Source organism: Mycolicibacterium rhodesiae (assembly GCF_002086695.1).
Classification (GTDB): Bacteria; Actinomycetota; Actinomycetes; order Mycobacteriales; family Mycobacteriaceae; genus Mycobacterium; species Mycobacterium rhodesiae.
In genome coordinates this window covers 1-56676 of record NZ_MVIH01000010.1, presented here as the reverse complement: position 1 = coordinate 56676, position 56676 = coordinate 1, and the positions used below count along the sequence as shown (strand labels likewise).

Here is a 56676-nt window from a genome sequence, read left to right as displayed (position 1 = left end):
GCGAGTTCGTCGACGATCTCGGCCAGTGTCTCGGTGGCGATCGGGCCCGGCTGATACAGGCAGACGGTGTCGCCGACGCCGTCCACCCGTTCCCGGATGTGTGCGGCGATCTGCTTCGGGGTGCCGCACGCAGCGATGGTGTGCAAGACCTCATCACTGATGAGGCCGGCCATCTCCTGCCATTTGCCTTGCTTGGACATCGAATTCAGCTCGGGCTGCAGATCACCCCAGCCGTGGATGTCGAGCACCGGGCGGTACGCCGGGGTGGACCCGTAGAACGCCAGCAGCCGCCGCGTCGCGTCGTGATCCTCGCCCGCGGACAGGATGATCTCAGGCACGATCGCGAACGACGACTCTGATCGTCCGGCCGCGGCCAGCCCGTCGCGCACCGCAGGCATCGTCGACTCCCGCAGGAACTTCGCCGAGCCGAACGGCATCACCAGCAGCCCGTCCGCCACCTCCGCGGTGGCCCTGGTCAGCCGAGGACCGAGCGCGCCGACGTAGATCGGCGGCGGGCCAAAGGGATTCGGGCCGGGATTGAACATCGGTGTCATCAGGGTGTGCCGGTAGTACTCGCCGCGGAAATCCAGTCGCTCGCCGGTCTCCCAGGTGGCAAAGATGGCCCGCAGCGCGCGAACCAACTCGTGCATCCGCGCGACCGGCTTGTCGAACGCCGCGCCGTAGTGCTTCTCGATCTGGGCCCGCACCTGGGTGCCCAGTCCGAGGATGAACCGGCCTTGGGCAAGCAACTGGTGATCGTAAGCCTGGTGGGCCAACTGGATCGGGTTGCGCGGGAACGCGATTGCCACATTGGTCATCAGGTCCAGGCCGCCGACACCGGCAGCCAGCGTCAGCGGCGCGAACACGTCGTGCGGGCCTTCGAACGTGAAGACACCGCTGGCACCGGCATCGCGCAGGGCCCGGGCACGATCGACCGCATCGGTAGGCCCGAACAAGGCCGTCAAGACTTTCACGATGTGGTTACGGCGCGACCGTCAGCCAGTCGGCGAAGCCCGACGGGTCGTGGCGGCCCAGCGCGCCGTGCTCGAACAGGCCCCAGCCCTCGGCGGACTTGCTGCCGTCGTGGCACACCGCCCGCCCGACGTGGTCGATCACGCCGAACGCGGAGCGTCCGATGATGGCCGGATCGGTCATGTCATAGGTGAGCCGCTCGGCGAATTTCTCGCCCTTCCACACACCGTGGATCCAATCCGAGTCGCCGCCGTAGCCGCCGCCGACATGGATCGGTACCGGCAACTTGGACTCCACATCGAACCGGAGGTTCGCGCCGTTGGCGTCCGTCGCCTCGATGGTCGCGCCGGTCGGAATGCGAGTGCCGGAGCGGTAGTGGATCTTGACCCGCGGCCAACCCAGCTGCTCGACCCGTCCGTCACGCCAGATCCGCGTGCAGTCGTTCAGCGAGCGGAAACCGTCGGGCGCCTCCTGGATGATGATGACGATCGCGTAGTCCTCGAAGGCCATCGGGACATACAGCCACCACATGCCTTCGAACGGCGGGTCGGCCGGCCGACCGGCGGGTTCGGCCTCGCCGATGGGACGGATACCCCACGACCGGTCGCGGCTGCCGATCCATACCGACGGGTCGACGGTGATCTCCTCGCCGTCGATCACGATATGCCCTGCCCAGGAACCCAATTGGGCGAACCGCTGCGCGTCCAGCGTCACGCGGTTGCCCTGACGCATGATGTGCGGCTGCTCCTGAACAACCGGGAACAACCCCTCCCACGTGAGGTCGACGGCCATACCCTCGGTCTCGTCCATCACGATCCGCACCTTCTGCAGCGGATCGATCACCTCGACGCGGTAACCGTTGCAGTGTTGGTTGAGCCGGTCCTGATCGATCGCATCGGACACGTGGACCGCGGTCTGCGTGTCACCCCGCCTCACGAGTACATAGGCGTCCTTGACGCCGAGGTTGGGGTAGTAGCCGATGCCGGTGATCAAGAAGATGTCCCCGGTGCGGTCATGGCAGTTGAAATAGCTGCGGTCGTAGAAGTTCCGGTCCGAGGAGTTCGGCCAGGCGATCGGCAGCGGCGCCTGGTGGACGGGGTATTCGTCGAGTGGTCCGAGCATTGGCGGCTATGCCTCCTCAATGAGCCGGCGCAGCAGGCCGGCGTGGTAGAACGTCGACTCGACGTCCTCTGGTTTTTCGATCTCGCCGAAGTGCACGCGCCGCGCACCGGTGCGCATGAACACGCAGCACCAGATCACCCCGGAGTATACGTAGAACCAGCGCAGGTCACCGAGTTCGACTCCGGTCAGCTTCTCGTAGGTGGCGCGAACGTCCTCTTCGCGCATCACGTCCGGCAGCCCAGGCATCCCTGCCAAGCCGGAGAGCTCTTGAAAGACCATGTGCGCGAAGATGATCCACGCCACGTCGAGCTCGCGCGGACCCAGGGTTGCCATCTCCCAGTCGAGCACGGCCACCGGCCGGAAATCCTCGTAGAGCACATTGCCGATACGCGAATCACCCCACGCCAGAACCGGTTCGGTCGCCGCAACGTCGGCGGGGAAGTTGTCCTCAAGCCATTTCAGCGCAGTTTCGACCAACTGTGAGCGGCCGATGTCCGGCACGGCGAACTCGTACCAGCCCTTGAGCCAGTTCAATTGGCGGCGCAGCGGGGTATCACCCTCGGGGACCGCCTCGGCGAGGAAGCCGAACGTGTCGGCTGCGTTGGGGATCGAGTGCAGCTTGGCCAGCACCTCGACCGTCGCGTCCTGCAGTGCACGCTGCTGCTCGGCGGGCGCGTCGGCAAACCAGTTGTCGCCGAACGTATACGGCATCACATCGGGCGGAACGATGCCCTCGACGTGGTTCATCAGGAAGAAGGGAGCGCCGAGGACCTTGCCGGTGGGGTCGATCCAGCGCACCTTGGGCACGGGGACGTCGGTCAGCTCCTCGACCAATCGGATGACCTCGAATTGATGGTCCATCCGGTAGGTGATGAAGACCGGGACGTCCTCCTCGGTGGGCGCCACCCGCGCCACCCACTTCTGCTCGATCTTCTTGCCGTCCTCTTCCCAGCGACCGGTCAGGATGATCGTCTCCGACGACATGCCGTTGGAGTCGATACCGCTCTCGACGGTCACCTCGGGCGTCACGCCGCAGGGCATGACGGTGGACAGCCATTCCGACAACAGCGCGGGAACGGTGCTGACGTCACGACCGGAACGCTGCAACCGATCGAGGTCGGTTTCTACAGACGGTTGGTTGGTCACCTTTGTCCTCTCCAACCCTATTACGATACGGTGGGTAGCGTTATGAAAGCAGACGCGTCTTCGCTTGACAAGACCGCGGTCCCGGGGAGGCCCCGCGATCCGCGTATCGACGCTGCCATACTGCGTGCGACGGCGGAGCTGCTTGTCGAAATCGGTTATCCGAATCTGACTTTGGCGGCTGTCGCCGAGCGGGCGGGAACGACGAAGACGGCGCTGTACCGCCGCTGGTCGAGCAAGGCCGAGTTGGTCCATGAGGCGGCGTTTCCGACCGCGCCGACGGCGTTGACGACGCCGGCCGGGGATATCGCGGCCGATGTCCGCGCGATGCTCTCGGCCACTCGCGACGTATTCACCAGCCCGGTGGTGCGCGCCGCGCTGCCCGGGCTGATCGCGGACATGAGCGCGGACGCAGCACTGAACGCGCGGGTGATGTCCCGGTTCACCGAACTGTTCGCCGCGGTGCGGGATCGCCTGACCGAAGCGGTGCACTGCCGCGAAGTGCACGCCGACGTCGACCCGGAACGCCTCATCGAACTGATCGGTGGTGCGACGATGATGCGGTTACTGTTGCGCCCCGACGATGTTCTCGACGCGAGCTGGGTCGACCAGACCGCGGCGATCCTCGTCCACGGGGTGGCGTTATGACTGTCAGGAGTGCGATGACTGGACGACTCGCCGGCCGAACCGCGATCGTCACCGGTGCGAGCCGAGGGCTTGGCCGCGCGACCGCCCTGGCGCTCGCTGCTGAGGGCGCCGCGGTGGCGGTGGTGGCCCGGACCCAACAGCAATGGGACGACCGGCTGCCGGGCACCATCGGGGAAACCGTCGCGGCGATCGAAGCGGGCGGTGGACAGGCGGTGGCGATCGCCGCCGATCTCCTCGACCGCGACGACCTTCCACGTCTGGTCGACGAAGCCCGGGTGGCGTTGGGGCCCATCACGATTCTGGTGAATAACGCCGCATTCACGGCGCCGGGACGTCCGCCCAAGCCGGATGCCGCACCGAAGACGGCTAAGCCCACGAGTGCGCAGGCGGCTGCCAACGCCGAATGGCCGGGCTTCGTGACGATTCCGTTCACCGCCTATCGCCGGCATTTCGAGATCGGAGTGTTCGCCTCCTACGAGTTGATGCAGCTGGTGTGCCCTGACATGTTCGCCGCCGGACTCGGCTCGATCATCAACGTCACGTCGGTGGCGTCCCGGGTTCCCGGTGACGGCCCGTACCAGAACTTCGCCGGCGGGGTGCTGCCCGGCTACGGCGGATCCAAGGCCGCGCTCGAGCACCTGACCTGGTGCGCGGCTTACGATCTGCAGCGGCACAACATCGCGGTCAACGCGTTGGCGCCGTCGAAGCCGATCCCGACGCCGGGGCTGTCTTACTACCGCAGCGAATTCGCGAGTGTCTCCCCTGAAGAAGAGTTCGCCCGTGCCGCAGTCGAATTGGCGCTCGTCGACCCGAACGTCGTCACGGGCCGCACCATCGGTCACCTCGAAGCGCTCGACGGCAGCTTCGCCCCGTTCACGAACACCCAGTCCGCGCTGGGGTAAAGGGCCGGCGCCGCTACTTCAAGTGCGGGCCCAGCAACTGGCTCCACGCGTGGCTCAGCTTGTCCCATTCGTCGTCGCACAGTTCGGCCCGGCTCTGGGGAAGATGGCCGTCGCCGACCAGGTCGCCGTTGGCGGCCGGATCTGAGCCGTAGAGCCAGCATTCCATGTTGAAGGCTCTGACCTTGTTCGGCGAATGGCCACCGGCGAGGTCGGTGTCGTCGAGTTCACCGGCGGCCTCGGCGTAGCCCTGGAATTCACGGGCCGAGTCTTTGATGGCCTGCACATTGGCTGGGTCGACCTTGCCGTCCGGACCCGGCGTCAACAGGATGTAAGCCGAAAGCTGGTCTGCGACATCCTCTTCGCGGCCGGTGATGGGCAGGTCATAGAGGCTGATCACCATATGGCCGAGCTCGTGATAGAAGGTGGCGATCTCACCGTTGACGGTGGACGCCCTCGGATCGGCGTCACCGGCTTTGGTGTAGATCTCCAGACCCTCCGTCGCTTCTTCGTAGCAGAGCGTCACCGAGTTGTCGTTCGGATCCCACCACGCGTTGGCCGTATCGCATTGCTTACCGATCAACTGGACGTCGTGTGGCAGTTTGAGTGTGCGGTTGACGCTATCCGACAGATGGTTCAGGAGGTCGGCCTGCTCTTGGATGTCGCGGCCCGTCTTGGCCTCGGGCGAGGTGGCCTCGTCGTACCTGGGAATCATCGAGCCCGGCGCATCGTCGTTGCCGCCCCCGGATGGGTCGGCCGGGTGGTCAGACGGCGCCGGGCTCGCCTGCGCCGTCGAGGGAGTGGCGGTGGACTCGCGCGGCTGATCTGAATGCGATCCACACCCGCTGAGCAGTACCACCAAGCCGAGGAGAGCCGCACCGGCGCGAACGCAGTCTGTCACAGGGAATATTGAATCATTCACGCGCCGAGATGGGCGAGAGTTACATCTGCCGCTTGTTGCGCTCGGCGACCTCACGCTGGCGGGCGGCCAACTCCTCGGTGTCGACATGGGAGTCGGCGGCCACCGCTCGTTCGGCCTTCAGCGCAGGCCCGGTGACCGCTGCGGTCCCGGTGCGATAGATCTCCTTGAGCCCCGCCATGGTGGGTGCCGGCACCTCGGCGATCTGGGCGGCCAGGTCAAGCGCGCGGGCCAGAAGGCGTTCGTGGGCAACGACTTCGGTGACCAGTCCGATCTTCTCGGCGCGCTGGGCGTCGACGACCTCGCCGGTCATCGACAGCCGGCGCGCCATTGCGGATCCGACCACCCGGGGCAGCCGCGCCGTCATCCCGCCGCCGGGCAGGATCCCGACGCGGGCATGGGTGTCGGCGAAAACCGCACGCTCCGAGGCGATCAGGAAGTCACACGCCAATGCGATCTCCAAGCCACCGGTGAAGGTCGCGCCGTTTATCGCCCCGACGACCGGCTTGCTCAGCTCGACGATGGCGTTCATGCAGTTCATCTTGTCGAACCGGCCGAAATAGTCCATGCCCAGGCTCTGTGCCTGCTTGAGGTCGACACCGGCGCAGAACGCCGGATCGGTGCCCGTGAGCACCACGGCGCGCACCGACCCGTCGGCGTCCGCGGCACCGAGCGCGGCATAGAGCGCCTCGAACAACTCGGTGCTCAACGCATTGCGTACCTCGGGGCGGTTCATCGTCAGAACCCGGACGGCGCCGTGGTCATCGCTGAGAAGAATCATCAGTTCAGGAATCTAGCCGCATGGTCGACCAGGTCGAGCAGCGGCTGGGGCAGTGCACCGAGCGCGAACGTGATGGCCGCGGTCAAGGTGATGGTCGCGACGCTCAACGAACTTGGCGTGACGACCTCCGGGGCGTCCGGCGGCGGGTCGGTGAAGAACATCAGCACGATCACCCGTACGTAGAAGTACGCGGCGATCGCCGAGGCGATGACGCCCACTACCACCAGCGGGATCGCGCCGCCTTGCCCGGCCGCCTTGAACACCGCGAACTTGCTGACAAAACCGCTGGTCAGTGGTATGCCCGCGAAGGCAAGCAGGAACAGTGAAAACACCACGCCGACAAGGGGATACCGCCGGCCCAGCCCGGCCCAGCGTGACATGTCGGTCTCCTCGGCCCCGGTCGCGTCGCGGACCACGCTCACCACGGCGAACGCACCGAGGGTGGAGAACCCGTACGCGAAGAGATAGAACAGGGTGGCCGACAGCCCCGGCGGGTTGGCGGCGATCACCCCGGTCAGGATGAAACCGGCATGCGCCACAGCCGAATAGGCAAGCATGCGCTTGACGTCGGTCTGAGTCACCGCGGTGATGGTGCCGACAACCATGGTGAGGATCGCCACCGCCCACAGGACGGGCCGCCATTCGTGGTTGAGGCCGGGCAGCGCGACGTAGAAGATCCGCAACATGGCGCCGAAGGCGGCAACCTTGGTGGCGGCCGCCATGAACGCGGTGATCGGGGTGGGGGCACCCTGGTAGACGTCGGGGATCCAGGAGTGGAACGGCACCGCGCCGACCTTGAACAACACACCGACGGCGACCAGAGCCGCGCCGATCAGCGCCAGGGTGGAGTTGTCGGCACTGGCATCGATGGCGCGCGCGATGCCGGGCAGGCTCAGGGTGCCCGCGTAGCCGTACAGCAGGGCGATGCCGTAGAGGAAGAACGCCGACGAGAACGCGCCCAGCAGAAAGTATTTGAGCGCGGATTCCTGGGATAGCAGCCGACGGCGGCGGGCCAGCCCGCACATCAGGTACAGCGGCAGCGAGAACACTTCCAGCGCAACGAACATCGTCAGCAGGTCGTTGGCTGCCGGGAACAGCATCATCCCGGCGACGGCGAACATGGTCAGCGGGAACACTTCGGTCTGCACCAGTGCGGCCTTGGTGGCGATCTTCTCCGCGACGCTGCCCGGCACTGCCGACGCGTCCGGAGTGAAGGCGTCCAACGTGGCGGAGCTGTCCTCGAATTCGGCAGGCGTTCGGCGTTCGGCGATCAGCAACACGCCGAGCACACCGATCAGCAGAATAGTGCCCTGCAGGAACAGCGCCGGTGCATCGACCGCGACCGCGCCGACCACCACGGCCTGGCCGACCCCGTGTAGGTCGCGAGCCAACAGCACCACGGCGACGAACGCAGCCACCAGGCCGGCGAGGCTCAGAGCGACTTGAATGGGGTAGCGGCTCTTGCGGGGCGCGAACGCCTCGACCAGCACTCCGGCGACGGCCACGCCGAGGACGATCAACATCGGCGCGACTTGGCTGTATTCGATGCTGGGCGCGTTCATGGGTGAGCCCCCTCCGCGACCGTCGGCGCCGGGTCGGGTTGATGAATCGATGTCAGTGTTGCGGCCACCGCCGGGTTGATGACATCCAACGCGATCTTCGGGTACACCCCGAGGGCGATCAACAGCGCGATCAGCGGTGCCACCACGAGCACTTCCCGTGGCCGCAGATCCCGCACACGGTCGGTGCCGTCGGTGACGGGACCGGTCATCATCCGCTGGTAGAGCCACAGGATGTAGATCGCCGAGAGCACCAGCGCCACCGAGGCGATGACGGCGAAGGCCGGATAGCGGGTGAATGTGCCGATGAGGACCAGGAATTCACTGATGAACGGCGCCAGTCCCGGGAGCGACAGCGTCGCCAGGCCTGCCACCAGGAACGTACCGGCCAGCACGGGTGCCACTTTCTGGACTCCGCCGTAGTCGGCGATGAGGCGGCTGCCGCGGCGGCTGACCAGGAACCCGGCGATCAAGAACAATGCGGCGGTGGAGATCCCGTGGTTGACCATGTACAGGGTGGAGCCGGCTTGCCCCTGGCTGGTCATCACGAAGATGCCGAGGATGATGAAGCCGAAGTGGCTGATCGAGGTGTAGGCGATCAGCCGCATGACGTCGGTCTGGCCGATCGCCAGGACGGCGCCGTAGACGATGCCGATCACGGCCAGCGCGATGATGACCGGGCGGAAATACGTTGCGGAGTCGGGGAACAACGGCAGGCAGTAGCGCAGCATCCCGAACGTGCCGACCTTGTCCATGACGGCCATCATCAACACCGCCGATGCGGGTGTGGCCTGGACGGCGGCGTCGGGCAGCCACCGGTGGAACGGCCACAGCGGAGCCTTCACCGCGAACGCGAACATGAACCCTGCAAACAGCGCGTTGGCGATGCCGGGGCTCATGGTGAACTTCCCGGTGGCCACGGCGTCGGCGATGGCACGGAAGTCGAACGTTCCCGCCTCGAATACCTTGCTGGCGGAGGTCACCACGTAGAGACCGATCACCGCGGCCAGCATGATCAACCCGCCGAACAGGTTGTACAGCAGGAACTTAACCGCGGCTTTGGATCTTTCCGCGCCGCCAAAGCCGCCGATCAGGAAGTACATCGGGATCAGCATGGCTTCGAAGAACACATAGAACAGCAGGATGTCCAGGGCGACCAGAGACATCATCACCATGCCTTCGACGGCCAGTATCAGCGCGATGTAGCTGTGCGATGCCCGACCGGACAGCCCCGGTCGGTCGTCGGCGTCGTTCCAGCCGGCGATCAGCAGAATCGGCACCAGCACGGCGGTGAGCACCACCAGAGCCAGGGCGATGCCGTCGAGGCCGAGAATGTAGCCGGTGCCGAACGACGGTATCCACGGGTGGTTTTCGACGAACTGGAATTGTCCACCGGCCGGAGCGAACCGCACCGCGAGCATCAGCGACAGCGCCAGAACCGCAAGAGACACCACCACACCGGCGTACTTCGCGAACTGACGCAGCGAGGCGGGTAGCACGATGATCACTGCGGCACCGATGACCGGGATGGCCCACAGGATGGTCAGCCAGGGAATCATGCCGGTCACCTCCACGCCGTGAAGAGGACTGCGGCGACCACCAGCGCCGTACCTGCCAACATGGACAACGCGTAGGAGCGGGCGTAGCCGGTCTGTACCTGGCGCAGGCGGTCCGAGAACCGGCCCACCACCAGGGCCAGCCCCTGCGTCACCCCGTCGACGCCCTTCTCATCCACGGCGACAAGGCCTTTGGTGACCTCCTGGCCGGTACGCATGAACACCGCCTCGTTGAACGCGTCCCCGTAGAGGTCGCGGCGCGCTGCGACGGTCAACGCGGAAACGTCCAGCGGCGCGGACTCGGGAACCTTGTGGTTCGCATACTGCCGGTACGCCACGGCGATGCCGATCGCGACGACGCCCAGTGCGGTGACCGTGATGATCCAGGCCGGAAGGACGTGTGCGGCCTCGTGATGGCCGACGACCGGTTCGAGCCAGTGCTCCAGGGTGTTGCCGATGGCGAAGAGTGCGCCGGCGCCGACCGAGCCGATCGCGAGGACGATCATCGGTGCGGTCATCGAGGCGGGGGACTCGTGCGGGTGGGTGTTGGGTTTCCAGCGCCGTTGCCCGAAGAACGTCAGCAACATCACCCGGGTCATGTAGAAGGCGGTGATCCCGGCGCCGAGCAGGGCGGCGCCGCCGAGGAGGAATCCTTTGAATCCGCCGGAGTTGAGGGCGGTTTCGATGATGGCGTCTTTGGAGAAGTATCCGGCGAACGGTGGGACGCCGATGATGGCGAGGTAGCCCAGCCCGAACGTGACAAAGGTGACGGGCAGCAGCGTCCGCAGGCCGCCGAAGCGACGCATGTCGGTTTCGTCGTCCATGGCGTGCATTACCGATCCGGCGCCGAGGAACAGGCCGGCCTTGAAGAAGCCGTGGGTGAGCAGATGCATGATGGCCACCGCATAGCCGGCGGGGCCGAGTCCGGCGGCGAGCACCATGTAGCCGATCTGGCTCATGGTGGAGGCAGCGAGGGCCTTTTTGATGTCGTCTTTGGCGCAGCCGATGATCGCGCCGAACAGCAGGGTGACCGCACCCACGGTCACGACGGCGGTCTGCGCAGCGGGCGCGGCGGTGAAGATCGGGCCGGAGCGGACGATCAGATAGACGCCGGCGGTGACCATGGTGGCGGCGTGGATGAGGGCGGAGACCGGGGTGGGCCCCTCCATGGCGTCACCGAGCCAGGACTGCAGCGGCACCTGCGCGCTCTTACCGCACGCCCCGAGAAGGAGCAGCAGACCAACGGCGGTCAACACCCCCGATGTCATCTGGGGCACCGCGCTGAACACCGTGCCGAAGGTGACCGAGCCCAGCGTGGCGAACAGCACCATCAACGCGATCGCCAGACCCATGTCACCGACCCGGTTGACCACGAACGCCTTCTTCGCCGCGGTCGCCGCGCTCGGCTTGTACGACCAGAAACCGATCAGCAGATACGACGCCAGACCCACACCCTCCCAACCCATGTAGAGGCCGAGGTAGTTGTCGGCGAGCACCAGCAGCAGCATCGCCGCGACGAACAGGTTGAGGTAGGCGAAAAACCGCCTGCGCCCGGGATCGGTTTTCATGTAGCCGATCGAGTAGATGTGGATCAGCGCCCCCACACCGGTGATCAACAGTACGAAGCAGATGGACAGCGCATCGAGCTGCAGGCCGAAGTCCACCCGCAGAACCCCGACGGGCACCCACGAGAACAGCACCTCGTGCACGGCCCGGTCGTCACCGGGCAGACCGAGTAAGTGGGTGAACAGCACCGCGCCGCAGGCGAACGCGCCGATCACCGCGGCGCAGCCCAGCAGATGCCCCCACGCGTCGGTGGCCTTACCGCCCAGCAGCAGGATCACCGCGCCGGCCAAGGGCAGCGCGATGGTCAACCACACCAGTGTCTGCATGTCAGTGCCGCAGCAGGTGGGCGTCGTCGACGTTGGCGCTGCGTCGGGTCCGGAAGATCGTCATGATGATGGCCAGACCGACCACGACTTCGCAGGCGGCGACCACCATGGTGAAGAACGCCACCACCTGCCCGTCGAGATGGCCGTGCATACGGGAGAAGGTCACGAATGCGAGGTTCGCGGCGTTGAGCATCAACTCGACGCACATGAACATGACGATCGCATTGCGGCGCAACAACACTCCCGCAGCGCCGATCGTGAAGAGCAACGCCGACAAATACAGGTAGTTGGCCGGGTTCATCGCTGACCGTCTCCGTTGCCGTTGGTACGAAGGATCGTGCTGACCGAGGATTCCTCGTCGGTGCCGTCGGGGAGCCGAGCGAGGGTGTTGACGGCATTGTGGCGGGCGAAGACACCGGGGCTGGGAAGCGGCGTGGCCCGAGCCCCGGTCTGGAAGCGTTCGACGACCAACTCGCGCTGGGTCTTTCGCCGCTCGAATCGCTCCCGGTGGGCCAAGACCATTGCCCCGAGTGCCGCGGTGATCAGTAGCGCGCTGGTCAACTCGAACGCCCACAGATCGCGGGTGAAGATCAACGTCGCCAGGCCCTGGACGTTGCCGCCGGCGTTGGCCTCGGCGAGCCCGACGAATCCGGTGGTGGCGATATTGCCGATCCCGGCGATCAGCAGGACGCCGAATCCGAGACCCGCGACGATCGCGGCGACCCGCTGTCCCCGAATGGTTTCCACCAACGACTCCGACGAGTCGACGCCGACAAGCATGAGCACGAACAAGAACAACATCATCACCGCGCCGGTATAGACCACCACCTGCACCACCCCGAGGAACAACGCGTCCTGCGCGACATAGACCATCGCCAACGCGATCATCGTGGTCGCGAGGAAGATCGCCGAATAGACGGCCTTGGGTGCGGCCACCACTCCGATCGCGCCGGTCACGGCGATGACGGCGAGGATCCAGAACGCGATGGTCTCGGGAGTGGAGGTGCGGGTGAGGGTTTCGGCGGCCAGCAGCGTGATCGTCACCGGGCTACCCCCTTGGGGGTGACGTGTCCCAGGTAGTAGTCGTCGTCCGTTGTGCCGGGCGCCATCGCGTGCGGCGGCGCCTCCATTCCCGGCTGCAACGGGGCCAGCAGTTTGTCCTTGTCATAGATCAGGTCGGAGCGGTTGTCGTCGGCCATCTCGTAGACATTGGTCATCGTCAGAGCGCGGGTGGGACAGGCCTCGATGCACAGTCCGCAGCCGATGCAGCGCAGATAGTTGATCTGGTAGACCCGGCCATACCGCTCGCCGGGTGAAAAGCGTTGCTCCTCGGTGTTGTCCGCGCCTTCCACGTAAATGGCGTCGGCGGGGCACGCCCAGGCGCACAGCTCGCAGCCGATGCACTTCTCCAACCCGTCGGGGTAGCGGTTGAGTTGGTGCCTGCCGTGATAGCGCGGCGCCACCGGCCCCGGTTTCTCGGGATACTCCTCGGTGATCGGGCGTTTGAACATCGTCCCGAACGTCACGCCGAAACCCTTGATTGCATCGAGGAACTTAGGCATCTGCTTTCTCCTTGCTCGGTGCCGGCGCGCCGGGCAACGGAGGTATCGGGAACGACCCTTCGACCGCGGCGGGAGGAGGCGCTGTCTTGCGCTGGATGAGTTTGTGCCGCAGCGAGTTCGCGCCCAGCACAGCCAGCAGCAGCACCGCTGCGGCGATCAGGTTGGGAATGATGCCGGTGTGGCCGATGCTGTGCAGGACGGCCACGATCATGATCCACACCAGGGACACCGGGATGAGAAGCTTCCAGCCCAGAGCCATGAACTGGTCGTAGCGAAGCCGGGGGAGGGTGGCGCGCAGCCACATGAAGACGAAGAGGAACGTCCACACCTTCGCCACGAACCAGATCAGCGGCCACCAGCCGGTGTTGACTCCGTCGATCAGACTGATCGGCCACGGCGCATGCCAGCCGCCCAGGAACAAAGTCGTGGCCAGCGCGGAAACAGTGGTCATGTTCACGTACTCGGCGAGCATGAACATCGCGAACTTCAGCGAGGAGTACTCGGTGTGGAACCCGCCCACCAGTTCGCCTTCAGCCTCGGGCAGGTCGAACGGCGCCCGGTTGGTCTCGCCGACCATCGACGTGACGTACACCGCGAAGCTGGGCAGCAGCAGGAATACATACCAGGTGTGTTCCTGGGCGGCGACGATCCCCGAGGTGGACATGGTGCCGGCGTAGAGGAACACCGCGGCGAACGACAGCGCCATCGCGATCTCATAGGAGATGACCTGTGCGCTGGACCGCAGACCACCCAGAAGCGGGTAGGTGGAACCCGAGGCCCAGCCCGCCAGCACGATGCCGTACACCCCGATCGAGGTGACCGCCAGAATGTAGAGCACCGCCACCGGCAGATCGGTCAACTGCAGTGGCGTGCGGTGGCCGAACACCGAGACCACCGGGCCCAGCGGGATCACCGCGAACGCCATGATCGCCGGGATCACCGAAATGACTGGTGCCATAAGGTAAATCGGTTTGTCCACCCCGGCCGGGGTGAGCCCCTCCTTGAGTGCCAGCTTGATTCCGTCGGCCAGGGACTGCAGAATGCCGAACGGCCCGACCCGGTTGGGTCCGTACCGCATCTGCATGCGGCCCAGGATCTTGCGCTCCAGCAGGATCGCCACCAGAACGGTCAGCAGCAGGAACGCGAAGACCGCAACCGCTTTGATTCCGATCAGCCACCACGGATCATGACCGAACACACTCAGATCGGGTGGGATCATGCGCGGGCCTCCCGCTCGATGCGTACGACGGTGCCGGGGATGACGCCGAGCCGTTGATACACGGCGCTGCCGGGCGAGTTGAGCGGCAGCCACACCACGCCGTCGGCCATCTCGGTGACGGCCAGTGGCAGGGCGATATCGCCACGACCCGTCGACACGGTGACCACGTCGCCGTCGACTGCGCCGATCCCAGCGGCCGTGGCCGCCGACAGCCGCACCACGGACGGGCGTGCGGTCCCCGCCAAGTACGGCTCACCGTTCTGCAATCGGCCGTCATCGAGCAGCAACCGCCAGCCGGCCAGCACCGCTTCGTCAGACTCCAGTGGCGGTGGCTCTTTCGGCGCCACCGACGGCGTGGCCGGCCGTTCACCGTCCCATCGGCCGAGCGCGATCAGTTCGGCCCGGGCATCTTCGACGGTGCGGAACCCGAGGTCGACGCCGAGCTCGTCGGCCAGGATCTGCAACACCCGCAGGTCAGGAAAGGCGTTGGAGGCCAGCGCCGGCTCGAACGGACGGATCCGGTTCTCCCAGTTCAGGAATGAACCGGCCTTCTCGGCGACGGGCGATACCGGGAAGACCACGTCGGCCAGCGCGGTGATCGCGGACTCCCGCAACTCGAGGCTGACGACGAAGCCGGCCGATTCGATCGCCGCCAGTGCGGCCGGCGGGTCCGGCAGGTCGATAGCGTCGACACCGCCGACCAGCAGCGCGTCGAGCTCACCGCCGGCGGCGGCGGTGAGGATCTCCGTTGCGTCGCGACCCTGCTCCGACGGAAGAGCGTCGACATGCCATGCACTCGCCAGTTGTTGGCGGGCAACCTCATTCGTGGCCGGCCGGGCGCCCGGCAGCAGGTTGGGCAGGCAGCCGGCCTCGACGGCTCCGCGATCACCGGCGCGGCGGGGGATCCAGGCCAGCCGCGCCCCGGTGCGTTCGGCCAGGCGGGCCGCCGCTGACAGCGCACCCGCGCTGGTGGCAAGCCGTTCGCCGACCAGGATGATCGCCCCGGCCGGCAGCTCATCGGCCAGCGCATCGAGGGCGGGTGCCTCGAGGCCGGGCGCAGTGAGCACCACCCGTGCCGCGAGTTTCTCCGACCCGCGGGACACCATCGGCGCGACGCTCACGACCCGCAGGCCGTGCTTGCGGACCGCCTTGCGCAACCGTAGGAACACGATCGGGGACTCGTCTTCGGGCTCGAACCCGGCGAGCACCACCACGGGTGCGGTTTCCAGATCCGCGTAACTGACGTCGCGGCGACCGGCCACGTGCGCGGCGAGGAAGTCCTGCTCTTCGGTCGAGTGCGGGCGGGAGCGGAAGTCGATGTCGTTGGTGTCCAGCGCAATCCGCGCGAACTTGGAGTACGCGTAGGCGTCTTCGACGGTCGCCCTGCCACCCACCAGCACCCCGGCACGCCCGGACCGCAGTCCTGCGGCGGCCACCGCGATCGCCTCCGACCACGACGCCGGACGCAGCGCGCCGTTCTCGTCGCGCACGAGCGGGGTGGTGATGCGGTCACCGACCCGGGAGTAGGTGAAGGCCCAGCGACCCTTGTCGCAGTTCCATTCCTCGTTGACTTCCGGGTCGTCGCCGGCCAGTCGGCGCAACACCACGCCGCGGCGGTGATCGGTGCGCTGGGCACACCCGGAGGCGCAGTGTTCGCAGACGCTGGGGCTGGACACCAGATCGAACGGCCGGGCCCGGAACCGATAGGCGGTTCCGGTCAGCGCGCCGACCGGGCAGATCTGCACGGTGTTGCCGCTGAAGTAGGAATCGAACGGTTCACCGGGACCGATCCCGACCTGTTGCAGCGCACCGCGTTCCAGCAGGGAGATGAACGGATCGCCGGCGATCTGCTCGCTGAACCGCGTGCAGCGCGCGCACAGCACGCACCGTTCCCGGTCCAGCAGCACCTGGCTGGACAGGTTTATCGGTTTGGGGAAGGTGCGTTTGATGTCGTCGAATCGGGTTTCGACCCGGCCGTTGGACATGGCCTGGTTCTGCAGTGGGCATTCCCCACCCTTGTCGCAGACCGGGCAGTCCAGCGGATGGTTGATCAGCAGCAGCTCCATCACCCCGTGCTGAGCCCTGTCCGCGGCCTCGGAGGTGAACTGGGTGCGGACCACCATGCCGTCGGACACGGTAGTGGTGCAGCTGGCCATCGGCTTGCGCTGGCCTTCCACCTCCACCAGGCACTGCCTGCACGCACCGACCGGGTCGAGCAGCGGGTGGTCGCAGAACCGGGGGATCTGCACCCCCATCAACTCCGCGGCCCGAATCACCAAGGTGCCCTTCGGTACCGCCACCTCGACGTCGTCGATGACAAGGGAGACCATCTCGACGGGCGGCGCCTCGTGGGCCCCGGTCTCCGAGATCTGCGTCATCAGCCACCCACCCCCTTTTTCCCGCGAGCAGACACAAACGTCCCCTTTCCATCGGCGTGTCGGGGGATTTTGTGTCTGCTCGCGAGAGAAACCGTCACGCTCCCACCCCTTCCGGTGCGGCGAGCATCGAGGCGTACGGGTCGAACGGGCAGTTGCCGCCCAGATGCGCCTCGTACTCGTCGCGGAAATGCCTGATCGACGAGATGATCGGCGATGCGGCGCCATCGCCCAACGCGCAGAACGACTTTCCGAAAATGGTGTCCGAGATGTCGAGCAGCTTGCCGATGTCGTCCTCGGTCCCGCGGCCGGTCTCCAGCCGCTCATAGATCTGACTGAGCCAGTAAGTGCCCTCCCGGCATGGCGTGCACTTGCCGCAGGATTCGTGGGCGTAGAACTCGGTCCAGCGCCGTACCGCCCGCACCACGCAGGTGGTCTCGTCGAAGATCTGCAGCGCCTTGGTGCCCAGCATCGAGCCGACCGACGCCATGCCTTCGTAATCCAGCGGCACGTCGAGATGTTCGGCTGTCAACAGCGGGGTCGACGACCCGCCCGGGGTCCAGAACTTCAACTCGTGGCCGGCGCGGACTCCGCCGGCGTACTCGAGCAACTCGCGCAGGGTGATCCCCAGCGGGGCCTCGTACTGACCGGGATTGGTCACGTGCCCCGACAGCGAATACAACGTGAAGCCAGGCGATTTCTCCGAACCCATCTCCTTGAACCAGTCCACCCCGTTGCGCAGGATGGGTGGCACGCTGGCGATCGATTCGACGTTGTTGACCACCGTCGGGCAGGCGTACAAGCCCGCGACGGCCGGGAACGGCGGGCGCAGGCGGGGTTGGCCACGACGGCCCTCCAGTGAGTCCAGCAGGGCGGTTTCCTCACCGCAGATGTAAGCCCCGGCGCCGGCATGCACGATCAGGTCCAGATCGAATCCCGAACCCGCGATGTCGGTACCGAGGTAGCCCGCCTGGTACGCCTCGGCCACCGCGGCCTGCAGCCGACGCAGCACCGGCACGACCTCCCCGCGCACATAGATGAACGCGTGCCGAGCCCGGATGGCATAGGCGGCGATGATCGCACCCTCGACCAGGAAATGAGGCGTGGTCAGCATCAGCGGAATGTCTTTACACGTACCGGGTTCCGACTCGTCGGCGTTGACCACCAGGTACTTCGGCTTGGCCCCGGCACCGGTGGCATCCTGCGGGATGAACGACCACTTGGTGCCCGTCGGGAACCCCGCCCCGCCGCGGCCGCGCAACCCGGATTCCTTGACTGTGGCGATCACGTCGTCGGGCTTCATGCCCAGTGCCGTCCGCAGGGCCTGGTAGCCGTCGTGGCGCAGATAGGTTTCCAGCGTCCACGGTTCGGGCTCGTCCCAGAATCGGCTGAGGACCGGCGTGAGCGGCGTGGCGGGCGTCATCGCCCCTCGCTTTCTCCGACCGGAGGGGCCGTCATGCCCAACTCGCGGGCCACCCGAAGGCCTGCCAAGGTCGCGTCACCGGGCGCGCCACCATCCGAGTCGACCCCGCCGGGCAGCCCGGCCAGGGTTCGCGCGGTGTCGCGGAACGAACACACCCGCGATCCCCGAGTGGCCTGGGGTGGCCGGCCTGCCCGGATCTCGTCGACGAGTTGCCGTGCGCTGGCTGGGGTTTGGTTGTCGAAGAATTCCCAGTTGACCATGATCACGGGGGCGTAGTCGCAGGCGGCATTGCATTCGATGTGCTCGAGGGTGATACGCCCGTCGGCGGTGGTGTCTCCGGCGTGGACGCCGAGCTCGGTCTCCAAGGTGTCCAGGATGGCGTCGCCGCCCATGATGGCGCACAGGGTGTTGGTGCACACGCCGACCAGGTAGTCGCCGGTCGGGGTGCGGCGGTACATCGAGTAGAACGTCGCCACGGCGGTCACCTCGGCCTCGGTCAGCCCGAGTTGTCCGGCGCAGAAGGAGATTCCGGCTCCGGTGAGGTAGCCGTCCTCGGACTGGACCAGGTGGAGCAGCGGCAGCAGCGCGGACCGGGCCTGCGGGTAGCGGGCGATGATCTGCGCCGCGTCGGCGCCAAGGCGCTCGGTCACGGCGGCGGGGTAGGCGCTGCGCCCGTTGATCGGTGGGCCGGGCTCGTCGGGCCTCGGACCCAACACCAGGTCGACGCTCATCTATCGACACCTCCCATCACCGGGTCGATGGACGCGACGGCGGCGATGACGTCGGCGACCATGCCGCCTTCGCACATCGCTGCCACCGCTTGCAGATTGGTGAACGACGGGTCGCGGTAGTGCACCCGGTATGGGCGGGTGCCGCCGTCGGACACCATGTGCACCCCCAACTCGCCGCGAGGGGATTCCACCGCTACGTACACCTGGCCGGCCGGGACCCGGATACCTTCGGTGACGAGTTTGAAGTGGTGGATGAGCCCTTCCATGGAGGTGCCCATGATCTTGGCGATATGAGCGGGGGAGTTCCCGAGACCGTCGGGTCCGAGCTGAAGATCGGCGGGCCACGCCAGCTTCTTGTCGGTGATCATCACCGGACCCGGCTCCAGCCGTTCCAGACACTGGGCGACGATCTTGAGAGACTCGTGCATCTCGCCCACCCGGATCAGATAGCGGCCGTAACAGTCCGCGCCGGTATCGGTGATGACGTCGAAGTTGTAATTCTCGTAGCCGCAATAGGGTTGGGTCTTGCGCAGATCGTGCGGCAGTCCCGTGGAGCGCAATACCGGTCCGGTCATGCCCAGCGCCATGCAGCCGGTCAGATCCAAATAGCCGATACCCTGGGTGCGGGCCTTCCAGATGTAGTTCTGGGTCAGCAGGTCTTCGAGCTCGCGTAGCCGCCCCGGCAGGATCTTGAGCAGATCGCGCACCCGTTGCGGTCCGTCGTCGGGGAGGTCGGTGGCCAGCCCGCCGGGGCGGATGTATGCGTTGTTCATCCGCAACCCGGTGATCGCCTCGAACACCGACAGGATCAGCTCCCGCTCGCGGAAGCCGAAGAACATCGGTGTCATTGCGCCGAGCTCCATACCGCCGGTCGCCAATGCCACCAAATGGCTTGAGATGCGGTTGAGTTCCATCATCATCACCCGGACCACGCTGGCGCGCTCCGGGATCTGGTCGGTGATGTCCAGCAGCTGTTCTACGCCTAGGCAGTAGGCGGTCTCGTTGAAAAACGGTGACAGGTAATCCATTCGGGTGACGAAGGTGACGCCCTGTGTCCAGGTGCGGTACTCCAGGTTCTTCTCGATCCCGGTGTGCAGATAGCCGATCCCGCAGCGCGCCTGGGTGACCGTTTCGCCCTCGATCTCCAGGATCAGCCGCAACACCCCGTGGGTGGAGGGGTGCTGCGGACCCATGTTCACCACGATGCGTTCGCCGGCCTCACCCTGGCGGGCGGCGGCGACGATTTCCTCCCAGTCCTGGCCGCCCAGGACTATCACGTTCTCGTCGGCGGTCATCAGTGATACGACCTGCGTTCGTCGGGCGGCGGAATCTGGGCGCCGTGGTATTCGACCGGCACACCGCCCAGCGGGTAGTCCTTGCGCTGCGGGTGGCCAACCCAGTCATCGGGCATCTCGATCCGGGTCAGACCGGGATGATCGTCGAAGACGATGCCGAAGAAGTCATACGTTTCACGCTCATGCCAGTCGACCGTCGGATACACCGAAAACAGCGACGGCATATGGGGATCGGAGTCGGGGCATGCCACCTCGACCTGCACCCGCCGATTGTGCGTGATCGACAGCAGCGGGTAGAACGCGTGCAGCTCCCGGCCGGCATCCTGCGGGTAGTGCACTCCCGAAACGCCACAACACAATTCGAAGCGCAACCGTTCGTCGTCGCGTAACGTCTGCGCGACGGTCAGCAGGTGGTCGCGGCGGACTTCGAGGGTGAGCTGATTACGAAATACGACGACGCGCTCCATGGCCGCACCGAACGCGTCATCGCCCAGTACCTCGGCCAGCCGGTCGACGATGTCGTCGAAATAGCCACCGTAGGGTCGCGGCGTGCTGCCGGGCAAGGCGACTTCGCGAACGAGTCGGCCGTATCCCGAGGTGTCACCGCTGCCGTTGATGCCGAACATGCCCCGGCGCACGCCGATGACCTCACCGCCACCGTCTGTCGCCGGGTCGCTCCGGTCTTGATCGCTCACCGCAGCAGACCCTTGAGTTCCAAGGTGGTCGGCGCGGCCAGTGCGGCCTTTTCGGCGGCGGCGACGGCCTCGGCGCGATGCACCCCCAACGGCATCTCGGCGATCTTGGCGTGCAACGCAAGAATCGCGTTCAACAACATCTCCGGACGCGGCGGGCACCCGGGGAGATAGATGTCGACCGGCACCACGTGGTCCACCCCTTGGACCACCGCGTAGTTGTTGAACATGCCGCCGCTGGAGGCGCACACCCCCATGGCCAGCACCCACTTGGGTTCGGCCATCTGGTCATAGACCTGACGCAGCACCGGCGCCATCTTCTGCGACACCCGGCCTGCCACGATCATCAGATCGGCCTGCCGGGGAGTGGCGGAAAACCGCTCCATGCCAAACCGCGCGATATCGAACCGCGGACCCGCCGTCGCCATCATCTCGATGGCGCAACACGCCAGTCCGAACGTCGCCGGCCACAACGACCCCTTGCGAACGAACCCGGCGACCTTTTCCACCGTCGACAGCAGAATGCCGCCCGGCAGCGCCTCCTCTAGTCCCATTCCAGGCCGCCCCGACGCCACACGTACCCGTACGCGACGAACACCGTCGCCATGAAGATCAGCATCTCCACCAGCGCGAACGTCCCCAACGAATCGAAGGACACCGCCCACGGATACAAGAACACGATCTCGATGTCGAAGACGATGAACAACATCGCCGTCAGGTAGTACTTGATCGGGAATCGCTGGCCGGGCTGCTCTCCGGCCACCGGTTCGATCCCGCACTCGTATGCCTCGAGTTTGGCTCGGTTGAACCGCCGCGGACCGATCACCAAGGCGATCACCACCGACACGATCGCGAACGCGGCCGCGATGACACCCAACACCAGGATGGGCAGATACAAATTCATAGAGCTGTGTCACTCCTCGCTGGGCTGGAGATGTGAGCTACGACACAGCCTAGCGATCTTGAGACTCGCTGTCGCGATTTCGTTAGGATGGCTTGAATAGCTGAGCGCGGCCCATCTCCGGTCGAGAGGGCAAGGGCGACAGCGTATTTGGCGTTTCAGTCACTGCACGGTTGTGCGCAGCAAACCTACGACCGCCTCGCCGAGTCGCACCGGGTCGATCGGGTGAGGCACCGCTGCCTCGGCGCGCGACCAGTTGGCCAGCCACGCATCGTCGGATCGGCCGGTCAGTACCAGCACCGGCGGGCAGTCGTCGATCTCGTCTTTGAGTTGTTTGGCAATGCCCATCCCGCCGACGGGAGCCGCCTCACCGTCGAGGATCACCAGATCGAATCCGCCGGCGTCCATCAGCTGGATCACCATCGGTCCGGTCGCCACGTCGGTGTAGGTGAGATCCGGGAGTTCGGGGTGGACCCGCTTGCCCAACGCCAGGCGCACCTCATCGCGAGTGCGCGCATTGCTGCTGTAGACCAGCACGTGGAGGGGCTGTGCGCCCGGGCGAGACACGCAGCCGATGCTACTGCCGCATCTGCGATTTCGGCGCGGAAACGTTCGCTGGGCAACGAATGCGCGCCGAGGTCACCCTTTGGCGAAGACGACGTCGGCCAGCAGCGTGGTGGTCGCGGGCATCATCCCGATCATGTTGCCGCTGACACCCAGCGCGGTGCGGTCGACCGCCGCCGTCGTGGTCAGCTGCACAGACCCGTCGCCGAGCGGGGTGATCGTGACAGACAGTGGCAGCGGGGTGCTGGCCCCTCGCACGGTGAGCGTGGCGGTGAGATCGGCCGTGTCCGCACCGGTCGGTGTCAGACCGGTCACCTCGACGCGGATCTCGGGATGGTTCTCGACATCGAAGAAGTCGGCCGAGCGCAGATGCTCGTCACGTTTTCCGATGCCCGTCTTCAGCGACGACGCACCGATCTCCAGCCGGCCCGACACCGCGCCGTTCGCGTCGACCTGCCCGGTGCCGCTCACATCGCCGAATGTGCCCGTGACGGTGGCCAACCCCCAGAACGTCTTGTTCTTGAACCGCACCGAGGATCGCGCGGGAACCAATTGCCACACCCCGGCAGCCCCGGGATCGTTCAGTAACGCGTGCAGTGCGGACATGTGATCTGCCTTCTCTCAGGACAGCAGCGGTGCCAGGTCGGCGGGGTCCAGGTATTCGTCGATACGCCGGATGAGGCCGTCGTCTCCGACTTTCACGATCAGGCATACCCGCAAGGCCACCTCTTCACCACGGGTAGTGGTGCATCGCAGAATGTGCTGCTGGACGAAGCCGCCGTCGAACACCTGCCGGTCGAGCACGTCGTAGTGCCGGTAGGTGGTGGCGCCGACGTACCAGCGGATCACCTTGAGCGCGCGCGCCTTGTCGCTGTCTCGCTCATCGCCGGTGTGCCAGACGGTGACATCGTCGGCCCACAGCGCCGCCACCGCGGCGACATCGCCCTGCGTGATCGCGGCGAACAGCCGGTCGGCCGCCTGCAGGATGTGGCTGTCGGTGGTCATGACGGCGAACCTGCTTCGGGGGAGTCGTATCCGGGGTGGGCAATGGCCAGCCGGTGTTTGACCACGGCGCGAAGGCAGCTCATGACGTCGTCATCGCGGCCGTCGAGGTCCCCGGCGCGGATGGCCGCGGCCAGTGCGTTCTCGTCGGGGTAGCCGAGCCCCTCGAGCGCGGCCTGCGGTTCGCCTGCGGTCTCGTCGAGCAACTCGCGTTCCACAGTGCGCAGTACGTTCACGGCGACGAGGGCGTGGAAGTTGACCGACCCGGTGGTGTTGGACCGCACGTCGCCGGCGAGGAATTCGGCGACGGCGGCAACGAGTTCGGCGGCCGTGGGCCGCCCATTGAGTCCGGTCACGAGGCACCCTCCAGTAGGTCGAGCACATCCCACTCGGTCTCGCACACCCGACGGCCGATCGCGGCGAGCTCGACCGACCGGGTCTGGCCGCTGAGGTGTCGTTCGGCCTGGAAACGGCAGATCACTCCCCAGCGCAGGGTGGCCAGCACCAGCCACCACCGCAACGTCGCGCGGTCGACGGTCGCGCCGCCCGCCTGCTCGTAGGCCGCGACGAATTCGTCGATGCTGCCCAAGCCGCCGGCCGCCATGCTCGACGGGGCGCCGAACCGCCACGCTCGAATGCAGAACCACGCCAGGTCTTCGTAGATCTCGCCGATGTGGACCAGTTCCCAATCCAGTACGGCCGCCAGGTCCGACCCGTCGACGATCAGGTTGCCCATCCGGAAATCGCCGTGCACAAGCCGCAGGGGCGACGGCGGCGGCCGGTGGGCCGCCAACCATCGAAATGCCCACTCGAATGTCGCTGTGGTGTCGCCCATTTCGTCGAGACGCTGGTGCCACTCCGCCATCTGGTCCTGCTCGGTCAGCCCGGGGGCGTCGGCGGCAGCGCGATGAATCGCTGCCAGCGCCTGCGCGCACTGCCGAAGCAGCTTCGCCCGGCCGTCATCGTCGAGCTGGCGCTGGATGCGTCGGACGATGGTCTCCCCGGCGATCTCACCGCATACCAGGAACGGATTGCCCAGCGCCTCAACCGAATCGGAGGCGACCAGGATGTCGGGCACCGGCGCGCCTGCCTCTGCGGCCGCCGCCTGGACTGCCGCCTCCAGTTCCATTCCGGCGTGGACGTCATCGGGCGGCCCGGTGCGCAGAATCAGTGCGCGGCGTTGCGATCCGGTCACCGCGTCGAACGCCCAGGTGGTACGGCTGGCCCCGCCGGTCAGCGCGCGCAGGTTGTCCACATCGGTCTGAGGACCGAGCAGCGGACGCAACACATCGGCCAGATCCGCGGCCAGCGTTTCGGCGGTCACGTCAGCGAGCCGGCTTGCCGAACTTGAACATCCGTTGGGCTACGCGACGCATCTGGATCTCCTCGGCACCCTCTGTGATTCGGTAACGGCGGTGGTGTCGGTAGATGTGCTCGAACGGTTCGTGGCGGCTGTAGCCGACTCCGCCGTGAACCTGCATGGCGCGATCGGCCGCCTCGCACACCAGCCGGTTGGCGCGGTAGTTGGCCATCGATACCTTGTCGGACACCTCGAGGTGATGGTTGCGGTCGAGCTCGGTGGCCGCATAGCGGACCAGCAGCCGCACCATCTGAGCCTCGGTCTGCAGCTCCACCAGCGGCCACTGCACGGCCTGGTTGACCGCCAGCGGCTTGCCGAACGTCACCCGCTTGCCTGCGTAGTCGACGGCGCGGTCGATGCAGTACTGGGCGGCGCCGAGGCTGCTCGCCGCCTGCCGAATCCTGTTCTCGTGCAAGAAGGTCTGGGCCACCTCCAGGCCGTGGTCCACCTCGCCGAGCACGGCATCGGCGGGGATCCGCACGTCACGCAGGACGACTTCGGCGTGGTCGGTCGGCATGTTGAACGTCCACCAGTAGTACGGCACCTCGAATCCGTCGGCGTCGCAAGGCACCAGGAACGCGGTGATGCCGCGCGCCTGTCCGGCCTCGCCCGAGGTGCGTGCGAACACCAGGTCATGGGTGGCCCGATGCACACCGGTGTTCCACCGCTTGTTGCCGTTGATCACCCAGCCGTCGCCGTCTCGAACCGCCCGGGTCTCCAGCCAGGTGGCGTCCGAGCCGTGGTCCGGTTCGGTGAGTCCGAACGCCATGGACCGCGTGCCGGTCAGCATCGCCTCGATCCATTCGCTCTTCTGGTCGTCGGTGCCGAACCGGTCCATCATGATGACCTGCGGAAAATTTCCGACGATCGAGGACTCGTCCTGCAGATCGTTGTGTAGGCCGAGTCCCTTGTGCGCCAGGTGTTCCCGAATCACAGCCATATCGAGATTGGTGCCGTCCCGGCCGCCGAACTTCGACGGCAGCCCGTACCGCAACCAGCCGGCCTTGTCGGCTCGCCTGCGCATCTCGTCGAGCAGATCCTCCCACTCGCGGCGGGGGATACCGCCGTTCTCGACGTCGGTGCGGGCGAACTCGCGACGCTGATCGAAGTACTGGATGTGTTCGCGCTCCAGCGGCTTGATCTCGGTCTCGATGAACTCGTCCATCTCGGCCAGTAGCGTCGTAAGGTGTTCGGGCAGAGCGAAATCCACGCTGATCTCCTATCAATCAATAACCGTAGAGCGTTTTCTTCCAAATGGTGGACAGCGTTGTGACGGCGTCGTCGTCCGACAGTCGCAGACCCAGGCCTGCGCTGTCGGGACGTAGGCACACGGTGGTGAACTGTTCGAACAGCAACGCGATCGCCAACGCGGTGTGCTCGGGTTGCAGGCCGGCTGCATATCCGTGTTCCTGGGCGCGCAGGACCGACGCCGCGACGATGTCGATTCCGAATTGACGGAACTGGTTCTGCAGCGCGGCGAACCTGGGTTCGGTGGCGGCGAGTTGGTCAACCGCGACCATGACGCCGATGCTCTGCTTGAACATGTCCCAGTAGGCGCTGACGACGGTGACGAAAAAGCGGGTGTCGTCCGGCGATTCGGGCAGATGTAGTCGCAGGCCGGACGGGAGCACGACGTCGTGCAGAAACGAACCGGCCAACGCGGCCAACAGGTCTTCTTTGTCGTCGTAGTAGCGGTAGAACACCGCAGGCGATCTGCCCGCCGCCGACGTGATGTCGACCAGAGTGGTGCCGTGGAACCCCCGTTCGGCAAAGAGCGTTCGGGCGGCGTCCTCGATGGCCTTGCGGGTTTGGCGCCCTTTGGAGCTCAGTTCGCGCGGGCCGTCGGCGGCCCCGTCCGCCTTGCGCGAACGGCGGGACGGTTCCATGGCTGGCCCCCGTGCTTTCTGTGGGAAACTAAAGCTGACGTTACTTTTCGTTTCGACGGTTGGCAAGACTTGTCGCGAGCTTCGATTCCCGATCTGACCTGCTTGGACACCATTCCTGGCAACGACGGCTTGACATCGTTGCGTACCCTTATAAGCGGTCGGGGAGGCTCTTGAGCAATTGGAGCTGCGCGAATGTCAGCCGAAAAGTCAAAGGCCTTTCCTTGTCACATCCTGCAAGCACCACATCACACTTGAAGCCGCACTTCGAGGACGTTCAGTCGCACTACGACCTGTCCGACGACTTCTTCCGGCTCTTCCTCGATCCGACGCAGACCTACAGCTGCGCCTACTTCGAGCGCGACGATCTGACGCTGCAGGAGGCGCAGCTCGCGAAGATCGATCTGTCGCTGGGCAAGCTTGGGCTGGAGCCCGGGATGACACTCCTGGACGTCGGCTGTGGCTGGGGCGCCACGATGCGCCGTGCGATCGAGAAGTATGACGTCAACGTCGTCGGGCTGACCCTGAGCCGCAATCAGCAGGCTCACGCCGAACGCGCGTTCGCCGAGATGGACACGACGCGCAGCCGCCGCGTCCTGCTGTGCGGCTGGGAGCAGTTCGACGAGCCGGTGGATCGGATCGTGTCGATCGGCGCCTTCGAGCACTTCGGGGCGGACCGCTACAACGCGTTCTTCGACTTCGCCTATGACGTCCTGCCCGACGACGGCGTGATGATGCTGCACTCCATCATGCAGATCCCGCGGGCCGAGATGGAGGCACGTGGGCTGCCCATCACGATGAGTCTGTTGCGGTTCTTCAAGTTCATCTCAGTGGAGATCTTCCCCGGCGGCCATCTGCCGACCCGCGAGATCGTCAAGGACCTGGCCGGAAAGGCCGGCTTCACAACCGATCTCGTCCAATCGCTGGAACAGCACTACGCGAAGACCCTCGACCTGTGGGCGGCCGCACTCGAGGCGCGCCGCGATGAGGCGATCGCGATCCAGTCCGAAGAGGTCTACGACCGCTACATGAAGTACCTGACCGGGTGCGCGGACCTGTTCCGCAACCGCTACACCGACGTCTGCCAGTTCACCCTCAGCAAGTAACGCGACTCCTCAGCTCACCACTGGCTCGCACGCCACTTGTCGAGCGCTCGACGGTCCCGTTTGGTCGGCCGGCCGGCTCCGCGATCACGCGCGGCCACCGGCACGACGGGAACAGTGGGCGGCTTGGGCGTGCGGTCCAGGTAGCAGGTGACGGCGTCGGCAGCCCCAACCCGTTTGGCGATCACCCGGACGACCTCGACAATCCTCGTCGTGTCGCCGATGCGTGCGCGCACCTCGTCACCGGGGGAGACCGTCGTCGAGGGTTTGGCCAACCGGTCGTTCACCCGGACGTGCCCGCCTCGGCACGCCGCGGCGGCATCCGGGCGGGTCTTCGTCAGCCTGACCGCCCACAGCCAGCGATCCACCCGGGTCGATTCCATGAGGCGCGGTGTCAGCTCAGCTCATGATCCGGTCGCCGGCGCGCAGCAGCGCACTGGGCAGGTCGTGGCCGACCACCGATTTCGCGACGGCTGCCGCGTTGATCGCCGCAGGCAGGTCGATGTCGACGCCGATTCCGCTGTCCCGCAGCAGATATACGAGATCCTCGGTGGCGATGTTGCCGCTCGCCCCCGGTGCGAACGGGCAGCCACCCAGCCCGCCCACCGACGAGTCGAGCCGCGTCACGCCGGCGGCGACCGCCGCGTACGCGCTGGCCAACCCGGCGCCGCGGGTGTTGTGGAAGTGGGCACCGAGCGGCAGGTCACCGATGCGGGGCCGCACCTGATTCATCAGGGCGGTGACGCGCCCGGGCGTGGTGGTGCCGATGGTGTCGGCGATGGCCAGCCGGTCCGCACCGAATTCGCACGCGGCGTCGACGATGTCGAGGACGCGCTGCGGCGGGGTCGGGCCGTCGAAGGGGCAGTCCCACGCGGTGGCGATGATGACCTCGACGCTGACTCCCGAGTCGTGGGCGATGGCGACGATGTCGGCGATCTGCGCGGTGGCGTCCGCGCTGCTGCGGCCGACGTTGGCTCGACTGTGGGCGTCGGCCGCCGACACCACGTATTCAACGGAACGCAGCCCGGCGGCGATGGCCCGCTTGGCGCCGTTCGGACTGGCCACCAGGGCGGAGAATTCGATGTCGGGGTAGTCGCCGAGGTGGGCGGCCAGCTCCGGCGCGTCGGCCAGGGCGGGCACCTTCGACGGGGATACGAAGGCCGTTGCCTCCACTTCCCGTACTCCGGTGGCGGCGATCGCCGCGAGTAGTTCGAGCTTGGCGGACAACGGAATCGGATCTTCGATCTGCAGGCCGTCGCGCAGGGCGACCTCGCGGATCGTCACGTGGCCGGGCAGCTCGCTCATAGCACTCCCTGGGACTCCAACTCAGCGATCTCGTCGGACCGCAGGCCCAGAAGTTCACCGTACACCTCAGAGTTGTGCTGTCCCGGGCGCGAGGAGCCCGCGGATCGGATGGTGCCGGGGGACTCCGACAACACCGGAACCACGCCCGGGCCCTTCACATTGCGCCCGATGCGCTCGTCCCAGTGATCGGCGATCATGCCGCGCGACAGGAGCTGCGGATCGGTGACGACCTCGGCGACGGTGTTGATCGGTCCGCTGATGACGCCCGCTTCACTCAGCGTCTCGATGATGTCGGCGGGCTCGCGGGCTGCCGCCCAGTCGCCGATGATCGCGTCGAGCTCGTCCTGATTGCGGCCTCGCGCAACATGATTGGCGAACCGGTCGTCCTGGGCCAGTTCGGGCCGGCCCATGGCTGCGCACAATCGGCGGAAGACGGTGTCCTGGTTGGCGGCGATCACCACCCAGCTGCCGTCGGCGCTGCGGTAGATGTTCGACGGCGCGATGCCCTCCAGTCGGGTGCCCGACGGTCCGCGGACAACCCCACCGACGTCGTAGTCGGGGATCGTCGACTCCTGCACGGCCAAGCACGATTCGGTCAGCGCCGCGTCGACGATCTGCCCCTCACCGGTGACGGTCCGCCGGTACAGCGCGGCCAGCGCGCCCTGCGCGGCGAACATCCCGGCGAGGCTGTCACCGAGCGACAGCGCCAGGCGCGGCGGTGGCCCGCCGGGAAAGCCGTTCATGTGCCGCAACCCGCTGGCCGCCTCGGCGACCGACGCGTAACCGGCCTTCGCCGACTCCGGACCGGTCTGCCCGTAGCCGGACACCCGAACCAGGATGATGCCCGGATTGCGTTCGCGCAGAACGTCGTAACCGAGGCCCCACTTCTCCAGCGTGCCTGGTCGGAAGTTCTCGACAATGATGTCGGACTTCGCGACCAGATCGAGGAACAGTAGGCGGCCCCGGGCTTCCCGCAGGTTGAGGGTGATGGCCTTCTTGTTGCGCGCGTGCACCGTCCAAAAGAAGTGGTGGCCGTCCAACTCGGCCTGACCCCAGGTACGCAGCGGGTCGGGAGCGCCCGGCGGTTCGATCTTGATCACCTCGGCGCCCATGTCGCCGAGCAGTCGCCCGGCGAACGGCCCCGAGATCAGGGTGCCGACCTCGATGACCCGGATGCCGTCCAGGGGACCAGTGGTCATAGAGCGCACCTTTCCACCGCGAGCAGACACAAACTCCTATGATTTTGGGCGAAAAAGGGCGATTTTGTGTCTGCTCGCGCCATCAGTCCGCCGTCGCGAAGTCGTGTCGTACCAGCCAATCGGTGACGATCCCGACAGCCTGGCGCAGCGTCTCCTTCTGGTCCGGCCCGGAGTAGTAGTGGTTGGCGCCGGGGATCTCGTGCATCTCCTTGTCCGGATGCCCGATGGCCTCGAACAGCCGGCGGGTGTGGCTGGGCGTGCAGGCGTCGTCGGCGAGATTGCCGATGACCAGTGCCGGCACCGCGATGTCCGGGCCCGCTTTCACGGCGTCACCGTTGGCGTCGTCATAGCTCCACTGTGACAGCCAGCTGCGCAGGGTGCAGAACCGTGCCAGCCCGACAGGGCTCATGTTGACCACCTGCGGGTCGCCCAGATAGCAGGTGCCGGGGGCGCGCTCATTGGGGTCGACGGTCGGGTCGAGCCAACGCGGGTCGGCCATGGTGCCGTGCACGACGAAGCAGAATTCGTCGTCCGGCCGTCCACCGGCCTTGAGTTCGGCCAGTTTTTCTTTGACCCACTTGGTGATTCGCCGGTTGCGGGCGATCTGCGCCTGGTGGTAGCGCTCCAGGAACTCCGGCGTGTAGGGCGGCTGATTGGGGTTGTCCGGGTTGTACAGATCGAGTTCGGGATCCCGCTTGGTCGGGTCGTTCTCGTCGAGGATGGAGGCGTCCATCCACTCGGTCATCGTGCCGTGCCTGCTGATGTGCGCGGCCAGCAGCATGATGCCGTCGGCGGGCAGCAGGCCCAGCTTGGTCAGATCGGGACCGTCACCGGACGGGCTGGCGGTGATCGTCGGGTGTTGTGCCTGCTGCTGGTAGAACACCGACAGCGAGCCGCCGCCACTCCACCCCGCGAGGACCACTTTGGAGTAGCCCAGCCGACCCGTGGCGTCCTTGATGCATTCGCCGAGATCCTCGACCACCTTTTCCATCAGCAGCCCTGAGTCGGTGCCCCGGAAGCGGCTGTTGCAGTAGATGACGTGATGACCGGCGCGCGCCAGTGCGTTGATCATCGGCAGATACGCGCCGCCGCCGATCGGGTGCATGAAGACCAGCACGGTGTCGGAGGGAGTCGTCGGCTTGAGCAGGTAGCTCTCCAGCACGACCAGCTCCGCGACTCCACCGTAGACGTCCCGGACCGCTGAAGTGTTCTGGTACGCAATCAGATACGGGATGCGCTCGTAGGCGCGCTTGACCGGAGTGACCATCAGTGTTGCCCCAGATCGTTGGCGAGAACTTCGGGTGACGGCACCAGTCGCTTCCGGGTGTCGATCGCGATGACCTTCCAGTCCACGCTGGTGAAATCGTCGAACTTGCGCCGGGCTCGTTCGCGGGCTTTCTCCGGTGCGCCGTGGTGCACGCCCTGCGGGGCGTGGCTGATCAGTCCGGGTGGCATCGGGATGCCGTAGAGCGAGCCGCCGTGGAAGAAGGCGATCTCGTCGAAGTCGACGTTGCGGTGATACCAGGGCGTGCGCTCGGTGCCGGGCACCGATTCGGCCGGCTTCGGCAGGAAGTTGCAGACGTAGACACCCGTCGCCTCCATGAACAGATGGACCATCGGCGGCAGGTGCACGCTGTCGGAGGTGATGACGTTGTAGTCCTCGATGTTGAAGGTGAAGGCGTAGTTGTCGCCGCGCCAGCCTTGGACGTCGATCGGGTTGTGCGGATAGCGCAGGGTCGTGGTTTCGACGCCGTCGATCGGACGGTGATACAGCCGCACCTCGTACTCACCGTCGGTGTGGGGACCGTCGCCGTCGTCGATCGGCGCCGGTTCTGGCACGACGGCCTGCGACGGGTCGAAGGGCCAGTGCCGCCCCAGCGGGCCGGCGGGCGGCACCCGGAACTCGTCGGTGGCCTCGATCATCAGCCAGGTGGTGTCCGCTGGGTTTGTCCCCGAGTCGCTGCGCTCCTGCCCCGAGGTGGGCACCTGCCGCCAGGTGCAGGCCTTCGGGATGTAGATCCAGTCGCCGGTGCGGTAGTCCAGCGGGCCGAACTCGGTTTCCAGGCGGCCGCTGCCCTCGTGGACGAAGCTCAGCAGGTCGCCGTCGACGTAGCGCACATAGAACGGCATGGCTGCCTGGCGCCGGCTGAGAGAGACGCGACAGTCGTCATTGGAGAACAGCAGCAGGGGAGTGCCCGCAGGATCGGTCGCGTCGCTCGGTTTGAGCTCACTGGAGACTAGGTCGAGCGGACGCAGCGGGCCGCTGGCGCGAAATGTCGTGGGATCGTTACGGCGGTACATGTTGGCGGTGCGCCCGGTGAATCCACCCCTGCCGAGTTCATCGTCCTTCAGGCCCTCGAGATCGGCGTGGATCCGCCGCGGAGTAGTGCCTTTGCGCAGGTGAGTGAAGGATTCCATGCAATCTCCCGAGATCGGCGTCGAGGTACGGGCAGGCGAAAAACTAAAAGTGACATTAGTTTTCGTTTAACCCGGTGACAAGCCCCACCAACGAGTTGGGTAACGTGGCGGACTTTCACAGGTTCGAGACGGCATGTTTTACTCGACTCAGAAATCCGAGAACCGGGGTAATAGAAAGCTGGGGTGGATTGGTGAAGTCCTTGTTTGACAAGGTGCGCGGCTGGCCGCGTCGATTTGCGGTCGCTGCGGTCGTGGCGGCAGCTCTGCCCGGCCTGATCGGCCTGGTCGGAGAATCGGCAACGGCGAGCGCGTTCTCCCGTCCCGGGCTCCCGGTGGAATACCTGATGGTTCCGTCGCCCTCCATGGGTCACGACATCAAGGTGCAGTTCCAGAGTGGCGGCCCCAACTCACCGGCGGTCTACCTGCTCGACGGCCTGCGTGCGCAGGACGACTTCAACGGCTGGGACATCAACACCCAGGCGTTCGAGTGGTACTACCAGTCCGGCCTGTCGATCGTCATGCCGGTCGGTGGCCAGTCCAGCTTCTACGCCGACTGGTACTCGCCGGCGTGCAGCAAGACCGGTTGCCAGACCTACAAGTGGGAGACGTTCCTGACGCAGGAGCTGCCGCAATGGCTGTCCGCGAACCGGGACGTCAAGCCCACCGGTAGCGCAGTGATCGGCCTGTCGATGGCCGGCTCGGCCTCGCTGATCCTGTCGGTGTATCACCCGCAGCAGTTCATCTACGCCGGTTCGATGTCGGGCTTCCTGAACCCCTCTGAAGGTTCGTGGCCGTTCCTGATCAACATCTCGATGGGTGACGCAGGCGGTTTCAAGGCCAACGACATGTGGGGCCCGACGCAGGACCCGAACAGCGGCTGGAAGCGCAACGACCCGATGGTGCAGATCCCCACGATCGTCGCCAACGGCACCCGCATCTGGATCTACTGCGGTAACGGCACACCCAACGAGTTGGGTCACGGTGATCTGCCTGCCACCTTCCTCGAGGGGCTGACCATCCGCACCAACATCACCTTCCGCGACAACTACCTCGCGGCGGGCGGTAAGAACGGTGTGTTCAACTTCCCCAACAACGGCACACATGACTGGGCCTACTGGGGTCGCGAGCTTCAGGCGATGAAGCCCGACCTGATCAGCCACCTGATCGGGTGACGCGGTAACGAGTCAACCAAGCGGGCCACCGGTGAAAACCGGTGGCCCGCTTTGTCGTTGGGCTCAGAAGCCGCCGGCGACCCGGACCACGGCGCGGCCGGAGTACTTGCCGGCCCGCACCTGGTCGATGACCTCGATGACGTCCTTGACGTCGACCTCGTGGGTCACGTCGTCGAGGTGGCGCGGCTTGCGCTCACCGCCCAGACGCTCCCACAGCGCTCGGCGCGGGCCGATGGGCAACAGCACCGAATCGATACCCAGCAATGACACCCCGCGCAGGATGAACGGCAACACCGTCGTGTTGAGTGCCGGGCCGCCGGTCAGCCCGCTGGCGGCCACCGCGCCGCCGTACTCCAGAGTGCTGATCACATCGGCCAGGGTGGCCCCGCCGACGCAGTCGACGGCACCCGCCCAGCGCGCCTTGCCCAGCGGGCGCGGCTTGGCGTCGGGGTCCTCGGGCAGGCGTGCGATGACGTCCGCGGCGCCGAGGGCCTTGAGATGGTCGGCTGCCTCGGCCTTGCCGGTGGAAGCCACCACCTGATACCCGGCGGCTGCCAGCAGGTCCACACTGACCGATCCGACACCCCCGGTGGCGCCGGTGACGACGATCGGGCCGTCCTGGGGGGTGATGCCATGGGCGATCAGTGCCTCGACGCTCAGCGCCGCGGTGAAGCCTGCAGTTCCGATCGCCGCGCCTTCCCGTGGTGTCAGCGAGCCCAACGCGACAACCTGGTCGGCGGGCAGCCGGACGTACTCGGCGTAGCCGCCGTGGTGGCCGGTGCCGATCGCGTAGCCGTGCGCCAGAACCTGATCACCGACAGCGAAGTCGGGGGAGCCGGACTCCACGACTTCACCGGTGAGGTCGATGCCTGGCACGATCGGATAGTCCCGGACGACTCCGCCGCGCGGGGTCAGCGCGAGCGCGTCCTTGTAGTTGACGCTGGAATAGGCGACCCGGATCGTCACGTCGCCGGGCGGAAGTTCGGACGCGTCGAGTGTCTCGATCGACGCGGTGATCTGATCGCCGTCCTGGCGGGCCAGCAGTGCCTTGAAGGATTCCATGCCAAGACGGTAGCGCCCGCCGACGGGCCACAGATCGGCTACCGACGGGTCGCCTCGTAGCCGGTGGTGAACCACCGGACCGTCCGCTCGATGGTGGGCAGGATGTCGGTGATCGCGATCTCGCCGGCGGCGAAGCGTCCGGACAGGCCGAAAATGACGGTGGTCAAGACGGTGTCGAGATCGGCGACGAAGTCGTCGTCGACGCCGTCGAGCACCTCCATCGCCGCGGGGACGACGTTGTCGAGGCCGCGATGCAGCAGGAGTTCGCGTCCGGTGGCCGATCGGGAGCGGTAGTAGGCCTTGAGCATTTCGGGATGCCGTTCCCACGGCTCAAAGATGGTGCCGAGCACGCGCATCAATCCGTCGTAGAGCGACTCGCCGGGATGATGGTGCTGGACGCTGAGGCCCGCGTACCGGTGCTCATCCATCCATGACTCGAGTGCGGCGAGGATCAGGTGGTCGCGGGTGGGGTAGCGCTTGTAGATCGTGGTGAGCGAGGTGCGCGAGCGGCGGGCAACCTCGCGCAGCTGAACGGCGTTGTATCCCTGCGTCTCGAGAATCTCGACGACGATGTCGATGATGCGGTCACGGCCGTCGACCGCGGTATTGATCGCCTTATCAGCCCTGTCCACGAATTCCCTTGCCGTAGCCGAGTAACGCGGTTACTGTACCCCAGTAACACGGTTACTGAGCAGAGGTGGAACAAGTGGGATCTCTCGATGGCAAGGTCGCGTTCATCACGGGTGTTGCTCGTGGCCAGGGCCGCAGCCATGCGATTCGCCTCGCCGAGCAAGGCGCCGACATCATCGGCATCGACATCTGCGCCGACATCCCCTCCAACGGCTACCCGATGGCCAGTCGCGCGGAGCTCGACGAGACCGTAGGGCTGGTGGAAGCCAAGGGAGGCAAGATGATTGCTTCGGTCGCCGACGTCCGCGACTTCCACGCTGTGAAAGCAGCGCTTGATGCCGGTGTCGAGCAGTTCGGCCGCCTCGACATCGTGTGCGCCAACGCGGGCATCGCCACCATGGCCTTCCGCGAGTTGACGATCGACGAAGAGCTCGAGCAGTGGACCGATGTGCTCAACGTGAACCTGGTGGGCGCGTTCCACACCGCGAAGGCTGCGATCCCGCACCTGATCGCCGGCGGGCGTGGCGGCTCGATCGTATTCACCAGCTCGACGGCCGGACTGCGGGGATTCGGTGGACTGCAAGGCGGCGGACTGGGATACGCAGCCTCCAAACACGGGCTCGTCGGGCTGATGCGGACGTTGTCCAATGCGCTTGCACCGCAGAGTATTCGGGTCAATACCGTACATCCCACCGCGGTACGCACCATGATGGCCGTCAACCCCGCGATGACCGCGTTCCTGGAGAACTACCCGGACGGCGGACCCCATCTGCAGAACCCGATGCCGGTGGACCTCCTTGAACCGGAAGACATCAGCGCGGCGATCGCCTACCTGGTCAGCGATGAGGCCAAATACGTCACCGGGGTGACCTTCCCCGTCGACGCCGGATTCACCAACAAACTTTAGGAACCTCGTGACACACATTGGGCGGGTTGCCGGTAAACGGGTCCTGGTCACCGGGGCTGCCCGCGGGATGGGCCGAAGCCATGCTGTGCGGCTGGCCGAAGAGGGTGCCGACCTGATCCTGGTGGACATCTGTGAGTCGTTGCCGGAGTTGGAATACCCGCTGGCGACCCGGGACGAGCTGGATGAGACTGTCCAGCTGGTCGAGAAATACGGCCGACGCGCGGAGGGGTACGTCGTCGACGTCCGGGATGCCGCGGCGCTGGCGGAGGCGGTCAACTGCGGTGTCGAGCAGCTCGGCGGGCTGGACGCGGCGGTGTCCAACGCAGGCGTGCTCACGGCTGGGACCTGGGACACCACCACGCCGGAACAATGGCGCACGGTCGTGGACGTCAACCTCATCGGAACATGGAATACCTGCGCCGCGGCGCTGCCGCACCTGGTCGATCACGGTGGGAGCCTGGTCAATATCAGCTCGGCGGCCGGGATCAAGGGCTCGCCGCTGCACCTTCCCTACACAGCAGCCAAACATGGTGTCGTCGGGCTGAGCCGAGCGCTGGCCAACGAGCTTGCCGCGGTTAGTGTTCGAGTCAATACGGTGCATCCGACCGGTGTGGAGACCGGCATGCAACCCGCGTCTCTCCATGCTCTGCTCCGAGAGGGCCGGCCCGACCTTGCTCCGATCTTCCAGAATGCCCTGCCCATCGTCATGGCCGAAGCGATCGACATCAGCAATGCGGTGCTCTATCTGGTTTCGGACGAATCCCGCTACGTGACCGGTACCGAGCTCAAGGTCGACGCGGGGGTGACGATCCGATGATCGACGCCGACCGGCGTGAGCGTGGCCGACGGGCATTCGCCGATGTGATGACCTTCGCTGCGCCGCAGGACGACTCGCCTGCTGCGACCGGGCTGATCGACTTCGTCTACGGCGAGGTGTGGTCGCGCCCGGCGCTGAGCCGGCGTGACCGGCGCTTCGTCACGCTGGCGTGTGTGGCGGCTGCGGATGCCGAGGCGCCGTTGCGTGACCACGTGTACGCGGCGCTCAACAGCGGCGATGTGTCGATCACCGAAATGCGAGAAGCGGTATTGCATTTCGCGGTGTACGCCGGCTGGCCCAAAGCGTCGTGGTTCAACATGGTGGTCGACGAGCAGTGGGAGCGGATCCACCGTGACCGCGGCCAGGCTCCGCCGCCGCCAGACCCGCTGCTTCCGTTGATCACCCCAAGCGATCCCGAGATCCGGCTGGTCGTCGGTGAGCAGTCGTTCAAGGAGATCAACTGTATCCCGTTCGCGCCCACTCGCGACAACCCGTACTCCGGTGCGGGGATCCTCAACTTCGTCTTCGGGGAGATGTGGTTGCGCCCCGGGCTCGGCATGAAGGAGCGCCGGCTGATCACGGTGGCGTGCGTGGCGTTCCAGGACGCGGTCGTACCGATCATCAGCCACGTGTATGCCGCCCTGAAGAGTCGCGATCTTTCGTTCGACGAGATGGACGAGCTGGCTTTGCATTTCGCCGCCTACTACGGCTGGCCCAAGGCGTCACACCTCAACCAGGCCATCGGTGAACAACAGCAACGTGTGCTCGACGAGTGGCGCAACGAAGCCAGTTCGTCGTGAGCGGTGCGCTCGCACCGGCCGCGTTGTTAATCGGCGGCGAACGCGTCGCCGACACCTCGGCCGGCACCCATCAACACATCTACCCGGCCACCGGGCGCCCCAATGTGGTTGTCTCACTGGCCGGCCCGCCGGAGATCGACCGAGCCGTGGCCGCCGCCAAGCGGGCGCAGCAGGCGTGGGTGTCATTAACGGTGGACCGACGCCGCGATCTGCTGATCGACCTGGCCGACCTGGTGCACGAACGTCTCGACGAACTGGCCGAACTCAATGTGCGCGATTACGCGGTGCCGATCTCGTACGCCGGCACGGCGATGCTGCTCGAGCGGTTCCTTAGGCACTACGCCGGATATGTCGACAAACCGCTCGGCACCAGCACGCCGGTCAACGGCTCGTTCGACATCAACCTGATCGAGCGGGAGCCCTACGGCGTCGTGGGAATCATCGCACCATGGAACGGCGCGCTGGCCGTCGCGGCGTCGTCCGTCGCCCCGGCACTTGCCGCCGGGAATGGGGTCGTCTTCAAGCCATCGGAACTGGCGCCCCTGGCGGCACTACGCTTCGGCGAACTGTGTCTGCTGGCCGGCTTGCCGCCGGGCCTTGTCAATGTGGTCCCCGCCGGAGCCGACGGTGGTGACGCTCTGGCCCGCCACCCCGATGTTCGCAAGGTGCATTTCACCGGCGGTGGTCAGACCGCACGCAAGGTGATCGCCGCGGCCGCTACGAATCTGACACCAGTGGTAGCCGAGTTGGGCGGCAAATCCGCCAACCTCGTGTTCTCCGACGCCGACCTCCCCGCCGCCGCCGCGTTGGCCGCCCACCAGGGCCCGCTGATGCAGTCCGGGCAGAGCTGTGCCTGCGCGAGCCGGATTCTGGTGCAGGACAGCGTCTATGACGAGTTCGTGGAGGCCTTCCTCACGCGTATCGCGGAAGCCAAGATCGGCGACCCCCTGGATCGTGCCGTCACCGTTGGCCCGGTGATCGGGGAAGGCGCCCTGCTGCGCATCCTCGCGACGATCGATGATGCGGTCGGGCAGGGGAGCGGTCGGCTGCTGGCCGGCGGCAACCGCATCGGCGGCGACCTGGCGGCGGGGTACTACATCGAGCCGACGGTTTTCGGCGATGTCGACAATGCGTCGGAGCTGGCGCAGATCGAGACGTTCGGGCCGGTGGTTTCCGTGATCCGATTCCGTGACGACGACGAGGCCGTCGCAATCGCCAACGACAGTGCCTACGGCCTCAATGCCTTTGTGCACACCCGGGATCTGGTGCGCGCACACAGTGTGGCCCGGCGAATGGAGTCCGGATCGGTGTGGGTCAACCAGTTCAGTGACATGTCCCCGCAAGGACCCTACGGCGGCTACAAGCAGAGCGGGTTCGGCCGCACCGGCGGACTGGAGGGCTTGCACGAATTCCTCCAGGTGAAGAACATCCGGATCGGAATGCGCTGACCGTGATACGGGCACGTCCCGCTGCCACAGTATTGATCGATCGATCACGTGTGTGATCGAGATGTCACCGGCAACGCGGCCCGTAGCAGCGCCGCGGAAACCGGCGTGATAACCCTCGATATGAATGCCGAAGATGCTGGTGCTCGGGTTCGATGACATACGTGGTTCCCCGATTCGGACTCGCTCACAGAGTTGACGCTTCGGCCCGCGGTAGAGACGTCTGGTCAAGCGACCACAAATGTTATGGTGCCCCTGTGACCACCGCGGCGCGAAAGGGTCCGTCAGGCAAGGCGGGTCCTCGACGTGCCACGGAAAGGCCGAAGGTCGATGACGGTGGGACCCGGCAGCGGCTCGTGCAGGCAACGGCAGAAATCATGCACGACGAAGGCTATGCCGCAGCAACATCGCGACGGGTTGCGACGAAGGCCGGCGTGAAGCAGGCGCTGGTTTATTACTACTTCCCGACAATGGACGATCTCTTCTTGGCGGTGTTGCGATCGGGAGCAGAGGCCGCGTTGGAACAACTGCGCACGGTACTCACCGAGGAAGATCCCATACGTGCACTGTGGCGGATCAACAGTGACCCACGCCAGACCGTGATGAGCACTGAATTGATGGCACTTGCCAACCATCGCAAGGTGATCGGCGCCGAGCTGCGGCATTTCGCCGAACGGGTCCGCGACATCGAGACAGCGGCGGTGACAATGTCGTTGCGGTCCTACGGCGTAGACCTCGAAGCGTATCCGCCGGTGGTGATATCGATGTTGGTTGCGCAGATCGCACGCAGCGTGGGCAATGAGACCGCCGTCGGCCTGACGCACGGACACGACGAGCTGGAACACTTCATCGAGGCGCAGTTCGCGTTGTTGGCCAAAGGCAACCACTGACCTTTGCGCGGTAGGGCGATCCGGCTACCAGGTCATCGACGCAGTGAGGCCCGCCGAGGCCTCGTTGGGCCTGTAAAAGTCTGTACTGCAACGTGTTCTGACCTCTGCTGTGTGATGCGCAGTAGCTGAACTTTTCGGTACCCAATTTCTGTCGATGTTCTTGACACGGCTTCACACGCACTGTTATGAAGTTCATCACACCACATATTTGGTCGATCGATCAGCACATCCCACCCTCGGAGGCAAGCCATGTCCGACGCAGCTGGCCGCGTCAACCCGTTGTTCGTTTCGGTCCCGTCGGGCGAGCCGCGCGAATCTGCACCGCACCGCAGCACCGCGCGCGCGGCTGTGAAGTTCGGCGGCTATGGCGGGATGGCGGTGGCGGTTTGGTTCTTTGGTGCACTGGCCGCGGGCTACGGGGTCGCATCGGCGGACACCGGGTCCGGCTCATCGGGCGGAACCTCGCCATCCGCATCGTCTTCCGATTCGTCGGGTGGCTCTGATTCGTCGTCGGCTCACTCCGCGCGCCGGTCGAACACCGGCGCGAAGCCCCGCAGCGGAACGGCGAAGTCGTCTATTGGTCAAGTGACCAGTACTGGCGGATCGAAGTCGAGCGCGCCGGCGACGGCTCAGAAATCGCCGTCAGCCACCGCCGTGACGACGGCGGTGACCGTCGCAGCAACGTCGCAGTCGGCAACACGTGCAGTCGCAACCGAGCCGAAGCCCGTCACCGAGTCTGCCGCGGCCTCCCTCGACGCACCTTCGGTCATCGTGGTGCCAGCGCGGGTTGGCACGGCGCACGCCTCTCTTGTGAATCATCCGAGCGCCGCGGGCGCGACATCGAACACCGCGGCCCTGACACCGAATCCGGCGGCGCCCGCGGGGCCTATCGGGTTCCTCAACCACGTCATCACCTCATTGCTCAACCCGTTCCTGAACTCGCCGCCGGCTACTCCGGGACCGGTGGTACCGCTGGTCTGGGCAGTGCTGGGTGCGGTGCGGCGCGATCTGTTCAATCAGGCACCGACGATCGGGGACCCGACCACGACCGTGCAGACCGGGCAGACCGTGACTGGCAATATCGGCGCCACCGACATCGAAGGTGACGCGCTGAGGTACACCGTCACCCAGGGCCCGAAGTACGGCACCCTGACAATCGACCAGGCCACCGGCAACTATACCTACGTCCCGAATGACATCAATTACGATGCTGCACAGACTGATTCGTTCACGGTGGCGGTGTCAGACGGTAAGTTCAACATCCTAACCCCGCTCAGCTCCCATAGCGCTCAGGCCGCGGAGACTGTGACGGTCCTCAATCCCACTGTGCAGCGGGCCATTCTGGCCATGCCCGCCGGCGTGACCAAACCGGTCAACCCGCGTTACTCCGAAGATGGGCATTCCATCTACTTCGCGGCCATCCCGGCCGGCGCGACCCGTCAGGAGATCTACCAGATCAACATCGACGGCACGAACGCCACATGTCTCACCTGTGGGGTCGCCCCCAGCGTGACCGCGAATCTGGGCAAGCCGGTGCCGTTCACCGACGGCTCAGGGCGGGTCGTGGTGCTCGTCGACAGCGGCGCCCAGTCTGGGCCGACGTATTCCGTTCTGCAACAGGGGGACAGCGGAGCCGAGCTGATCCCGATCGTCACCCCAGCCAGTGCTCCGGGCGTCATTGCCGTAAACGCCCAACGTGAGATGCGGGTCTCGCCGGACGGTCAGCATGTGCTCTTCAGCCGGATCATGCTCAACGGCGCCACAGGCGTGCTGCAAATCGTTCCGGTGGTGGGGGGCTTGGAGTACAACTCGACCACGAACGAGTATGACGTGACCGACCCGAGGGTGGTGTTCCCCACCGGCGAGGGCAAGCAGTGGACGCCGGACGGCAAGGGTGTGGTCATCCTCGGCGGGTCTTACGACCAAGGCAACGCCGATGACATCGTGGTCGACCTGGCCACGGGCAACATCACCCGGGTGACCGCCAACCTCGACTACGACGAGGACATGGACTACTCGCCGAACCAGCAGTGGATCGCCATCGGCAGTACGCGCGGTCTGAATGCGCTGACGCCGATGACCAGGATCGTCCGGCAGAGCCTGCTTCCGGTATACGTAGCGGCGCCGGTCTACGGCTACTACGCGACTCCGGTCAACGTCTCCAATCAGGAGTGGGCGGTCCAGGTCGGCGATGAGCTCAACCGGGAGAACGGAATCCCGCTGTTCGACACCGGTGACGGATGGGCCGCTCGCAGCATGCCCAGCTGGAACACCGACGGAACTGCGGTCACGTTCTGGGAGTCCAGCGTCTCCGACCCGACTCAGTCACGATTGGTGATCGCAAACCTGAAGTACACCACCAGCGTTGGGTCGGTGGCGGCCGATCGCACCACCCCGGATTCGTCGTCGTGGGCACCGGCACTGAGCACTTACCATCCGAGCACCACACCGCTGGATCCGGTCGGAACCTACACCGGCAAGAACGGCGGGACCGCCGTGGTCGTCGAAACCCCGGATCCGAACGATGCGACCAAGACGATCCGCACGGTCACGTACACGGACTATGTGAACGAGGATGGGATGATCCTGAACGGCACCGAGTCCGCCGACTACCTGCCGAACCAGTCGTCTGTGCACTACCTGGCCAACATCACGGTTACCGGTGCGCACACCGGCTACCTGCATGCCGACGCGACGATCAACGCCTTCCAGCAGACGCTGACCGGCTACATCGTGTCAAACGTCGACGGTGACATCGAGGGCCTGCCGGATCCGGCCAAGGCCACCGACGCGCAGCAGAGCGCCTAGGAGTTGGGATCGCTAGACGGGTTCCGCTGTGCTCAACACCGTTAGCCTCGCTACTTGCCTGAGTAGCAAGAACATCCAGATCTACATCCATCTACCTTGACACCGCCAGCGCCGCTACGACACTATTGATCGATCGATCAAAATGTGATCGCATGTCGTCCGGCGCGGTGCGCGCCAACGTTCTACGAGACGAGGGTTTCATGGCTGGAAGAGTTGAGGGCAAGGTCGCTTTCATTACGGGAGCTGCGCGGGGTCAGGGCCGCAGTCACGCGGTTCGGTTGGCCGAGGAGGGCGCCGACATCATCGCGATCGATGTATGCAAGCGCATCAGCAGTAACGAGGACATTCCCGCTCCCACGCCGGATGACCTCGCCGAGACTGCGGAACTGGTGAAGAACCTGAACCGCCGCGTCGTGACCGCTGAGGTCGATGTGCGTGACTACGCTGCCGTGAAGGCCGCGGTGGACAGCGGTGTCGAGCAGCTGGGCCGGCTGGACATCATCGTCGCCAACGCGGGCATCGGCAACGGTGGACAGACGCTGGACCTCACGAGTGAAGCTGACTGGAATGACATGATCGACGTCAACCTCTCTGGCGTGTGGAAGAGCGTGAAAGCAGCTGTACCGCATCTGATCGCCGGCGGTAGCGGCGGCTCCATCATCCTGACCAGCTCGGTTGGTGGACTGAAGGCATACCCGCACACGGGTCACTACATCGCCGCTAAGCATGGCGTGGTCGGTCTGATGCGCACTTTCGCCGTCGAGCTAGGGCACCACTCGATACGGGTGAACTCGGTGCATCCGACGAACGTGAACACCCCGCTGTTCATGAACGAGGGCACCATGAAACTGTTCCGACCCGACCTGGAGAACCCGGGTCCCGACGACATGGCCGTCGTCGCTCAAATGATGCACGTCCTGCCGATAGGTTGGGTCGAACCGGTCGACATCAGTAATGCGGTGCTGTTCCTGGCCTCTGACGAATCCCGATTCGTGACGGGGCTGCCGATGACGGTCGACGGCGGGAGCATGCTCAAGTAGCTTGCGCCTGTTCGGTGGAGGAAAACCGAGCCAGCAAGCGCTCAACCAGTTCGCGCAATTCCGCGTGACCCTCCGTCATCCCGATTGCGCTCTCGTTGCACAGGCTGCGTGCGGTCTGTGCAACGAGCATCGAGATCGCCACGGGGGGAAACATGCTGAGGTCGACGCCGTGACCGCGCAGAGCGACTGTCGCGGCGGCGGTTTCGATGTCTCGGACCCGTTCGGCGTAGGACTTGAGCTCAGCGCTGATCACCTTCCGATGGTTGGCCAGCGCGACGAATTCGCTATACAAACTGGTCCATCGCGGGTCGGTGTTGATGGACCACAACGCCCGCAGTGGCTCGTCGGCGGTGATCGCCTGACGGATCTTCGTCAGCGATGCTTCAGATCCCGCTTGCAGTACGGCGACGAACAGATCGTCCATTGTCGGGAAGTAGTAGTACACCAACGCGGATCGGACCCCGGCTCGAGCCGCCACCCGCCGAGACGTCGCGGCGGCGTAGCCCTCCTCGCGCATGATGTGAGCAGTCGCCGCCATCAAGCGTTCGCGCGCGCCGGCGTCTTTGTCCTTGCTTTTCGGTGTCGACGCCATAGCGGCCATCTTGTCAGGAGTGTTGCGCGCTTGGCTAGACGGCCGATCGATGCGGCTCTTGACCGGTGATTTCCAGCCATGGTAAGCATGTTCTGAAAATTTGATCGATCGATCAAACCGATAATGGGATTGGATAGGGAGGGCTCGATGACCCCGGCTCATTGGCGCGTCCAGGTCGACCGTGACCTGTGCGAAGGGCACGCCCTGTGTGTCGAGTTGGCCGCCGAAGTCTTCGACGTCGGGTCCGACGATCTGGCGACCTGCCTCGAGTCACCCGCTGACGAACTGCGCGAGCAGGTCGAGGCGGCGGTGGCTGCGTGCCCGCGCCAAGCCATCAGCATCGTGAAAGGCCCCCAACAATGACCGATTTGGCAGCTGCCGACTATTTCTCCGACCAGGCCATCGCGCAGGACCCTTACGACTACCTGGACTACATCCGTTCGCAGAATCCCGTCTTCCGCGAGCCCAACTACGGGGTCGTGGCCGTCACCGGGTACGACGAGGCGGTCGCGGCATTCAAGGACTACGAGACGTTCTCGGCGGTGAACGCCATCGGCGGGCCTTTCCCGCCGTTACCGTTCGAGCCAGAGGGCGACGACATCTCAGTCCAGATCGATGCCCACCGGCACCTGTTCCCCATCAACGAGATGATGGTGGTGATGGACCCGCCGGAGCACACCCGGGCCCGCTCGCTGCTCAGTCGGCTGCTGACCCCGGCCCGGCTGAAGGAGAACGAAGACTTCATGTGGGAGCTGGCAGACCGCCAGCTCGACGAGTTCATCGGCAACGGAAAGTGCGAGCTGCTGGCCCAATACGGCAAGCCCTTCGCCACGCTCGTGATCGCCGACCTGCTGGGTGTACCCGACGATGACCGCGCGGAGTTCCGGGCGAGCCTGGGGGCGGGCAAGGAACCCGGAAGTGCCGTTGGCGCGCTCGATCACACCCCGGTCGCGGTCAATCCGCTGGAGTGGCTCGACGCAAAGTTCACCGGCTACATCAACGATCGCCGCCAGCACCCGCGGGAGGACGTGCTGAATTCGCTTGCCGCAGCGACCTACCCGGACGGTACGACACCAGACGTCGTCGACGTCGTGCGCGCCGCGACGTTCCTGTTCGCCGCGGGACAGGAGACCGTCGTCAAGCTTCTCAGCGCGTCGACCCGGGTGTTGGCCGAGCGCCCCGACCTGCAGGACAAGCTGCGCGCCGACCGCAGTCTGATCGGCAACTTCATCGAGGAATCACTGCGCATCGAGAGCCCCACCAAGGTCGACTTCCGGCTGGCGCGCAAGACCACCAACCTCGGCGGGGTGGACATCAAGGCCGGGACCGTGCTGATGCTCTGCCTCGGTGCGGCCAATCGCGACCCACGGAAGTTCGAGAACCCCGACGAGTTCCATCTCGACCGCAAGAACGTCCGCGAGCACATCACGTTCGGTCGCGGCATCCACACCTGCGCCGGCGCACCGCTGGCCCGCGTCGAGGCGAAGGTGACGCTGAATCGGCTGCTGGATCGCATGAGCGACATCGCCATTGACGAGACACAGCATGGACTCGCCGGTGACCGGCGCTATCGCTACGAGCCGACGTTCCTGCTGCGCGGCCTGAGCGAACTGCATCTCACCTTCACGCCCGTCGCCTGAACCAAGGAAATTTCCATGACCTTGCAGTCCGTTCTGGACGAGATCGCGCAGCGCCCCGGCGCCGGCGAGCGCATCCAGATCATCAACCCGGCCACCGAGGAGCTGATCGCCGACTTCGCCGACGGCGGCGCCGAGGCTGTCAACGAGGCGGTCGACCGAGCCAGGGCCAGCTTTGACTCCGGGGTGTGGTCTCACTTGCCCGGCAACGAGCGCGCGAAAGTGCTCTGGCGGGTCGCCGACCTGATAGATCAGCACGCCGCTGACTTGGCCGAGATCGACTCGTTCAACACCGGCATGCCGTACATGCAGGCGAACATGATCACCTCGACCTGCGCGGAAATGTTCCGCTATTACGCCGGTTGGTGCACCAAGCTCGAAGGCATTGCCCACGATGTGCAGCAGACCGGCGGCATCACCGGTGCGTTCTCGAACATGCACGCCTACACCCTCAAGGAGCCCTATGGTGTGGTCGGCCTGATCTTCCCGTGGAACGGTCCGATCTTCAATTTCTGCGCCAAGCTCGCGCCGTCGCTGGCTGCAGGCTGCAGTAGTGTCGTCAAACCCGCTGAGGAGACACCGCTTTCGGCACTACTGCTGGTCCGGATCCTGCAGCGGGCCGGTATCCCCGAGGGGGTGGTCAACCTGGTCACCGGATATGGCCACACGGCGGGTGCGGCATTGGCCGAGCATCCCGGTGTCGACAAGATAGCGTTCACCGGATCGACCGAAATCGGCAAGCGCATCGTGCAGGCGTCGGCAGGCAATCTGAAGCGCGTGACCCTCGAGCTCGGCGGGAAATCGCCGGTGCTGATCTACGACGACGCCGACCTCGGTATGGCCACCACGATGGCGTCGATGGGCATCTTCATCCACTCGGGGCAGGGATGTATCTGCGGCTCAAGGATTTTCGCTCATCGCAAGGTGTACGACCAGGTCGTCGAATCGGTGGCGACCATGGCCGACTCGGTGCAGCTCGGCGGCCCGAAAGATGAGAACGCCATGATCGGACCGCTGATCAGCGAGAAGCAACTCGGTCGCGTGATGGGCTATATCGACGAAGGCAAACGCGACGGCGTCGAGGTGGTGACCGGGGGGCATCGCCTCGACCGAAGAGGATACTTCGTGCACCCCACGGTGCTGACCGACGTGGACCCCGGGATGCGGCTGTATCAGCAGGAGATCTTCGGACCCGTCGTCGCGGTCCTGCCCTTCGACGACGATGACGAGGTAGTGGCGCAGGCCAACAACTCCGACTACGGCCTTGCGGCCACGGTGTGGACCAGGGACATATCCCGAGCGCACCGGTTGGCCAAGCGAATCCAATCGGGCACCGTCACGCTGAACTGCCAGATGGTCTTCGACCACTCGATGCCGTTCGGCGGCTACAAGCAGTCGGGCTGGGGTTACGAGTGGGGCCGCGCGGGCGTCGAGAGCTACCTGCAGACCAAAACGGTCTACGCCCAGCTGTAAATCTGTTGCACGCCCCTGGTGCAATGAGACCATGCTGATCCATCCCTGGGATGCCGCGTCGGATGCCGCCGAATGGCGGGACTGGTTGGCCTCGACCGACCGGTTCGGCGTCCTCGCGGTCAACAACGTCGACCCCATGCAGGCCCCGGTTCTGGTGCCCACCCATTTCACGGTGGCGGGCGAGGAGTTGCTGATCCACCTCGCGCGGCCCAATCCGGTCTGGCCGCACCTGGAAGCGGCCACCGAGGTGCGGGTGGCGGTGATCGGTGACTATGCCTACATTCCGGGGTATTGGCGACCCAAAGCGGGTGTCCCCGACGAGGACGGAGTGCCGACCAGCTACTACGCCTCCGTCCAATTCATCTGCCGCCCAACGATTATCGACGATCCACAGGGCAAGGTGGAGATACTGCGGTCTCAGCTCGCCGACTTCCAGCCCGAAGGCCGCCATGCCGAGGTGGCCGAAGGGCAGGACCCGTACGGCCGGATGCTGCCGGGCATCCGCGGTGTGCGGCTTGCCGTCGAGCGCGTCGAAGCCAAGTTCAAGTACGACGACGGCAACCCCGTCGAGCATCGCGAGCGGGTGATCGGCCGACTCGAGGAGCGCGACCGCGGTCTGGATGCCGGCGCCGCCGCCCAGCAGCGGCGGCGGCTGTCGGCGATCGGCGACTGGCGGGCTCGCCGGGCCGACTCCTGACCGTTGTGCCGGGTACCTGCCCACCCCTAACATGGACAGGTGTCCAGACAGAAGTCGGATCAAGCTGACGGCGCCGTCCGCCGCGTGACGTGCCCACTCTGCGAAGCCATGTGCGGGCTACGGGTCACGGTCGACGGCGACCGGGTCACCGACATCCGTGGCAACCCCGACGACGTGTGGTCGGCAGGGCACATCTGCCCCAAGGGCACGGTGCTCGGGCAGCTGCACGACGACCCGGACCGGTTGCGATCGCCGATGGTGAGGCAGCCGGACGGGACCCACGTCGCCGTCTCCTGGGACGAGGCGTTCGCCGAAGCGGAGCGGGTGCTCCGGCCGGTGCTGGACAGCGACGGCGCTCGGGCGGTCACGGTGTACGTCGGCAACCCGGTGGCGCACAACCTGGGCTTGAGTTCCTACATCGGCGCCCTCGTCGGGATGGGCGCCGCGGCCGGGATGGGCGCGTACTACTCACCGGGCACGGTCGACCAGTGGCCGCTGAACGTCGTCGGCACCCTGCTCTTCGGCGGAATGTGGAACGCGCCGATCCCGGACCTGGCCCGCACCGACCACCTCGTCGTCATCGGCGCCAACCCCGCCGCCTCGCAGGGATCGATGCTCTCGGCTCCCGACGTCGTCGGCCACCTGACCGGCATCCGCAAGCGCGGCGGTCGGGTGGTGGTCATCGACCCACGCCGCACCGAGACCGCCCAGCGCGCCACCGACTGGGTGCCGATCCGCCCGGGCACCGACGCCCTGGTGCTCTTCGCGGTACTGCGGACGCTGGCCGCCGACGGACTACTGCGCGCGCACCCGCATCTCGACGGCCGCGTCCAGGGACTCGACGAGGTGATCGCCCTGGCCGAACCGTTCACCCCGGAGGCCGTCGAAGGGCCCAGCGGCATCCCCGCCGAGACCATCCGCGCGCTCGCGCACGACCTGGCATCGGCGTCGAATCCCGTGCTGTACAGCCGGATCGGGGCCTGCACCCAGGAATTCGGAACCTTGGCCACCTGGCTGGTGTTCGTGCTGAACACCGCGCTCGGTGCGGTCGACCGGCGCGGGGGAGCGGTGTTCCCCACCCCGGCGGTGTATTCACCGATGTTCATGAAGCCGCCCGATCAGCCCGGCCCGCGCTGGGAGTTCGGCCGCTTCGCCTCGCGCGTGCGCGGGGTCGGGGAGGTGCTCGGCCAGTTCCCGGTGAGCTGCCTGGCCGAGGAGATCCTCACTCCGGGCGACGGACGCATCCGCGCGATGATCTCGGTCGCGGGCAACCCGGTGATCTCGTCGCCGGCGGCAGGCCGGCTCGACGAGGCGCTGGCCTGCCTGGATGCTCTTGTCTGCGTCGACAATTGGCTCAACGAGACCACCCGGCATGCCCACGTCATCTTCCCTGGGCTCTCGCCGCTGGAACGCCCGCATGCCGACGACCTCTACTGGATGTATGCCGTCGCATCCTGCCTGAAGTGGTCGGAGCCGTTGTTTGCACCGGATCCTTCTCGGCCGACCGAATGGGAAGTGCTGCTGCGTCTTTCGGGCGCCCTACTGGGTACCCCCATGGCTGACGTCGACGTCCCGGCAATCGACGACCTGTATACCGGGGGACTGGTCGCCACCATGTGCACCCAACCGGGAACTCCGCTGAGCGGACGCGACCCGGCCGAGGTCATGGGTATGCTGAAAGGCCAAGGGCCCGAACGCATATACGACCTCTACATCCGGCTCGGCCCCTGGGGTGACGGCCTGGGGACCAACCCCGACGGCCTGACCCTCGACGAGGTGCGCAAGCACCCCGACGGCCTGCGACTCGGCGAATTGGAGGGCGGCCGACTCGACTCTGCCGTCACCACGCCGTCGGGAGCCATCGAGCTGTTACATGACCTGTTCGTCGACGACGTGCCCCGCTTGCGGGCGCGCATGGACCGCTCTGACGATTCGCTGTTGCTGACCAGTCGCAGGCATCTGCGGTCGAACAACTCGTGGCTGCACAACGTGCCCGCGCTGATGCGGGGGCGAGACCGATGCACGCTGCTGATGCACCCCGACGATGCGCACCGCGTGGGGGTCAGTGAGGGCGAGCTGGCCGAGGTCAGCACATCGGAAGGGAAAGTGGCTGTGCCCGTTGAGGTCAGCGACGACATGATGCCCGGGGTGGTGTCACTGCCGCACGGCTGGGGACACGGGGTACCGGGCAGCCGGCTCGGCGTCGCCAACGAGCATCCCGGCGTGAACTCCAACCTGCTCAACCCGCCTGATCTGCTCGACGTCCCCAGTAACACTCAGGTGGTCAACGGGGTGCCGTGTCAGGTGCGGGCAACGGGTTGAGGTTCAGCCGTCGATCGAGTCGGCCAGGCGCTGCAGCAGTTCGGTGAGAGCCAGCTGCTCCTCACCGGAGAGGATTCCGAACAGTTCCTCGGCCGCGGCGGTGTACGCGCCGGCCCAGCTCTGCGCCTGCTGCCTGCCGGTGGCTGTGGTCTGCAGCAGGGTCACCCGGCGGTCGGAGTCGTCGGCGCAGCGTTCGATCAAGCCCTCCCGGACAAGTGCGTCGGTGAGGGTGGAGGCGGTGCCCTGTGTGATGCCGACCGTGCGCGCCAGGTCCGTGAGCCGGACTGGACCGCAGCGATCCACCTCGAACAGGACCTTCGATCGGGGGGTGGACACACCGTGGTCACCGAGCCGCTCGTCGAGGGCGCGGACCAATGTCTTGCCGGCTCGGCCGAAGGCATCGGCGAGGGCGGCGGCGCGCTGACGCGATTCGGCGTCGTGTGCTGAGCGTGGAATGTGGCTTCACCTCCCTGGGTTGACAGGAAGCGTAGCGCGCCCGCAAGATAGTTTGACATCAAATAATTCGATCTCAATCTATCTCTTGCGAGTGGAGGACCCCCATGACACGTTTCCCGTTGGCCGGCTACGACGTCCATCGCGTCGGATTCGGCGCCATGCAGTTGCCAGGCCCTGGTGTGTTCGGACCGCCCAAAGACCATGCCCAGGCCCTGGCCGTGTTGCGCCGGGCCGTGGACGCCGGTGTCGACCACATCGACACCTCGCAGTTCTACGGCCCGAATGTGGCGAACGAACTGATCCGTGAGGCACTGCACCCGTATCCCGAGAACCTGGCGCTGGTGAGCAAGGTGGGCGCACGGCGCGATGATCAGGGCCAATGGCTGCCGTACAACCAGCCCGATGAGCTACGGGCGGGTATCGAGGAGAACCTGACCACCCTTGGCGTCGACCGGCTGGCCGCGGTCAACCTGCGGGTGATGGAAGGCGAGGCCGACTCGCTGTTCACCGATCAGCTCGGCGCGATGATCACCGCCCGCGACGAAGGCCTGATCGCCGGTGTCGGATTGAGCAACGTCACGCACGAGCAACTGCTGCACGCCCTGGAGCTCACCGATATCGTGTGCGTCCAGAATCCGTTCAATCTGGTGGACCGGTCCTCGCAGCCTGTGCTCGACGAATGCGTCGCCCGCGGAATCGCTTTCGTTCCGTTCTTCCCACTCGGATCCGCCTTCCACGAGGTGAATCCGGTGCTGTCGCATCCCCTCATCACCGGCGCGGCGCAGCGGCTGGGTCACACTCCCGCGCAGATCGCACTGGCGTGGACACTGGGCGTTGCCGACAACGTTCTGCTCATTCCCGGCACGTCCTCGCTGAGCCACCTGGACGAGAACCTCGCCGTCGCCGGTATCGAACTCGACGAGCAGACTCAGCGCGAGTTGACCGCCGTCGCGTGACTACTTGAGTTCGGTCGAGGACAGCCCGAGCAGGCGACGGGCGACCACCAGCTGTTGGATCTGCTGCGTGCCCTCGAAGATGTCCAGGATCTTCGAGTCGCGCGCCCACTTCTCCAGTAATGTCTGCTCGGAATAGCCTGCCGTTCCGGCTAGTTCGACCGCCTTGAGGGTGATGTCGCTGGCGACGCGGGCGGCCTTGGCCTTGCCCATGGAGGCTTCCTTGGAGTTCGGGATCGCATTGTCGGCCTGCCACGCCGAGCGCACGGTCAACAGGTAACCGGCCTCCCAATCGGCTTCCATGCGAAGGAATTCCGCGGCAGCCGCACTCTGGACGTGCGCCGGCTTGTCGTAGGAGATCTCGACTCCGGCCTCGGTCAGGATTGTGCGCAGTTCCTCCAGGGCGGCGCGGGCCACCCCGACCGCCATCGCGGCCACGATCGGCCGGGTGTTGTCGAAGGTCTCCATGACCCCGGCAAAGCCCTTCTCCACCTCGATCTCGGGGCTCCCCAACAGGTTCTCCTTGGGGATGCGGGCGTTGTCGAACCGGATGGCCGCGGTGTCGGAGGCCTTGATCCCGAGCTTGTGCTCGAGCCGCTCGACGGTTACCCCGGGGTGCTCACGCGGCACGATGAACGACTTGATCGCCGCCCGGCCCTTGGACTTGTCCAGCGTCGCCCACACCACGATGTGGGTGGCGCGGGACCCGGCGGTGACGTAGATCTTCTCGCCGTTGATCACGTATTCGTCGCCGTCGAGCACCGCCGTCGTCGAGACCGCCGCCGAGTCCGAGCCGAACGACGGCTCGGTGATCGCCATGGCGGCCCACACGTTCTTGCCCAGCCGCTCCAGCTGCTCGTCGGTCGCCACTCCGGAGATCGCGGCATTGCCGAGGCCCTGGCGCGGCACCGATAGCAGCAGCGCGATGTCGCCCCAGGAGATCTCCAGGGCGTTGAGCAACGCGGACATGTTGCCGCCGTTGATGTTTCCCTTCGGGCCGTCATCGCTGTCGCGGAATGCCTCGGTGCCGGCGAACGAGATCGTGTTGGCTTCCGAGATTCCCTCGAACAACGTTGCCAGCGTGTCCAGTTCGACGGGGTAGGCGTGTTCGGCGACGTCATACTTGCGAGAGATCGGCCGCAACATCTCTGCGGCGCCCTGGTGCGCCTTTTCGATCACGGCTTCCAGCTTGCGCGGCAGTTCGAGATTGATTGCCATGTCAGTCTTTTCCGTTCGTAGGCCGTAGGCGGTTACAGGACGACGACACCCTCGGCGACGCCGATGGCCCGCAGATCGCGGTACCAGCGCTCAACCGGGTGCTCCTTGGTGAAGCCGTGGCCACCGAGCAGTTGCACCCCGTCCAGGCCGATCTGCATGCCCTTGTCGGTGCCCAGCTTCTTGGCCAGCGCGGCCTCGCGGGTGAACGGCAGGCCACGCTCCGCGCGGGCGGCGCCGCGCCAGGTGATCAACCGCAGGCCATCGAGTTCGATGGCGATGTTGGCGCACATGAACGCGACGGCCTGGCGGCGGGCGATCGGTTCGCCGAATGCCTCGCGTTCTTTGACGTAGGGGATCACGTAGTCGAGCACCGCGTGCGAGGTGCCGACCGCCAGCGCGGCCCAGCCCAAGCGGGACAACGCAATTGCTTCGGAATAGTCCGCATCGGTAGCACCGTCCTCGCCGAGGCGGGCCGACAGTGGCACCGACACCTTGTCCAGTGCCACCCGGCCCAAAGCCGCGGCCCGGATCCCCATGCTGGGGTCGGCGGTCACCGTCAAGCCGGGGGTCGAGGCCTCGACGATGAACAACGCCGGCTTGCCGTCGAGTTGTGCTGCCACGATGAACAATTCGGCATCGGCGGCGGCGGGAACCAGCGACTTCACCCCGTCGAGGCGGTAGCCGCTCGGGGTGCGCACCGCGGTGGTCTTCAGCGCGGTGGGGTCGAACAGGGCGTGCGGTTCGGCGATCGCCACGCACGCCTGCGGCACGTTCTCGCCGGCGAATTCGCGCAGATAGGTGGCCTGCTGGTCGGCGCTGCCCCAGTGGGTCAGTGCGGAGGCGACACCGCCGGGCGCGAGGATCGGCAGCGCAAGGCCCATGTCACCGTAGGCGAGCGCCTCGGCCACCAGGGCATTGGTGACAGTGGTGCGCTGCTCGGCGATCCCGTCGAAGTCTTCGGGGATGTTGATGGCCGTGATACCGAGCTCGGCGGCTTTGGCGATCAGATCGGCGGGGTAGGTCGCGGCGTCGTCGGCGTCGTGAGCGGCCGGACGCAGAATTTCCTCGGCGAACTCGTCGACCGTCGCGACGATCATCTTCTGGTCGTCATCGGGCGTCAGGTCGAAGTAGTCTGCGCCGCTGGGCCGCAGCCGGGCCGGCGACTTGCCGATGCCCTGAACCTTCTTGAACTGACGGGTGGCCGCGCCCGCGGTGGAGAACGCCTGCTTGACGCCGTACTTCAGGCCTCGGTTCAGCGGGTCGCGCAGGTGGTAGCGGTCCAGGAAGTCCTGCCCCACCAGCGGCGTGACAAGCGCCAGGCCGATGTCGGTGAGGGAGCGCTTGTGCTTGTACTGCCCGACAGCGCTGTCGCGGGCCCGTGCGCTGGCGGACTTGGGGGGAAGGGTGTTGGTCATGGTGGCAGCCTCGTCGATGGTGGGCGTGCTGGTCAGATCTCGCTGAAGCCTATCTTACTCCAAAGTAAGGTAGCTGCCGGAAGCGCTCCGTGGCGCGAATTCTGTTGGGTCGGTCACACCAGCTCGACCATGCGGCTAACGCCTGGCCAGGCTCGCCAACGTCGCCTCGTGCAGCAGGCCGTTGGTGGCCACGGCATGCCCGCCGTGCGGCCCAGGCTGCCCGTCGAGATTGGTGAAGCGGCCGCCGGCTTCGCGGACCAGGATGTCCAGCGGCGCCAGGTCCCACAGCTTGACCTCGGGCTCAGCGGCGATATCGACGGCGCCCTCGGCGACCAGGCAGTAGGAGAAGAAGTCGCCGTACCCGCGCACCCGCCACACGTCGTCGGTCAATCCGATGAACTGCTCCCGCAGCCCGAGATCGGCCCATCCGGACAGGCTGGAGAACGACAGGCTGGCCGATCCCAGCTCGGCAACCCCGGAGACCGACAACGGCCGCTCCGGCCCGTCCCCGGTGCGCGCGAACGCGCCCAGTCCCCGGCCTGCCCACCAACGCCGGTTGAGGGCGGGTGCGCTGACCACGCCGACGACCGGCACGCCGTCGGAGAGCAGCGCGATCAGGGTGGCCCAGATCGGCACGCCGCGGACGAAGTTCTTGGTCCCGTCGATCGGGTCGATCACCCACTGCCTGCCCTGGAATTCGGCTGTGCCGCCGTACTCCTCACCGAGCACCGCGTCGTCCGGGCGTTCGCGGGACAGCGCCGCGCGCACGTCGGCCTCCACGGCCTCGTCGGCGTCGGTGACGGGCGTGAGGTCTGGTTTGGTGTCGATGCGCAGATCCAGCGCCCCGAATCGGTCGAGGGTGATCACATCGGCACGGTCGGCGAGCTGCAGCGCCACCGACAGGTCTGCCCTTAAATCCTGGCCGCTCATCCGCCGTTGATTCGCTCCGCAGGCTCCGCTCATGCGGCTAGTCCTACCATGGCCGCATGTGGGAATTCGCGGTGATATTGCTCATCGTCGGTGCGCTGGTCCTGGTTTTGGCCCCGCGCCTGATGCGCCGCGGCCCGCGCGGCGAGGTGGTGCATGGCACGCTGCTGGTGACCGGGGTCAGTCCGCGCCCCGACGCCACCGGGGAACAGTTCGTCACGATCAGCGGAGTCATCAACGGCCCCACGGTCAACGAGCACGTGGTGTACCAGCGGATGGCGGTCGACGTAAACAACTGGCCGACGATGGGCCAACTCATCCTGGTGGTGTACTCGCAGAAGAATCCGGACAACTGGTCTTTCGCACCGCCCGACCAACCACCGCCCCCAGGTTAGGAATTCGATGTCCAAACCCCTTCCCGACGGGTTGCTCGCGCTGCTACGTCGTTCTAGTCCCTGCTTCGTGGCAACGCTGATGCCCGACGGCTCACCCCAGCTGACCGAGACGTGGGTGACCACCGACGGCGAGCACGTCGTCATCAACATCGTCGATGGCATGCAGAAGGCGCGCAATCTGGCCCGCGACCCCCGCATCGCCGTCAACGTCGTGGACCCCGACAATGTCAATCGGTACTACGCAATTCGAGGTCGCGTGCTGTCGACGACGACCGAGGGCGGTCGCGCAAGCATCGACGAGATCTCCCAGAAGTATCTCGGCATCCCTTATCCGAACTTCTCCGGTAATCCCGACGAGACTCGCGTGATCGTCACTATCGCCGCCGAATCGATCGCCACACCGGCCCGCGACTGACTAGCTGTACTGACCTGAGAGGTTAGGTACGCGGGTGGCGGGTGGTTGGCCGCCGAGTGCGGTGTGGCCGCGATGGTGATTG

At 65.9% G+C, this 56676-nt stretch carries 58 protein-coding genes (1 of these 58 only partly in view); 19 read left to right on the top strand and 39 right to left on the bottom strand.

Going from position 1 to position 56676, the window contains the following annotated elements:
* The 3 genes in view from BST42_RS19725 to BST42_RS19715 are tightly spaced (at most 7 nt apart) and all read right to left on the bottom strand, a layout consistent with a single transcriptional unit that may run on beyond the window.
* A protein-coding gene (locus tag BST42_RS19725; RefSeq protein ID WP_083121008.1) for a TIGR03617 family F420-dependent LLM class oxidoreductase crosses the window boundary here: on the bottom strand, positions 1-974 show its 5' portion. Its footprint begins 7 nt before the window's first position; only the first 974 of its 981 coding nucleotides appear in the window; it begins with the start codon at positions 972-974; the stop codon falls past the left edge of the window.
* A gap of 7 nt (positions 975-981) precedes the next feature.
* Positions 982-2094, bottom strand: coding sequence for an Rv3169 family protein (locus BST42_RS19720; protein ID WP_083121007.1), 1113 nt, complete (start codon positions 2092-2094; stop codon positions 982-984).
* A 6-nt stretch (positions 2095-2100) separates the two neighbouring features.
* Complete coding sequence (locus BST42_RS19715) at positions 2101-3240, bottom strand: phosphotransferase family protein (protein WP_083121006.1); 1140 nt, start codon at positions 3238-3240, stop codon at positions 2101-2103.
* A gap of 42 nt (positions 3241-3282) precedes the next feature.
* Here BST42_RS19715 and BST42_RS19710 point away from each other — a divergent pair, with 42 nt between their 5' ends.
* On the top strand, positions 3283-3885 hold the full coding sequence (locus BST42_RS19710) for a TetR/AcrR family transcriptional regulator C-terminal ligand-binding domain-containing protein (protein WP_083121005.1): 603 nt from the start codon (positions 3283-3285) through the stop codon (positions 3883-3885).
* Positions 3886-3899: 14 nt separating this feature from the next.
* Positions 3900-4787: an SDR family NAD(P)-dependent oxidoreductase gene (locus BST42_RS19705; protein ID WP_083121004.1), complete on the top strand. Its 888-nt coding sequence runs from the start codon at positions 3900-3902 to the stop codon at positions 4785-4787.
* A 13-nt stretch (positions 4788-4800) separates the two neighbouring features.
* On the opposite strand, the gene BST42_RS19700 is transcribed toward BST42_RS19705, so the two are convergent.
* The 23 genes from BST42_RS19700 to BST42_RS19590 form a co-directional block, all read right to left on the bottom strand.
* Positions 4801-5685, bottom strand: a complete 885-nt coding sequence (locus tag BST42_RS19700; protein WP_237159512.1) for a DUF4344 domain-containing metallopeptidase — start codon at positions 5683-5685, stop codon at positions 4801-4803.
* A 40-nt stretch (positions 5686-5725) separates the two neighbouring features.
* A complete protein-coding gene (locus BST42_RS19695; RefSeq protein ID WP_083121002.1) occupies positions 5726-6484 on the bottom strand; it encodes an enoyl-CoA hydratase in 759 nt (252 codons plus the stop codon).
* Positions 6484-8046: an NADH-quinone oxidoreductase subunit NuoN gene (gene nuoN / locus BST42_RS19690; RefSeq protein WP_083121001.1), complete on the bottom strand. Its 1563-nt coding sequence runs from the start codon at positions 8044-8046 to the stop codon at positions 6484-6486. Before nuoN ends, BST42_RS19695 begins: the two co-directional genes overlap by 1 nt.
* Complete coding sequence (locus BST42_RS19685) at positions 8043-9602, bottom strand: NADH-quinone oxidoreductase subunit M (RefSeq protein ID WP_083121124.1); 1560 nt, start codon at positions 9600-9602, stop codon at positions 8043-8045. The genes nuoN and BST42_RS19685 overlap by 4 nt, the downstream gene beginning before the upstream one ends.
* Positions 9603-9607: 5 nt before the next feature.
* Positions 9608-11491, bottom strand: coding sequence for an NADH-quinone oxidoreductase subunit L (gene nuoL, locus BST42_RS19680; RefSeq protein WP_083121000.1), 1884 nt, complete (start codon positions 11489-11491; stop codon positions 9608-9610).
* 1 nt (position 11492) lies between these two features.
* Positions 11493-11792 carry an NADH-quinone oxidoreductase subunit NuoK gene (gene nuoK, locus BST42_RS19675; RefSeq protein ID WP_036339939.1) on the bottom strand — a complete coding sequence of 100 codons (300 nt, stop codon included), beginning with the start codon at positions 11790-11792 and terminating at the stop codon, positions 11493-11495.
* Positions 11789-12535 carry an NADH-quinone oxidoreductase subunit J gene (locus tag BST42_RS19670; protein ID WP_083120999.1) on the bottom strand — a complete coding sequence of 249 codons (747 nt, stop codon included), beginning with the start codon at positions 12533-12535 and terminating at the stop codon, positions 11789-11791. The genes nuoK and BST42_RS19670 overlap by 4 nt, the downstream gene beginning before the upstream one ends.
* Positions 12532-13053 carry an NADH-quinone oxidoreductase subunit NuoI gene (gene nuoI / locus BST42_RS19665; RefSeq protein WP_083120998.1) on the bottom strand — a complete coding sequence of 174 codons (522 nt, stop codon included), beginning with the start codon at positions 13051-13053 and terminating at the stop codon, positions 12532-12534. Before nuoI ends, BST42_RS19670 begins: the two co-directional genes overlap by 4 nt.
* The gene (gene nuoH, locus BST42_RS19660) at positions 13046-14272 is read right to left on the bottom strand and encodes an NADH-quinone oxidoreductase subunit NuoH (protein WP_083120997.1); all 1227 of its coding nucleotides are present in this window, start codon (positions 14270-14272) and stop codon (positions 13046-13048) included. The genes nuoI and nuoH overlap by 8 nt, the downstream gene beginning before the upstream one ends.
* On the bottom strand, positions 14269-16650 hold the full coding sequence (locus BST42_RS19655; protein ID WP_083120996.1) for an NADH-quinone oxidoreductase subunit G: 2382 nt from the start codon (positions 16648-16650) through the stop codon (positions 14269-14271). The genes nuoH and BST42_RS19655 overlap by 4 nt, the downstream gene beginning before the upstream one ends.
* Positions 16651-16744: 94 nt before the next feature.
* A complete protein-coding gene (nuoF, locus tag BST42_RS19650; RefSeq protein ID WP_083120995.1) occupies positions 16745-18070 on the bottom strand; it encodes an NADH-quinone oxidoreductase subunit NuoF in 1326 nt (441 codons plus the stop codon).
* Entirely contained in the window at positions 18067-18801 is a 735-nt protein-coding gene (gene nuoE / locus BST42_RS19645) for an NADH-quinone oxidoreductase subunit NuoE (RefSeq protein ID WP_083120994.1), read from the bottom strand. Before nuoE ends, nuoF begins: the two co-directional genes overlap by 4 nt.
* Positions 18798-20096 carry an NADH dehydrogenase (quinone) subunit D gene (gene nuoD / locus BST42_RS19640; RefSeq protein ID WP_083120993.1) on the bottom strand — a complete coding sequence of 433 codons (1299 nt, stop codon included), beginning with the start codon at positions 20094-20096 and terminating at the stop codon, positions 18798-18800. Before nuoD ends, nuoE begins: the two co-directional genes overlap by 4 nt.
* On the bottom strand, positions 20096-20791 hold the full coding sequence (locus tag BST42_RS19635) for an NADH-quinone oxidoreductase subunit C (RefSeq protein ID WP_083120992.1): 696 nt from the start codon (positions 20789-20791) through the stop codon (positions 20096-20098). The genes nuoD and BST42_RS19635 overlap by 1 nt, the downstream gene beginning before the upstream one ends.
* On the bottom strand, positions 20788-21342 hold the full coding sequence (locus tag BST42_RS19630; protein ID WP_083120991.1) for a NuoB/complex I 20 kDa subunit family protein: 555 nt from the start codon (positions 21340-21342) through the stop codon (positions 20788-20790). The genes BST42_RS19635 and BST42_RS19630 overlap by 4 nt, the downstream gene beginning before the upstream one ends.
* Positions 21333-21692 (bottom strand): NADH-quinone oxidoreductase subunit A, encoded by a 360-nt coding sequence (locus BST42_RS19625; protein WP_083120990.1) that lies wholly within the window; start codon positions 21690-21692, stop codon positions 21333-21335. Before BST42_RS19625 ends, BST42_RS19630 begins: the two co-directional genes overlap by 10 nt.
* Before the next feature lie 159 nt (positions 21693-21851).
* Entirely contained in the window at positions 21852-22256 is a 405-nt protein-coding gene (locus tag BST42_RS19620; RefSeq protein ID WP_036339911.1) for an Rv3143 family two-component system response regulator, read from the bottom strand.
* A 72-nt stretch (positions 22257-22328) separates the two neighbouring features.
* On the bottom strand, positions 22329-22859 hold the full coding sequence (locus BST42_RS19615) for a YceI family protein (protein WP_083120989.1): 531 nt from the start codon (positions 22857-22859) through the stop codon (positions 22329-22331).
* A gap of 15 nt (positions 22860-22874) precedes the next feature.
* Positions 22875-23258, bottom strand: coding sequence for a nuclear transport factor 2 family protein (locus BST42_RS19610; RefSeq protein ID WP_083120988.1), 384 nt, complete (start codon positions 23256-23258; stop codon positions 22875-22877).
* Positions 23255-23611 carry a DUF6285 domain-containing protein gene (locus tag BST42_RS19605; protein ID WP_083120987.1) on the bottom strand — a complete coding sequence of 119 codons (357 nt, stop codon included), beginning with the start codon at positions 23609-23611 and terminating at the stop codon, positions 23255-23257. The genes BST42_RS19610 and BST42_RS19605 overlap by 4 nt, the downstream gene beginning before the upstream one ends.
* Positions 23608-24579 (bottom strand): phosphotransferase family protein, encoded by a 972-nt coding sequence (locus tag BST42_RS19600; RefSeq protein WP_083120986.1) that lies wholly within the window; start codon positions 24577-24579, stop codon positions 23608-23610. The genes BST42_RS19605 and BST42_RS19600 overlap by 4 nt, the downstream gene beginning before the upstream one ends.
* Position 24580: 1 nt before the next feature.
* Positions 24581-25825, bottom strand: coding sequence for an acyl-CoA dehydrogenase family protein (locus BST42_RS19595; RefSeq protein WP_083120985.1), 1245 nt, complete (start codon positions 25823-25825; stop codon positions 24581-24583).
* A 16-nt stretch (positions 25826-25841) separates the two neighbouring features.
* Entirely contained in the window at positions 25842-26501 is a 660-nt protein-coding gene (locus tag BST42_RS19590) for a TetR/AcrR family transcriptional regulator (RefSeq protein ID WP_083120984.1), read from the bottom strand.
* 251 nt (positions 26502-26752) lie between these two features.
* On the opposite strand from BST42_RS19590, the gene BST42_RS19585 reads away from it, so the two are divergent.
* Complete coding sequence (locus tag BST42_RS19585) at positions 26753-27604, top strand: cyclopropane mycolic acid synthase family methyltransferase (RefSeq protein ID WP_110918682.1); 852 nt, start codon at positions 26753-26755, stop codon at positions 27602-27604.
* A gap of 14 nt (positions 27605-27618) precedes the next feature.
* Here BST42_RS19585 and BST42_RS19580 read toward each other — a convergent pair whose 3' ends face one another.
* The 5 genes from BST42_RS19580 to BST42_RS19560 form a co-directional block, all read right to left on the bottom strand.
* Positions 27619-27984, bottom strand: a complete 366-nt coding sequence (locus tag BST42_RS19580; RefSeq protein WP_083120982.1) for an Hsp15 family ribosome-associated heat shock protein — start codon at positions 27982-27984, stop codon at positions 27619-27621.
* 16 nt (positions 27985-28000) lie between these two features.
* A complete protein-coding gene (locus BST42_RS19575; protein ID WP_083120981.1) occupies positions 28001-28906 on the bottom strand; it encodes a hydroxymethylglutaryl-CoA lyase in 906 nt (301 codons plus the stop codon).
* Entirely contained in the window at positions 28903-30105 is a 1203-nt protein-coding gene (locus BST42_RS19570; RefSeq protein ID WP_083120980.1) for a CaiB/BaiF CoA transferase family protein, read from the bottom strand. The genes BST42_RS19575 and BST42_RS19570 overlap by 4 nt, the downstream gene beginning before the upstream one ends.
* Positions 30106-30187: 82 nt before the next feature.
* Positions 30188-31372, bottom strand: coding sequence for an alpha/beta hydrolase family protein (locus BST42_RS19565; protein WP_083120979.1), 1185 nt, complete (start codon positions 31370-31372; stop codon positions 30188-30190).
* Positions 31372-32523: a homogentisate 1,2-dioxygenase gene (locus tag BST42_RS19560; protein WP_083120978.1), complete on the bottom strand. Its 1152-nt coding sequence runs from the start codon at positions 32521-32523 to the stop codon at positions 31372-31374. The genes BST42_RS19565 and BST42_RS19560 overlap by 1 nt, the downstream gene beginning before the upstream one ends.
* A 191-nt stretch (positions 32524-32714) precedes the next feature.
* Here BST42_RS19560 and BST42_RS19555 point away from each other — a divergent pair, with 191 nt between their 5' ends.
* Positions 32715-33695 (top strand): esterase family protein, encoded by a 981-nt coding sequence (locus BST42_RS19555; RefSeq protein ID WP_083120977.1) that lies wholly within the window; start codon positions 32715-32717, stop codon positions 33693-33695.
* 63 nt (positions 33696-33758) lie between these two features.
* Here the strand turns inward: BST42_RS19555 and BST42_RS19550 are convergent, their stop codons facing one another.
* Together BST42_RS19550 and BST42_RS19545 are read right to left on the bottom strand one after the other, a co-directional pair.
* Positions 33759-34757 (bottom strand): oxidoreductase, encoded by a 999-nt coding sequence (locus tag BST42_RS19550; protein WP_083120976.1) that lies wholly within the window; start codon positions 34755-34757, stop codon positions 33759-33761.
* A gap of 38 nt (positions 34758-34795) precedes the next feature.
* A complete protein-coding gene (locus BST42_RS19545) occupies positions 34796-35389 on the bottom strand; it encodes a TetR/AcrR family transcriptional regulator (protein ID WP_083120975.1) in 594 nt (197 codons plus the stop codon).
* 74 nt (positions 35390-35463) lie between these two features.
* Between BST42_RS19545 and BST42_RS19540 the strand changes: the two genes are divergently transcribed.
* From BST42_RS19540 to BST42_RS19520, 5 genes are all read left to right on the top strand, one after another.
* Positions 35464-36294: a mycofactocin-coupled SDR family oxidoreductase gene (locus BST42_RS19540; protein WP_083120974.1), complete on the top strand. Its 831-nt coding sequence runs from the start codon at positions 35464-35466 to the stop codon at positions 36292-36294.
* Between the two features lie 16 nt (positions 36295-36310).
* Positions 36311-37111 (top strand): mycofactocin-coupled SDR family oxidoreductase, encoded by an 801-nt coding sequence (locus BST42_RS19535; protein ID WP_083121122.1) that lies wholly within the window; start codon positions 36311-36313, stop codon positions 37109-37111.
* Positions 37108-37911: a carboxymuconolactone decarboxylase family protein gene (locus tag BST42_RS19530; protein WP_083120973.1), complete on the top strand. Its 804-nt coding sequence runs from the start codon at positions 37108-37110 to the stop codon at positions 37909-37911. Before BST42_RS19535 ends, BST42_RS19530 begins: the two co-directional genes overlap by 4 nt.
* Positions 37908-39359 (top strand): aldehyde dehydrogenase family protein, encoded by a 1452-nt coding sequence (locus BST42_RS19525; RefSeq protein WP_083121123.1) that lies wholly within the window; start codon positions 37908-37910, stop codon positions 39357-39359. The genes BST42_RS19530 and BST42_RS19525 overlap by 4 nt, the downstream gene beginning before the upstream one ends.
* A 254-nt stretch (positions 39360-39613) precedes the next feature.
* Positions 39614-40246, top strand: a complete 633-nt coding sequence (locus BST42_RS19520) for a TetR/AcrR family transcriptional regulator (RefSeq protein WP_083120972.1) — start codon at positions 39614-39616, stop codon at positions 40244-40246.
* Positions 40247-40875: 629 nt separating this feature from the next.
* Here BST42_RS19520 and BST42_RS29680 read toward each other — a convergent pair.
* A complete protein-coding gene (locus tag BST42_RS29680; protein WP_165760881.1) occupies positions 40876-41040 on the bottom strand; it encodes a hypothetical protein in 165 nt (54 codons plus the stop codon).
* Positions 41041-41056: 16 nt separating this feature from the next.
* Here BST42_RS29680 and BST42_RS19515 point away from each other — a divergent pair, with 16 nt between their 5' ends.
* Positions 41057-43054: a cadherin-like domain-containing protein gene (locus BST42_RS19515; RefSeq protein WP_237159511.1), complete on the top strand. Its 1998-nt coding sequence runs from the start codon at positions 41057-41059 to the stop codon at positions 43052-43054.
* 200 nt (positions 43055-43254) lie between these two features.
* Complete coding sequence (locus BST42_RS19510; protein ID WP_083121120.1) at positions 43255-44094, top strand: mycofactocin-coupled SDR family oxidoreductase; 840 nt, start codon at positions 43255-43257, stop codon at positions 44092-44094.
* Here the strand turns inward: BST42_RS19510 and BST42_RS19505 are convergent.
* A complete protein-coding gene (locus tag BST42_RS19505) occupies positions 44087-44686 on the bottom strand; it encodes a TetR/AcrR family transcriptional regulator (RefSeq protein ID WP_083121119.1) in 600 nt (199 codons plus the stop codon). The two genes, BST42_RS19510 and BST42_RS19505, sit on opposite strands and share 8 nt — an antisense overlap.
* Positions 44687-44833: 147 nt before the next feature.
* Between BST42_RS19505 and BST42_RS19500 the strand changes: the two genes are divergently transcribed.
* Genes BST42_RS19500 through BST42_RS19480 form a run of 5 tightly spaced genes read left to right on the top strand, consistent with a single transcriptional unit; the run spans position 44834 to position 50815 of the window.
* The gene (locus BST42_RS19500) at positions 44834-45049 is read left to right on the top strand and encodes a ferredoxin (protein WP_083120971.1); all 216 of its coding nucleotides are present in this window, start codon (positions 44834-44836) and stop codon (positions 45047-45049) included.
* Positions 45046-46326, top strand: coding sequence for a cytochrome P450 (locus BST42_RS19495; RefSeq protein ID WP_083120970.1), 1281 nt, complete (start codon positions 45046-45048; stop codon positions 46324-46326). The genes BST42_RS19500 and BST42_RS19495 overlap by 4 nt, the downstream gene beginning before the upstream one ends.
* Before the next feature lie 15 nt (positions 46327-46341).
* On the top strand, positions 46342-47796 hold the full coding sequence (locus BST42_RS19490; RefSeq protein WP_083120969.1) for an aldehyde dehydrogenase family protein: 1455 nt from the start codon (positions 46342-46344) through the stop codon (positions 47794-47796).
* Between the two features lie 31 nt (positions 47797-47827).
* Complete coding sequence (locus BST42_RS19485) at positions 47828-48493, top strand: FMN-binding negative transcriptional regulator (protein WP_083120968.1); 666 nt, start codon at positions 47828-47830, stop codon at positions 48491-48493.
* Positions 48494-48532: 39 nt separating this feature from the next.
* Positions 48533-50815, top strand: a complete 2283-nt coding sequence (locus tag BST42_RS19480; RefSeq protein WP_264048788.1) for a molybdopterin-dependent oxidoreductase — start codon at positions 48533-48535, stop codon at positions 50813-50815.
* 3 nt (positions 50816-50818) lie between these two features.
* Here BST42_RS19480 and BST42_RS19475 read toward each other — a convergent pair whose 3' ends face one another.
* Positions 50819-51151, bottom strand: a complete 333-nt coding sequence (locus tag BST42_RS19475) for a MarR family winged helix-turn-helix transcriptional regulator (protein WP_237159510.1) — start codon at positions 51149-51151, stop codon at positions 50819-50821.
* Between the two features lie 224 nt (positions 51152-51375).
* Here BST42_RS19475 and BST42_RS19470 point away from each other — a divergent pair, with 224 nt between their 5' ends.
* Positions 51376-52227: an oxidoreductase gene (locus BST42_RS19470; protein ID WP_083120965.1), complete on the top strand. Its 852-nt coding sequence runs from the start codon at positions 51376-51378 to the stop codon at positions 52225-52227.
* Here BST42_RS19470 and BST42_RS19465 read toward each other — a convergent pair whose 3' ends face one another.
* The 3 genes from BST42_RS19465 to hisN all read right to left on the bottom strand — a co-directional run bounded on the left by BST42_RS19465 (position 52228) and on the right by hisN (position 55787).
* Positions 52228-53442 carry an acyl-CoA dehydrogenase family protein gene (locus BST42_RS19465; protein ID WP_083120964.1) on the bottom strand — a complete coding sequence of 405 codons (1215 nt, stop codon included), beginning with the start codon at positions 53440-53442 and terminating at the stop codon, positions 52228-52230. It lies immediately after the preceding gene.
* A 32-nt stretch (positions 53443-53474) separates the two neighbouring features.
* Positions 53475-54857 carry an acyl-CoA dehydrogenase family protein gene (locus BST42_RS19460; RefSeq protein WP_083120963.1) on the bottom strand — a complete coding sequence of 461 codons (1383 nt, stop codon included), beginning with the start codon at positions 54855-54857 and terminating at the stop codon, positions 53475-53477.
* Positions 54858-54992: 135 nt separating this feature from the next.
* Entirely contained in the window at positions 54993-55787 is a 795-nt protein-coding gene (gene hisN / locus BST42_RS19455) for a histidinol-phosphatase (RefSeq protein ID WP_083120962.1), read from the bottom strand.
* A 56-nt stretch (positions 55788-55843) separates the two neighbouring features.
* On the opposite strand from hisN, the gene BST42_RS19450 reads away from it, so the two are divergent.
* Both BST42_RS19450 and BST42_RS19445 read left to right on the top strand, forming a co-directional pair.
* Positions 55844-56179: a hypothetical protein gene (locus BST42_RS19450; protein ID WP_083120961.1), complete on the top strand. Its 336-nt coding sequence runs from the start codon at positions 55844-55846 to the stop codon at positions 56177-56179.
* Positions 56180-56186: 7 nt separating this feature from the next.
* A complete protein-coding gene (locus BST42_RS19445; RefSeq protein ID WP_083120960.1) occupies positions 56187-56594 on the top strand; it encodes a PPOX class F420-dependent oxidoreductase in 408 nt (135 codons plus the stop codon).
* Positions 56595-56676 lie beyond the last annotated feature (82 nt).

Excerpts from the sequence above, each read along its gene's own strand:
- BST42_RS19720 (WP_083121007.1), bottom strand. The coding sequence starts at position 2,094 with ATGCTCGGACCACTCGACGAATACCCCGTCCACCAGGCGCCGCTGCCG.
- BST42_RS19710 (WP_083121005.1), top strand. The coding sequence starts at position 3,283 with ATGAAAGCAGACGCGTCTTCGCTTGACAAGACCGCGGTCCCGGGGAGG.
- BST42_RS19705 (WP_083121004.1), top strand. The coding sequence starts at position 3,900 with ATGACTGGACGACTCGCCGGCCGAACCGCGATCGTCACCGGTGCGAGC.
- BST42_RS19695 (WP_083121002.1), bottom strand. The coding sequence starts at position 6,484 with ATGATTCTTCTCAGCGATGACCACGGCGCCGTCCGGGTTCTGACGATG.
- nuoN (WP_083121001.1), bottom strand. The coding sequence starts at position 8,046 with ATGAACGCGCCCAGCATCGAATACAGCCAAGTCGCGCCGATGTTGATC.
- BST42_RS19685 (WP_083121124.1), bottom strand. The coding sequence starts at position 9,602 with ATGATTCCCTGGCTGACCATCCTGTGGGCCATCCCGGTCATCGGTGCC.
- nuoL (WP_083121000.1), bottom strand. The coding sequence starts at position 11,491 with ATGCAGACACTGGTGTGGTTGACCATCGCGCTGCCCTTGGCCGGCGCG.
- nuoK (WP_036339939.1), bottom strand. The coding sequence starts at position 11,792 with ATGAACCCGGCCAACTACCTGTATTTGTCGGCGTTGCTCTTCACGATC.
- nuoI (WP_083120998.1), bottom strand. The coding sequence starts at position 13,053 with ATGCCTAAGTTCCTCGATGCAATCAAGGGTTTCGGCGTGACGTTCGGG.
- nuoH (WP_083120997.1), bottom strand. The coding sequence starts at position 14,272 with ATGATCCCACCCGATCTGAGTGTGTTCGGTCATGATCCGTGGTGGCTG.
- BST42_RS19655 (WP_083120996.1), bottom strand. The coding sequence starts at position 16,650 with ATGACGCAGATCTCGGAGACCGGGGCCCACGAGGCGCCGCCCGTCGAG.
- nuoF (WP_083120995.1), bottom strand. The coding sequence starts at position 18,070 with ATGACGCCCGCCACGCCGCTCACGCCGGTCCTCAGCCGATTCTGGGAC.
- nuoE (WP_083120994.1), bottom strand. The coding sequence starts at position 18,801 with ATGAGCGTCGACCTGGTGTTGGGTCCGAGGCCCGACGAGCCCGGCCCA.
- nuoD (WP_083120993.1), bottom strand. The coding sequence starts at position 20,096 with ATGACCGCCGACGAGAACGTGATAGTCCTGGGCGGCCAGGACTGGGAG.
- BST42_RS19630 (WP_083120991.1), bottom strand. The coding sequence starts at position 21,342 with ATGGGACTAGAGGAGGCGCTGCCGGGCGGCATTCTGCTGTCGACGGTG.
- BST42_RS19625 (WP_083120990.1), bottom strand. The coding sequence starts at position 21,692 with ATGAATTTGTATCTGCCCATCCTGGTGTTGGGTGTCATCGCGGCCGCG.
- BST42_RS19615 (WP_083120989.1), bottom strand. The coding sequence starts at position 22,859 with ATGTCCGCACTGCACGCGTTACTGAACGATCCCGGGGCTGCCGGGGTG.
- BST42_RS19610 (WP_083120988.1), bottom strand. The coding sequence starts at position 23,258 with ATGACCACCGACAGCCACATCCTGCAGGCGGCCGACCGGCTGTTCGCC.
- BST42_RS19590 (WP_083120984.1), bottom strand. The coding sequence starts at position 26,501 with ATGGAACCGTCCCGCCGTTCGCGCAAGGCGGACGGGGCCGCCGACGGC.
- BST42_RS19580 (WP_083120982.1), bottom strand. The coding sequence starts at position 27,984 with ATGGAATCGACCCGGGTGGATCGCTGGCTGTGGGCGGTCAGGCTGACG.
- BST42_RS19575 (WP_083120981.1), bottom strand. The coding sequence starts at position 28,906 with ATGAGCGAGCTGCCCGGCCACGTGACGATCCGCGAGGTCGCCCTGCGC.
- BST42_RS19570 (WP_083120980.1), bottom strand. The coding sequence starts at position 30,105 with ATGACCACTGGTCCCCTGGACGGCATCCGGGTCATCGAGGTCGGCACC.
- BST42_RS19565 (WP_083120979.1), bottom strand. The coding sequence starts at position 31,372 with ATGGTCACTCCGGTCAAGCGCGCCTACGAGCGCATCCCGTATCTGATT.
- BST42_RS19560 (WP_083120978.1), bottom strand. The coding sequence starts at position 32,523 with ATGGAATCCTTCACTCACCTGCGCAAAGGCACTACTCCGCGGCGGATC.
- BST42_RS19550 (WP_083120976.1), bottom strand. The coding sequence starts at position 34,757 with ATGGAATCCTTCAAGGCACTGCTGGCCCGCCAGGACGGCGATCAGATC.
- BST42_RS19530 (WP_083120973.1), top strand. The coding sequence starts at position 37,108 with ATGATCGACGCCGACCGGCGTGAGCGTGGCCGACGGGCATTCGCCGAT.
- BST42_RS19510 (WP_083121120.1), top strand. The coding sequence starts at position 43,255 with ATGGCTGGAAGAGTTGAGGGCAAGGTCGCTTTCATTACGGGAGCTGCG.
- BST42_RS19505 (WP_083121119.1), bottom strand. The coding sequence starts at position 44,686 with ATGGCGTCGACACCGAAAAGCAAGGACAAAGACGCCGGCGCGCGCGAA.
- BST42_RS19500 (WP_083120971.1), top strand. The coding sequence starts at position 44,834 with ATGACCCCGGCTCATTGGCGCGTCCAGGTCGACCGTGACCTGTGCGAA.
- BST42_RS19495 (WP_083120970.1), top strand. The coding sequence starts at position 45,046 with ATGACCGATTTGGCAGCTGCCGACTATTTCTCCGACCAGGCCATCGCG.
- BST42_RS19490 (WP_083120969.1), top strand. The coding sequence starts at position 46,342 with ATGACCTTGCAGTCCGTTCTGGACGAGATCGCGCAGCGCCCCGGCGCC.
- BST42_RS19485 (WP_083120968.1), top strand. The coding sequence starts at position 47,828 with ATGCTGATCCATCCCTGGGATGCCGCGTCGGATGCCGCCGAATGGCGG.
- BST42_RS19470 (WP_083120965.1), top strand. The coding sequence starts at position 51,376 with ATGACACGTTTCCCGTTGGCCGGCTACGACGTCCATCGCGTCGGATTC.
- BST42_RS19465 (WP_083120964.1), bottom strand. The coding sequence starts at position 53,442 with ATGGCAATCAATCTCGAACTGCCGCGCAAGCTGGAAGCCGTGATCGAA.
- BST42_RS19460 (WP_083120963.1), bottom strand. The coding sequence starts at position 54,857 with ATGACCAACACCCTTCCCCCCAAGTCCGCCAGCGCACGGGCCCGCGAC.
- hisN (WP_083120962.1), bottom strand. The coding sequence starts at position 55,787 with ATGAGCGGCCAGGATTTAAGGGCAGACCTGTCGGTGGCGCTGCAGCTC.
- BST42_RS19450 (WP_083120961.1), top strand. The coding sequence starts at position 55,844 with ATGTGGGAATTCGCGGTGATATTGCTCATCGTCGGTGCGCTGGTCCTG.
- BST42_RS19445 (WP_083120960.1), top strand. The coding sequence starts at position 56,187 with ATGTCCAAACCCCTTCCCGACGGGTTGCTCGCGCTGCTACGTCGTTCT.